Origin of the sequence: Imperialibacter sp. EC-SDR9 (assembly GCF_902498805.1) — a bacterium.
Classification (GTDB): Bacteria; Bacteroidota; Bacteroidia; order Cytophagales; family Cyclobacteriaceae; genus Imperialibacter.
In genome coordinates this window covers 1-57,671 of the sequence record NZ_LR701591.1, presented here as the reverse complement: position 1 = coordinate 57,671, position 57,671 = coordinate 1, and the positions used below count along the sequence as shown (strand labels likewise).

The 57,671-nt window shown below is 46.4% G+C and carries 57 protein-coding genes, 1 rRNA gene, 1 pseudogene and 1 riboswitch (1 of these 60 running past the window's edge); of the genes and pseudogenes, 38 read left to right on the top strand and 21 right to left on the bottom strand.

From position 1 onward, the window contains the following. Positions 1–605 carry the 3' portion of a methylmalonyl Co-A mutase-associated GTPase MeaB gene (gene meaB, locus GC130_RS17695; protein ID WP_151999675.1) on the top strand. It extends 394 nt beyond the left edge of the window, so 605 of the gene's 999 nt are visible here — the last part of the coding sequence; its start codon lies off the left edge, out of view; it ends in the stop codon at positions 603–605. Between the two features lie 16 nt (positions 606–621). Here the strand turns inward: meaB and GC130_RS17690 are convergent, their stop codons facing one another. Genes GC130_RS17690 through GC130_RS17680 form a run of 3 tightly spaced genes read right to left on the bottom strand, consistent with a single transcriptional unit; the run spans position 622 to position 4,325 of the window. Then, complete coding sequence (locus tag GC130_RS17690) at positions 622–1,302, bottom strand: head GIN domain-containing protein (RefSeq protein ID WP_151999674.1); 681 nt, start codon at positions 1,300–1,302, stop codon at positions 622–624. Between the two features lie 60 nt (positions 1,303–1,362). Continuing rightward, positions 1,363–2,397 (bottom strand): DUF5074 domain-containing protein, encoded by a 1,035-nt coding sequence (locus GC130_RS17685; RefSeq protein WP_151999673.1) that lies wholly within the window; start codon positions 2,395–2,397, stop codon positions 1,363–1,365. Next, positions 2,394–4,325 carry a TonB-dependent siderophore receptor gene (locus tag GC130_RS17680; protein ID WP_151999672.1) on the bottom strand — a complete coding sequence of 644 codons (1,932 nt, stop codon included), beginning with the start codon at positions 4,323–4,325 and terminating at the stop codon, positions 2,394–2,396. The genes GC130_RS17685 and GC130_RS17680 overlap by 4 nt, the downstream gene beginning before the upstream one ends. Positions 4,326–4,457: 132 nt before the next feature. After that, positions 4,458–4,665, bottom strand: a riboswitch (cobalamin riboswitch). A 195-nt stretch (positions 4,666–4,860) separates the two neighbouring features. Between GC130_RS17680 and GC130_RS17675 the strand changes: the two genes are divergently transcribed. The 9 genes from GC130_RS17675 (at position 4,861) to GC130_RS17635 (ending at position 15,733) form a co-directional block, all read left to right on the top strand. Next, entirely contained in the window at positions 4,861–5,322 is a 462-nt protein-coding gene (locus GC130_RS17675; protein ID WP_151999671.1) for a hypothetical protein, read from the top strand. A gap of 38 nt (positions 5,323–5,360) precedes the next feature. After that, positions 5,361–6,554, top strand: coding sequence for an ABC transporter substrate-binding protein (locus tag GC130_RS17670; protein WP_151999670.1), 1,194 nt, complete (start codon positions 5,361–5,363; stop codon positions 6,552–6,554). A gap of 8 nt (positions 6,555–6,562) precedes the next feature. Beyond that, entirely contained in the window at positions 6,563–7,618 is a 1,056-nt protein-coding gene (locus GC130_RS17665; RefSeq protein WP_151999669.1) for an iron ABC transporter permease, read from the top strand. Continuing rightward, positions 7,615–8,625: an ABC transporter ATP-binding protein gene (locus GC130_RS17660; protein ID WP_151999668.1), complete on the top strand. Its 1,011-nt coding sequence runs from the start codon at positions 7,615–7,617 to the stop codon at positions 8,623–8,625. The genes GC130_RS17665 and GC130_RS17660 overlap by 4 nt, the downstream gene beginning before the upstream one ends. Positions 8,626–8,706: 81 nt before the next feature. Further along, positions 8,707–10,098 (top strand): LA_2272 family surface repeat-containing protein, encoded by a 1,392-nt coding sequence (locus tag GC130_RS17655; RefSeq protein WP_151999667.1) that lies wholly within the window; start codon positions 8,707–8,709, stop codon positions 10,096–10,098. Positions 10,099–10,242: 144 nt separating this feature from the next. Then, the gene (locus GC130_RS17650) at positions 10,243–11,571 is read left to right on the top strand and encodes an NAD(P)/FAD-dependent oxidoreductase (protein WP_151999666.1); all 1,329 of its coding nucleotides are present in this window, start codon (positions 10,243–10,245) and stop codon (positions 11,569–11,571) included. Between the two features lie 18 nt (positions 11,572–11,589). Beyond that, on the top strand, positions 11,590–13,386 hold the full coding sequence (locus GC130_RS17645; protein ID WP_151999665.1) for a 4Fe-4S binding protein: 1,797 nt from the start codon (positions 11,590–11,592) through the stop codon (positions 13,384–13,386). A gap of 98 nt (positions 13,387–13,484) precedes the next feature. Beyond that, on the top strand, positions 13,485–14,075 hold the full coding sequence (locus GC130_RS17640; protein WP_151999664.1) for a hypothetical protein: 591 nt from the start codon (positions 13,485–13,487) through the stop codon (positions 14,073–14,075). A 2-nt stretch (positions 14,076–14,077) separates the two neighbouring features. Next, on the top strand, positions 14,078–15,733 hold the full coding sequence (locus GC130_RS17635) for a flotillin family protein (protein ID WP_151999663.1): 1,656 nt from the start codon (positions 14,078–14,080) through the stop codon (positions 15,731–15,733). Positions 15,734–15,789: 56 nt separating this feature from the next. Here GC130_RS17635 and GC130_RS17630 read toward each other — a convergent pair whose 3' ends face one another. The 6 genes from GC130_RS17630 to GC130_RS17605 all read right to left on the bottom strand — a co-directional run bounded on the left by GC130_RS17630 (position 15,790) and on the right by GC130_RS17605 (position 22,969). After that, positions 15,790–17,154 (bottom strand): sodium-dependent transporter, encoded by a 1,365-nt coding sequence (locus GC130_RS17630; protein WP_151999662.1) that lies wholly within the window; start codon positions 17,152–17,154, stop codon positions 15,790–15,792. A gap of 297 nt (positions 17,155–17,451) precedes the next feature. Beyond that, positions 17,452–18,477, bottom strand: coding sequence for a hypothetical protein (locus tag GC130_RS17625; RefSeq protein WP_151999661.1), 1,026 nt, complete (start codon positions 18,475–18,477; stop codon positions 17,452–17,454). Between the two features lie 96 nt (positions 18,478–18,573). Beyond that, positions 18,574–19,200: a hypothetical protein gene (locus tag GC130_RS17620; RefSeq protein ID WP_151999660.1), complete on the bottom strand. Its 627-nt coding sequence runs from the start codon at positions 19,198–19,200 to the stop codon at positions 18,574–18,576. A gap of 26 nt (positions 19,201–19,226) precedes the next feature. After that, positions 19,227–20,510 (bottom strand): hypothetical protein, encoded by a 1,284-nt coding sequence (locus GC130_RS17615; protein ID WP_151999659.1) that lies wholly within the window; start codon positions 20,508–20,510, stop codon positions 19,227–19,229. Positions 20,511–20,538: 28 nt separating this feature from the next. Next, complete coding sequence (locus GC130_RS17610) at positions 20,539–21,087, bottom strand: YceI family protein (RefSeq protein WP_151999658.1); 549 nt, start codon at positions 21,085–21,087, stop codon at positions 20,539–20,541. A gap of 214 nt (positions 21,088–21,301) precedes the next feature. Continuing rightward, positions 21,302–22,969, bottom strand: coding sequence for an amidase (locus GC130_RS17605; protein WP_151999657.1), 1,668 nt, complete (start codon positions 22,967–22,969; stop codon positions 21,302–21,304). 45 nt (positions 22,970–23,014) lie between these two features. Between GC130_RS17605 and GC130_RS17600 the strand changes: the two genes are divergently transcribed. The 5 genes from GC130_RS17600 to GC130_RS17580 all read left to right on the top strand — a co-directional run bounded on the left by GC130_RS17600 (position 23,015) and on the right by GC130_RS17580 (position 29,187). Beyond that, on the top strand, positions 23,015–24,577 hold the full coding sequence (locus tag GC130_RS17600) for a sulfatase-like hydrolase/transferase (RefSeq protein ID WP_226940536.1): 1,563 nt from the start codon (positions 23,015–23,017) through the stop codon (positions 24,575–24,577). A 244-nt stretch (positions 24,578–24,821) separates the two neighbouring features. After that, a complete protein-coding gene (locus tag GC130_RS17595; RefSeq protein ID WP_151999656.1) occupies positions 24,822–25,625 on the top strand; it encodes an AraC family transcriptional regulator in 804 nt (267 codons plus the stop codon). 62 nt (positions 25,626–25,687) lie between these two features. Continuing rightward, entirely contained in the window at positions 25,688–26,224 is a 537-nt protein-coding gene (locus GC130_RS17590; RefSeq protein ID WP_151999655.1) for a dihydrofolate reductase family protein, read from the top strand. A gap of 68 nt (positions 26,225–26,292) precedes the next feature. Then, positions 26,293–26,718, top strand: coding sequence for a DUF1801 domain-containing protein (locus GC130_RS17585; protein WP_151999654.1), 426 nt, complete (start codon positions 26,293–26,295; stop codon positions 26,716–26,718). A gap of 102 nt (positions 26,719–26,820) precedes the next feature. Continuing rightward, positions 26,821–29,187, top strand: coding sequence for an IPT/TIG domain-containing protein (locus GC130_RS17580; protein ID WP_151999653.1), 2,367 nt, complete (start codon positions 26,821–26,823; stop codon positions 29,185–29,187). Positions 29,188–29,248: 61 nt separating this feature from the next. On the opposite strand, the gene GC130_RS17575 is transcribed toward GC130_RS17580, so the two are convergent. After that, entirely contained in the window at positions 29,249–29,482 is a 234-nt protein-coding gene (locus GC130_RS17575) for a hypothetical protein (RefSeq protein WP_151999652.1), read from the bottom strand. A gap of 63 nt (positions 29,483–29,545) precedes the next feature. Here GC130_RS17575 and GC130_RS17570 point away from each other — a divergent pair, with 63 nt between their 5' ends. The 9 genes from GC130_RS17570 (at position 29,546) to GC130_RS17530 (ending at position 36,587) form a co-directional block, all read left to right on the top strand. Then, the gene (locus GC130_RS17570) at positions 29,546–29,869 is read left to right on the top strand and encodes a nucleotidyltransferase family protein (RefSeq protein ID WP_151999651.1); all 324 of its coding nucleotides are present in this window, start codon (positions 29,546–29,548) and stop codon (positions 29,867–29,869) included. Continuing rightward, positions 29,838–30,188 carry a DUF86 domain-containing protein gene (locus tag GC130_RS17565; RefSeq protein WP_151999650.1) on the top strand — a complete coding sequence of 117 codons (351 nt, stop codon included), beginning with the start codon at positions 29,838–29,840 and terminating at the stop codon, positions 30,186–30,188. The genes GC130_RS17570 and GC130_RS17565 overlap by 32 nt, the downstream gene beginning before the upstream one ends. 73 nt (positions 30,189–30,261) lie before the next feature. Continuing rightward, entirely contained in the window at positions 30,262–30,957 is a 696-nt protein-coding gene (locus GC130_RS17560; RefSeq protein WP_151999649.1) for a glycosyltransferase family 2 protein, read from the top strand. After that, positions 30,933–32,426, top strand: coding sequence for a cellulose synthase family protein (locus tag GC130_RS17555; protein WP_226940535.1), 1,494 nt, complete (start codon positions 30,933–30,935; stop codon positions 32,424–32,426). The genes GC130_RS17560 and GC130_RS17555 overlap by 25 nt, the downstream gene beginning before the upstream one ends. Next, complete coding sequence (locus GC130_RS17550) at positions 32,407–33,732, top strand: hypothetical protein (protein WP_151999647.1); 1,326 nt, start codon at positions 32,407–32,409, stop codon at positions 33,730–33,732. Before GC130_RS17555 ends, GC130_RS17550 begins: the two co-directional genes overlap by 20 nt. Next, entirely contained in the window at positions 33,729–34,235 is a 507-nt protein-coding gene (locus GC130_RS17545; RefSeq protein WP_151999646.1) for a rhodanese-like domain-containing protein, read from the top strand. Before GC130_RS17550 ends, GC130_RS17545 begins: the two co-directional genes overlap by 4 nt. Further along, on the top strand, positions 34,228–34,830 hold the full coding sequence (locus GC130_RS17540) for a TIGR04282 family arsenosugar biosynthesis glycosyltransferase (RefSeq protein ID WP_151999645.1): 603 nt from the start codon (positions 34,228–34,230) through the stop codon (positions 34,828–34,830). Before GC130_RS17545 ends, GC130_RS17540 begins: the two co-directional genes overlap by 8 nt. Then, positions 34,827–35,702, top strand: coding sequence for a hypothetical protein (locus tag GC130_RS17535; protein WP_151999644.1), 876 nt, complete (start codon positions 34,827–34,829; stop codon positions 35,700–35,702). Before GC130_RS17540 ends, GC130_RS17535 begins: the two co-directional genes overlap by 4 nt. A gap of 195 nt (positions 35,703–35,897) precedes the next feature. Further along, a complete protein-coding gene (locus tag GC130_RS17530; protein ID WP_193217897.1) occupies positions 35,898–36,587 on the top strand; it encodes a deiodinase-like protein in 690 nt (229 codons plus the stop codon). A gap of 3 nt (positions 36,588–36,590) precedes the next feature. Here GC130_RS17530 and GC130_RS17525 read toward each other — a convergent pair whose 3' ends face one another. Beyond that, complete coding sequence (locus GC130_RS17525; protein WP_151999642.1) at positions 36,591–37,271, bottom strand: Crp/Fnr family transcriptional regulator; 681 nt, start codon at positions 37,269–37,271, stop codon at positions 36,591–36,593. Positions 37,272–37,351: 80 nt separating this feature from the next. Here GC130_RS17525 and GC130_RS17520 point away from each other — a divergent pair, with 80 nt between their 5' ends. From GC130_RS17520 to GC130_RS17500, 5 genes are all read left to right on the top strand, one after another. Then, positions 37,352–38,146, top strand: a complete 795-nt coding sequence (locus tag GC130_RS17520) for an MOSC domain-containing protein (RefSeq protein ID WP_151999641.1) — start codon at positions 37,352–37,354, stop codon at positions 38,144–38,146. A 131-nt stretch (positions 38,147–38,277) separates the two neighbouring features. Continuing rightward, positions 38,278–38,829 (top strand): CopD family protein, encoded by a 552-nt coding sequence (locus GC130_RS17515; RefSeq protein WP_151999640.1) that lies wholly within the window; start codon positions 38,278–38,280, stop codon positions 38,827–38,829. Between the two features lie 2 nt (positions 38,830–38,831). Continuing rightward, positions 38,832–39,485, top strand: coding sequence for an SCO family protein (locus GC130_RS17510; RefSeq protein WP_151999639.1), 654 nt, complete (start codon positions 38,832–38,834; stop codon positions 39,483–39,485). Further along, the gene (locus tag GC130_RS17505; RefSeq protein WP_151999638.1) at positions 39,482–39,970 is read left to right on the top strand and encodes a cytochrome c; all 489 of its coding nucleotides are present in this window, start codon (positions 39,482–39,484) and stop codon (positions 39,968–39,970) included. The genes GC130_RS17510 and GC130_RS17505 overlap by 4 nt, the downstream gene beginning before the upstream one ends. Positions 39,971–40,157: 187 nt before the next feature. After that, entirely contained in the window at positions 40,158–40,910 is a 753-nt protein-coding gene (locus tag GC130_RS17500) for a DUF2971 domain-containing protein (RefSeq protein ID WP_193217896.1), read from the top strand. Positions 40,911–40,964: 54 nt separating this feature from the next. Here the strand turns inward: GC130_RS17500 and GC130_RS17495 are convergent, their stop codons facing one another. Genes GC130_RS17495 through GC130_RS17480 form a run of 4 tightly spaced genes read right to left on the bottom strand, consistent with a single transcriptional unit; the run spans position 40,965 to position 43,766 of the window. Beyond that, the gene (locus GC130_RS17495) at positions 40,965–41,384 is read right to left on the bottom strand and encodes a hypothetical protein (protein WP_151999636.1); all 420 of its coding nucleotides are present in this window, start codon (positions 41,382–41,384) and stop codon (positions 40,965–40,967) included. 31 nt (positions 41,385–41,415) lie between these two features. Next, positions 41,416–41,877: a hypothetical protein gene (locus tag GC130_RS17490; protein WP_151999635.1), complete on the bottom strand. Its 462-nt coding sequence runs from the start codon at positions 41,875–41,877 to the stop codon at positions 41,416–41,418. Positions 41,878–41,880: 3 nt separating this feature from the next. Then, positions 41,881–43,131, bottom strand: coding sequence for an FtsX-like permease family protein (locus GC130_RS17485; protein WP_151999634.1), 1,251 nt, complete (start codon positions 43,129–43,131; stop codon positions 41,881–41,883). Between the two features lie 8 nt (positions 43,132–43,139). Continuing rightward, entirely contained in the window at positions 43,140–43,766 is a 627-nt protein-coding gene (locus GC130_RS17480) for an ABC transporter ATP-binding protein (RefSeq protein WP_151999633.1), read from the bottom strand. Positions 43,767–44,074: 308 nt separating this feature from the next. Between GC130_RS17480 and GC130_RS17475 the strand changes: the two genes are divergently transcribed. Further along, positions 44,075–44,419 (top strand): hypothetical protein, encoded by a 345-nt coding sequence (locus GC130_RS17475; RefSeq protein ID WP_151999632.1) that lies wholly within the window; start codon positions 44,075–44,077, stop codon positions 44,417–44,419. Between the two features lie 82 nt (positions 44,420–44,501). Here GC130_RS17475 and GC130_RS17470 read toward each other — a convergent pair whose 3' ends face one another. Continuing rightward, positions 44,502–45,029, bottom strand: a complete 528-nt coding sequence (locus tag GC130_RS17470) for a DinB family protein (protein ID WP_151999631.1) — start codon at positions 45,027–45,029, stop codon at positions 44,502–44,504. 215 nt (positions 45,030–45,244) lie between these two features. Between GC130_RS17470 and GC130_RS17465 the strand changes: the two genes are divergently transcribed. Beyond that, positions 45,245–46,531, top strand: coding sequence for a sodium:proton antiporter (locus GC130_RS17465; protein WP_151999630.1), 1,287 nt, complete (start codon positions 45,245–45,247; stop codon positions 46,529–46,531). Here GC130_RS17465 and cdaA read toward each other — a convergent pair. Together cdaA and folP are read right to left on the bottom strand one after the other, a co-directional pair. After that, on the bottom strand, positions 46,528–47,415 hold the full coding sequence (cdaA, locus tag GC130_RS17460; RefSeq protein WP_151999629.1) for a diadenylate cyclase CdaA: 888 nt from the start codon (positions 47,413–47,415) through the stop codon (positions 46,528–46,530). The genes GC130_RS17465 and cdaA overlap by 4 nt on opposite strands. After that, complete coding sequence (folP, locus tag GC130_RS17455; RefSeq protein ID WP_226940534.1) at positions 47,412–48,269, bottom strand: dihydropteroate synthase; 858 nt, start codon at positions 48,267–48,269, stop codon at positions 47,412–47,414. The genes cdaA and folP overlap by 4 nt, the downstream gene beginning before the upstream one ends. 46 nt (positions 48,270–48,315) lie before the next feature. On the opposite strand from folP, the gene GC130_RS17450 reads away from it, so the two are divergent. Genes GC130_RS17450 through GC130_RS17440 form a run of 3 tightly spaced genes read left to right on the top strand, consistent with a single transcriptional unit; the run spans position 48,316 to position 50,480 of the window. Further along, positions 48,316–48,864, top strand: a complete 549-nt coding sequence (locus GC130_RS17450) for a DUF1599 domain-containing protein (RefSeq protein WP_151999628.1) — start codon at positions 48,316–48,318, stop codon at positions 48,862–48,864. Further along, positions 48,861–49,955 (top strand): BT_3928 family protein, encoded by a 1,095-nt coding sequence (locus GC130_RS17445; protein WP_151999627.1) that lies wholly within the window; start codon positions 48,861–48,863, stop codon positions 49,953–49,955. Before GC130_RS17450 ends, GC130_RS17445 begins: the two co-directional genes overlap by 4 nt. Beyond that, positions 49,956–50,480, top strand: coding sequence for a shikimate kinase (locus GC130_RS17440; RefSeq protein ID WP_151999626.1), 525 nt, complete (start codon positions 49,956–49,958; stop codon positions 50,478–50,480). Here GC130_RS17440 and GC130_RS17435 read toward each other — a convergent pair. After that, entirely contained in the window at positions 50,477–52,003 is a 1,527-nt protein-coding gene (locus tag GC130_RS17435) for an OmpP1/FadL family transporter (RefSeq protein ID WP_151999625.1), read from the bottom strand. The genes GC130_RS17440 and GC130_RS17435 overlap by 4 nt on opposite strands. Before the next feature lie 26 nt (positions 52,004–52,029). Continuing rightward, positions 52,030–53,658: a hypothetical protein gene (locus tag GC130_RS17430; protein ID WP_151999624.1), complete on the bottom strand. Its 1,629-nt coding sequence runs from the start codon at positions 53,656–53,658 to the stop codon at positions 52,030–52,032. Between the two features lie 145 nt (positions 53,659–53,803). Between GC130_RS17430 and proS the strand changes: the two genes are divergently transcribed. From proS to GC130_RS29090, 4 genes and pseudogenes are all read left to right on the top strand, one after another. Further along, complete coding sequence (gene proS, locus GC130_RS17425) at positions 53,804–55,282, top strand: proline--tRNA ligase (RefSeq protein ID WP_151999623.1); 1,479 nt, start codon at positions 53,804–53,806, stop codon at positions 55,280–55,282. Positions 55,283–55,342: 60 nt separating this feature from the next. Beyond that, positions 55,343–55,816 carry an NfeD family protein gene (locus GC130_RS17420; RefSeq protein ID WP_151999622.1) on the top strand — a complete coding sequence of 158 codons (474 nt, stop codon included), beginning with the start codon at positions 55,343–55,345 and terminating at the stop codon, positions 55,814–55,816. Positions 55,817–55,822: 6 nt separating this feature from the next. Next, the gene (gene floA, locus GC130_RS17415; RefSeq protein WP_151999621.1) at positions 55,823–56,845 is read left to right on the top strand and encodes a flotillin-like protein FloA; all 1,023 of its coding nucleotides are present in this window, start codon (positions 55,823–55,825) and stop codon (positions 56,843–56,845) included. A gap of 347 nt (positions 56,846–57,192) precedes the next feature. Further along, positions 57,193–57,285, top strand: a pseudogene (locus GC130_RS29090) (DDE transposase); the annotation flags it as partial. Between the two features lie 274 nt (positions 57,286–57,559). Here GC130_RS29090 and rrf read toward each other — a convergent pair. Beyond that, a 5S ribosomal RNA gene (rrf, locus tag GC130_RS17405) occupies positions 57,560–57,671 on the bottom strand.

Below are 57,671 nucleotides of genomic sequence, written 5' to 3'. Positions count from 1 at the left end.
TGGGGGGCGTGGCAGATCAGACACGTGAAGCCATGTTATTGTGCGAAGCGGCCGGGTTCGATGTCATTCTGATAGAGACCGTGGGCGTTGGCCAATCAGAGACCCTGGTGCGAGACATGTGCGACTTCTTCCTGCTGTTAACTATCGCTGGTGCAGGCGATGATCTGCAGGGGATAAAAAAGGGCATCATGGAGATGGCTGATGCCATTGTAATCAACAAGGCAGACGGCGACAACATGCCAGCCGTCAGGAAGACGCTTCAGGAACTCAAACAAGTGACCCACTACTTCTCGCTGCCCCCTTCCGGCTGGGTTACTCAAGTAACGACTTGCTCTTCTTTACTTGGCGAGGGAATTAGCGAGTTATGGACTTTGATTGAGTCGTTCAAAGAAAAGATGATTGCGAATGGCTACCTGGCGCATCAGCGATCGCAGCAAAACCTGCAATGGATGCACCAGAAACTGGATGGGCTTTTGAAACAGGAATTTAATAGTCTGGTAAAAGAGGAAATCAAAGACCTTGCCGCAAAAGTGGAAACTAGAGAGCTGAACCCTGTAAGTGCAGCACATCAACTGTTTGACCTCTACAAAAAAAAGAAAGGGTGAAAACACCCCTTCTCTATTAATTCATTCTTTTGACAGAGCCTGCGCCGTTTGAGTCAGCATAAACTTTCTGCGGATTGCCCTTGTAGCGAACCGAGCCTGCTCCACTGCATTCAGCCCTAAGCTCTTTGTTGGCTACTACCCTTGCTGTGCCAGCCCCTGAAGACTCCACCTCGGTGTAGTCGCAGTCGAAGTCCTCCGCATTGTAACTACCTGCGCCGGTTATATCAATGACTTGCTCCCTCGCCTTCCCCCTTAGTGTAAGCGTGCCAGCACCTGTCATGTCGGCCCTTAGCCTGTCAGCTTCTACGATTAGCCTTGTAGAACCCGCTCCACTCACTTCCAATTCGAATGTTGAGGCGGTGATGACATCATCACATACAACTGTGGAAGCACCACTTAAATCCATGCCATTAATGCTCGAAAACTCAATGGTCAGATTCATGGGCCCGTTCGACCTGAAATTATTGTCCTTGATATACACTTTCAGGGTGCTACCGACAACTTCCGTTCGGATTCTGTCTATCACGTTGTCATCTGCATCAATGAATACCCTGTGCTTGCCGGTTTTTTTCAGTGTCACTTTAAAAGCACCACCAATATCGAGGCTGCTGAACGAAGACAACTCTCTTGTTTCCTCTCCAGCCCACACCTGACCGGCGATTAGCAACCCAAGTACAAGTACTCCTATCTTTCTCATAATTATCAGTTCATTTTGAGTAAAGACTGCGGGCAAATTGAAGGGTTGCAAGTGATGGTTCTATTTAAATACGAATCCGTTTGGCGCCACCCCCGCTTCAAACTTCGATATTGCTGTTCCGTCAGCAGAATACCTGTAAACAGTACCTTTACCCTGAAAGCCCTTGGCATCGGCTATATAAATAACATCCTCGGCCTCGCTATAGCCTAGTCCATAAAAGCCAACAGCATCGTCAATCGTAATAAACTCTTTTTTAAGCACTTTTTGCCCAGTTTCATAGCTTCCAACCGATGTGCCTGCTATGTAATACAACACACCCTGCTCTTTATCAATTGACAATCGTGTAGAAGGATTAACCTCCAAGTCGACCTCTTTGGTAGCTGCGGATGCGCCAAGCTTGTAAATTGCTCCATCGTTTTCCTGATAGCTTCCTCCACAGATCAACCAAACGGCCCCGTCTGCATCCACCACCATTTCTCCCGGAGAATATCCCACCTCAAGGGTTGTTTCAAGTTCTCCGGTGCTGGTTTTAATTACCGACACGGTGTTCCCGAAACTATTGGATGCATACACATAGCCATCAGCATAGGCCAGGTTTTCGGTTCCATCCTCCGTGTTTACTGCCCCCTCCTTTTCAAAGGTTGCAGCGTCAAGAATGAGTACGTACGACTGATCGAGTGCATAGTTCTCATCGAAAGTGCCCCAATTGCTGACAAAGAGCTGATCGTTGACTCTCAACAGATACCTTGGATTGGCCAGGTTGGCCTCAATGGTGGCTGTTGAAACAAAGTCAGCGTTCACGACTTCAACTTTTTTGCTGTTATTCACTACTACGTAGCCCACCTCGTCAGCATCAATGAACAAGGATTGCACCACGTCACCCAATGGCCGACCGTTGGCCGATTGAAAAACAAGGGAAGAGACTTCTTCGGTTTCCGGATCATAGGAAGTAATGCTTCCATTCGTTTGATTAAAATTCCCCTCATTGACCACAAAAACGGATCCCACACTGTTTTTCGGATCGCCTTCGTCGTCACCACCACAGCTGGTTAGGAAAACTGCGGCCACTAAACTCCATAATGCTAGCTTTTTCATTTTTTATCTTGATTTAAAGTGTAATTCAATTGAATGGAGAATGAGCGACCCGGCATTGGTCGGTATTGCAGGTTCTCGTACCGGGTGCCCAACACATTGTCGACCTTGATCGACAGCGCAAAAAGGGACTTCCCAGCCTGAATTTGCCTGCCAGTCTCCAGATTCCAGAGCGTATAGGCGTTCAAGTTGATGTCGTTATCAACGAGCGTATACCTGCTGCCATAGAATGAAACCTGGGAATTAAAATGCCATGGCTCCGTTTGCAACCCAAAGCTCCAGGCGCCCTGATGCAGTGGCACATAAGGCAGTTGATTACCGATATTGCTATCGTCACCAGAATAGCCTGCCCGGATCTGCGATACTGTTAGTTTGTAGTTGATGTCATTGCTTAACAGCCACGTTCCCACGCTCCATTTATGTCCAACAGATAGCTCACCGCCACGGGAAAACACATTCCTCACATTTACTGGCGACCAGTAGCCCTCCACCTGCGGGAGCCAAAGAATCCAATCTTGTATCCAGTGCGCAAAGCCAGTGACAGATGCTTCCAGCACATGATTTCCCCGTTTGACAGAATAATCGAGTCCAGACTCTGCATTCCAACCTTGTTCTGGCTTCAGGTTTAGGTTGCCACCAGGGCTCCAATAGCGGTCGTTGAGTGTGGGCACCCGGTAGCTTCTGGAGAGCTGCGATCGCCAATTGACGGAAACTGCCTCTGATCGTAAAACCAGAACGTCAGCTCCCAGTGACGGAGCGACTGGATTCCATGTGCCAGCAACAATTTCCTGGCGAACTTTGGCGTTGAGCGTCCACCTGGTTGAGGGAAACCAATTGAGCATTAAATAGACGTTGGATCGGTTTTCACTCAAATCGCCACCGTATTCCGGCACGTCAGCTAGCATATGATTGATTAAACCACCAACCCGGAGCTGAAGGTGGGAAAACGGCATCCATTCAATGCTATTATTCCACATATACTGAGTGGTGCCGGATGCAAGGCCGTTGAATTTGATAAAATCGTAGATTCTCCCAACCCGTGATTCCCATTTCAACAAAGGCTGGATGCGGTGCATATAACCCAACGACAGTCGCAGCGACTGATCAATTTGGGTATCTCCGGCTGAAGCAACGGTGTAGGGCGGAATAATCTCTCTATTATAGTGAGTCAGCCAACCTTCGAAGTCAAAAACACCCTTTGACCAGGGGTTCCAGAAGGCAGCCGCCTTCAGGCCTTTGCCCATGTAAGCGCCATGAGATTGTCTTTCAATCGGCTGCCCGGCTTTTGCCAGATTACGATAGGTGTAGTCATTATCGGATTCCTTATAAAAGCCAGCGAGAGAAATGCCAGCCTTCTCCCCCGCCACCCTGGCTTTCAATCCAGAAAAATTTGTGCCGAAGCTTCCAACTTCCTGGGTGAACCCTATGCTTCGGAGGTTTTTGTCAACCTTATCGCTGACAGCCACCGCACCTCCAATAGCGCCAGACCCTGCCAGCGAACTTACCCCTCCGTAAAAAACCTCCGCTTTGTCAATAAAGAAATTGGGAATCAGTGAAAAATCGGCCTGCCCCAGGGAGGGGAAGTTGATGGGAAGACCGTTCCAAAGCAGGGAGGTTTGGCTGGCGGAGGTGCCCCTGAGGCTAATAGAGCTCAGCATACCGGGGCCATACTCCTTCAGGTAAATGCCCTGCTGCGCCTGAAGTAGCTTACCTAAGGATGCAGACGACTGCCGTTGAAGGGCAATCGAGTCGAGTTGTTCCGAATGGCCTCCCACTGCATAGCTGTGAAGCCATGAGTCACTAATCTCCACTGGCGCCAAGATCTCACCCTTGCGGACAGAATCAGCAGCATCCTCCTGACCTTTTGCATTAAACAAAAAAAGGATGACACAGGCTACCAGCCCGACCACCCTTATACCAACTGCATACATCTCTTTGAATTAAATTAACGGGCAAGCCCAGTTTGTTAACTTAACTCAAAGCTGTAGAGGGAATAAGGTGGAATGAAATGTGAAGCCGGAACACGGCCTCTTCAGATCATCCGCCGCTTTTCACCCGAAAGCTTTGAATTGTTTGACTATGGCAGGTCTCCTGGCTCGCCTGGCCCGTCTATCGCCTTCCCACCCCGGTTTATCGGAACAGTGACTATTTGATAGAGGCCTTTGTAGGCTTACAGTTGCGGGGACAGCCCCCGATTTTAACGGGGTTCCCTTTTAATTCTGCTACTACTGCTGATGAGTTGAGGCAGAAACCAACGGTCGCTGCGAAATACGCAATAATTGTAATGATGTTAAAACGATTCTGTAAAAATTCTCCGATTTAACACTTTTTAATACCTTTTCAAGTAACCTTTATGCCAGTTGAGGGTATATTTGGAAGAAATTTGAGCTGCGCACGCAACCTCAACCCCAGTTAAAGCGTCCTTACATTGGTTTAGGTCGAAAACTAGAATTATAAAATACTACGATGTCGTTTATTGGAAAGCTATTTGGTAAAAAGGAAAAAACTCCTGTTTCACAGTGCAAAATTTGCAAAACCCTTCTGGAGTACAATGAAGGATATGCACTTACTACCTCTGAGGTAGTTAGCTCAAAGGAATATTGGGATCATAAGATGGTCGAGCCCGAAACGCTTGGGTATACTACTGCTCATTTTAAGCAGAAAGATGCCAATGCTACAAAAATGAGAGGGATCATTTTTGAAAAAACGGCTGAAAAAGACCAGACCTGGCTTGTATGCGACACTTGCATAAAGCAGTTCGAGGTGGATACCAACGAAGCCAAGAAACATGCGCTACAGTGGTGGGAATCCAAAGGCGTGTACAACCCACCTAAGTCTGGCGACGCAAAAGCGGTACTTGAAAAGGATACTTACGAAGAAATAAAAGAATATGCCACTATGCTGGCGGGAGGCAATAAGATCAGATAAAAAGCTCCGCTGCCCGACGGGCAAAGCACATAATCGAAATGAAAATGCAATCCGTTCCCAAAAGGGGCGGATTGTTTTATTTTTGCCGCACCATGTTCAACAAAACACTTCTTTTCGTCTCCCTTTTAGCGGGGCTTACGTTCTCCTGCCAACAAAAAAAGGCTGAAACGGCAACTGACCATCCAGGTCAGGCCTCTTACATAAAGTATGCAAGCGGGCTTGTCATTGCCAGGCACTCAGATTGGACAGAAGTGGTGGTGAAGCAGCCGTGGAAGGGTGCCGGTAAGGCGATAAGGTATGCTTTGGTTGACAAAAAAAGCGATGCACACACCGCTTTTGAAGGCTACACAATTGTGAAAGTGCCGCTTACCAAGGTGGCAGCCACCAGCACTACCCACCTTCCTCATTTTTCAGCCATTGGCGAAGTGTACAGTCTGAAGGGCTTCGCCAATGCAGACTATGTGTACTCCAAGGTTTTCCAGAGCAGGCTCGAAAGTGGTGAGCTGGTCGAAATTGGGGACGGTGCCGGCGTCAACTTTGAGTCGTGCCTCAACCTGAAGCCAGAAGCATTGTTTACCTTTTCCATGGGGAACGACCGATCAACTGACGAAAGGCTGGAGCAAGCTGGCATCGACATGTTATACAATGCCGATTACCTGGAAACGACGCCTCTTGGCCGAGCAGAATGGATCAAGTTCACGGCTGCTTTCTTTAACAAACTTGACGAGGCCGATTCTATTTTCAACGTGATAGAACAAAACTATCTGGAACTAAAAGCCGAAGCGCAGAAAGCCGAAGCAAAGCCAACCGTGCTGACGGGCGTGGTCTATGGAGACACATGGTTTCTTCCTGGAGGCAAAAACTACGGAGCGGCTTTTTTTGAGGACGCAGGGGGTAACTACCTGTGGAAAGAAACAGACGAAAATGGATGGCTTGAGTTAAGTTTTGAGTCTGTGTTTGAAAAGGGTTTGAAAGCCGATTACTGGTTTGGAGTGGCCTCCTTCACGACGCTGCAGGAAATGAAGGCGCAAGAAAGCAGGTACGGTTTGTTTAGTGCCTGGAAAAACAGCGCCGTTTACAACTACGACAATCAGTTGAACAAAAAGGGTGGAAATAACTATCTGGAGGAGGGATATAGCAGGCCGGATATTGTGCTAGCCGACCTGATACATATTATGCATCCTGAGCTCCTACCCGACCACAAACTTTATTTTTACAGAAAATTACCCTAATCTGTGCCATGCTTAGGGATTTCATCCAACAGTCGTGGAAGCAATGGTGGAAGTATTTCGTGCTTCTCAGTCTTGTGATTTTCATGCTTTTCCTTCTCAGCCTGGCCCTGGGGTCGGTAGTAATCCCGGCATTTGACGCACTGAAAATCGTATCTGGCTTTACCAGTCAAAATGAAGCCTGGCAGGAAATTATCGTCAACTTCAGGCTGCCTAAGGCATTGACAGCGATATTAGTTGGCGCCGCTTTAGGCATCAGCGGGCTGCAAATGCAGACCTTCTTCCGGAATCCTTTGGCCGGGCCATTTGTGCTTGGCATTAGCTCCGGCGCCAGCCTTGGTGCCGCCTTGCTCATTCTGGGCGGAGCTTCGTTGGGGCTTCATCAGCTGGGTGGGCAGCTTTTTGCCAGTGCTCAGGTACTTGCCGCAGCGCTCGGAGCCATTCTTGTCATGATAGCCGTTATCTCCGTGGCCCGCTCACTGCGTGACGCCATGAGCCTCCTCATCGTGGGACTGATGTTTAGCAGCACCACGGGAGCCCTCGTCAGCATCATGCAATACTTCAGCCAGGCCGAAGACATCCAGGCTTATATGCTTTGGTCATTCGGAAGTCTAGGCGGACTTAGTTGGGAGGAAATGCAAATCTTTGCGCCTGTAATCATAATTGGTCTGTTGCTCTCTTTTGCCTCGGCCAAGCAACTCAATATGCTCTTGCTTGGTGAGCAGTACGCCCGAAGCATGGGGCTCAACATCAAGCGAGCCCGGCTCACTATCATTATCAGCACCTGCCTGCTGGCGGGTAGTGTCACTGCTTTTTGCGGGCCTATTGCCTTTATTGGCATTGCCGTGCCACATATGGTTCGCATGCTGTTTCCGACTTCGAACCACCTGCTGCTTATTCCGCTGGTCTGCCTGATGGGCGCAGGCACAATGCTTTTTTGCGACTTAATTGCTCAGCTCCCGGGCACATCGCAGTTGCTACCCATCAATGCCGTGACTTCTCTGATTGGTGGCCCCATCGTTATCTGGATCATTGTGAGCAAACGAAACCTGAGGTACTCGTTATGATCGTTAACAACAAAGCGGTGATGAAATTGCGGCATTTGAGTGTCGGCTACTTCGTAAAAGGCCACCCTACCCCGCTTTTGAAAGACATCAACCTGGATATCAATCCGGGTGAGGTGGTTTGCTTGCTGGGACAAAATGGTGTCGGAAAGTCAACGCTGCTGCGAACAATCGCCGGATTGCAGCCTCCCCTGTCTGGCGAGGTTCTTCTTGTCAATCAGCCTGTTCAAGCATACAGCATCCAGGAGCTTGCCACAAAGGTTAGCCTGGTGCTCACTGAAAAGGTGGGCGGCGGGAACCTTTCTGTTGAAGAGTTGGTGGCACTGGGCCGCCATCCTTATACCAACTGGCTCGGCTTGCTTTCAAAAGAAGACAGGGCAGCCGTGAATGAGGCTGTCGCTCTCACCAAAATCAACTACCTACTGAATAAAAAAGTAGGCGAACTGAGTGACGGCCAGTACCAGAAAGCTATGATAGCCAGAGCGGTGGCGCAAGACGGCGACTTGATGATCCTCGATGAGCCCACGGCGTTTCTCGATCTGAACAACAGTGTCGAAATATTTATGCTACTTAGACAACTTGCTCTTGAAAAAGAAAAAGCTATTGTGGTATCCACACATGATTTCCACCTGGCGATGGAGTTTGCTGACAGACTTTGGCTGACCAATTTCAATAGCCCTTTGGTTGAGGGACTGCCTGAGGATTTGGCACTAAACGGGCAGTTAGAAGAAAGCCTGTACCACGAAGGGTTTGGGTTTGATCTGCTAAATGGCAGAGTGCTGTTGCCGACAAAAGAAGGCAAAACGTTTTCTTTATTTGGAAATTCACAGGCCCATAACTGGACAAAACGGGCACTGGAAAGGCATGGCTATTTGCCTGGCGATGCGAATGCAACAATTAAACTCACCATTGAAACTGAGGGAAATGCCACCAGTTGGGTGGTAGCAGACCAAAGATTCCTCTCCCTCGAAAGCCTCCTCAACTTTCTGCCAGGGCACAAGGGCAAGTAAGGCCCATTTTCATCTCCACTGTAATTCTCTCGGCCTACGGTCGTCCTTTATCTGAAGGTTAAACAGGTAAAGGATAAAGTTTTGAATAGAGTAATTTTTTTGCTGCTCACTATTTGTGCAGTCTACGGCGATCTGCTTAGTCAACCGGCTAAAAGCAGGTACAAGGAAAGAACATTCCAGCTCTCCTTTTTTTCGGGCATAGGCACGAACGGACTGGAAAGTGGCTTCTATTTCAATAAATTTTCCCTTAACCTGTTCGGTGGCTTGTCGGCGGGCAGCCACCACTTTGAACTGGGCGGCATTTCAAATATCAACACCAACTCAAGCACTGGCATCCAGATAGCAGGGCTGGCCAACGTTATCGGAAGCCAGGCTTACTTTAATCTGACAGATGGCGAAGAGCTCTCCATTGTCAACGAAGGTTTTTCCTGCAACTTAAAGGGCATCCAGTTTTCCGGGCTCCTCAATTTTGTCAGAAACAACGTCGAAGGCATCCAGCTAACAGGCGGGTTCAACTTCAACAATGGCTACGTGCACGGCTTTCAGTTGGCTGGGCTGGGGAATATGGCTGGCAAACAAGTTTTCGGAGTGCAAATGGCTGGGCTCTATAATATTGCTATTCGTGGCATGACCGGCAGCCAGGCTTCCCTGTTGTTCAACTACACTTATGGCGAACTTAGTGGCTTGCAGTTGGGTACCATCAACCGGGCAGTACAAATGGAAGGCAAAAACTCTTCCCCGCCGGGCCCCGACCGGGGCTTTCAACTCGGCCTGGTGAATGTTTCAAGCGAAATGGACGGAACGCAGTTTGGCCTCATCAACATAGCCAGGAAAGTGCACGGCACGCAAATAGGTTTGATCAACATCTTTAAGCCGAGTCCTTACCAGGGCTCTTCCGTGCCCACGTACGGCACGCAGGTGGGGCCTCTTAACTTTGGATCCAGCGGTGTACACACCCGGCTTTTCACCGACGAGCTGTTTGCAACTGTGCTGGAACGCACCACGGGCAACTGTCAAAACTGCACTTACACACCTTCACAAATGCCCTTTACGGGGCGGTTCAAAGTAGTCAATCAAAATGCACTCATATTCGCATACAATCCTTTCGACGGCTTCAGAAACCAGGTAAAGTGGGGACTGGGCTATGGATTCATGAAGGTGTTTTACAACAAGCACTCTATGATAGGGGCCGATACAATAAATGCCCGCTGGTTTTTAAGTGCGGGCATACGAACGCTTTACCTCAACCGAACCAAGAATTTTGACCCCAGGCTCAGCCTGTTACATAAAATTCATGCGGAATTTGGCTTGAGAAGGAAAAAAAGGGGGCCTCATTTGTTTATTGGACTATCGTTCAACGCCTATTTCCACGAAGGGCAAGACCTGAACATTGGCCAGGAGGTGTTCAAAACAAGGGAAGAAAGCCTGAACGTACAGTACTGGCCCGGGTATAGCTTTGGTTTGCACTTCTAAAGTTACTCCATCCAAATAAACAATTGATCGAGTTAAAAGCATCGAACGTTACAACTAATCGTTGCTTTTGTATCTTCACTGTCTGGTTCGGTCGCTGCTAAGACAAAGCAATTGCGGTCTGCTAGCTAAGTTTGGAGCATACTTATGGCACACATCGTCATTATTGGAAATGGAATCGCTGGCATTACCTGTGCCCGGCATGTGAGAAAGCAAGGAGGTGATCAGATTACCGTCATTTCGGGGGAAACGGAACACTTCTTCAGCAGAACAGCCCTCATGTATATCTACATGGGACACATGAAGTACGAACACACCAAACCCTACGAGGACTGGTTTTGGGAAAAGAACAAGATTGACCTGGTGTTCGATTTTGTTACTGGCATCGAAACCGGGGCAAAATCCCTCCAATTGAAGTCCGGTAAAAAAATTAAGTACGATAAGCTAGTATTGGCGACTGGCTCACAGCCCAACAAGTTTGGCTGGCCCGGGCAGGACTTACCCGGTGTGCAGGGGCTCTACTCCTATCAGGATTTGGAGACGCTCGAGAAAAACACCGGGAATTGCAAAAGAGCAGTCATTGTTGGTGGTGGACTCATCGGCATTGAGTTGGCGGAAATGCTGGCGTCACGAAAGATTCCTGTGACCTTTCTGGTACGAGAAAAAAGCTTTTGGGATTTGGTTTTGCCAGCGGAAGAGTCGGCCATGATCAACAGGCACATTGTTGAGCATCATATTGACCTCCGGCTGGACACTGAGTTGAAGGAGATAAAAGCAGGGCCTGATGGGAAAGCTTCTGCCATCATTACCAGTACTGGTGAGGAAATACCCTGCCAGGTAGTAGGACTGACTGCCGGTGTGCATGCCAATATTGACCTGGCCAAGTCGTTCGGCGTCGAAACCAAGCGTGGCATTCTGGTCGATGACCATCTACAGACCAATTTGCCTGATGTTTATGCCATTGGCGACTGTGCGGAACTACGAAACCCGCTACCTCACCGGAAAGCCATAGAGCAGGTGTGGTACACAGGCCGCATGATGGGAGAAACGCTTGCTCTGACCCTGACTGATAAACCAACCAGGTATGTGCCTGGAATTTGGTTCAATTCTGCCAAGTTCCTTGATATCGAGTATCAGACCTATGGTTCAGTGCCCGCCATTGCTTCTGAAGGAGTAGACTCATTTTGGTGGGAGCATGCTGCCGGGAAAAAGGGCATCAGAATTAATTTTGATCAGGCAACCGGCACTGTGCTCGGCATGAATGCCATGGGCATCCGGCAGCGACACGAAGTTTGGGACGGCTGGATCAGGCAGAAAACAAAAGTAGATAGAGTGATAAACGAACTCGAGAAGGCCAATTTTGATCCGGAGTTTTTTGATACCTGTGAGCAGGAGATCAGAGCGGCATTTTCGACGCAGTTCCCTTATTTCGAAATCGAAAAGAAAAGGAAGAAAAAGCTGTTTGGTATTTTCTAAAGCAAGAGGAAGAAAGAGATGAGAGCAATACAACTAACCGGGCTGGCACTTTTCATACTTGGCTTTGGCCTTTTTCTGGCCAGCTTCTTTATGGCTGACTACAAAATTTCGAGGAGTGACTTTGACAAAGTTGTTGCTCACGAGGGAAAGACCCAAGGTATCCTCACTTTCACGCCGGAGATAGTCGACACAGAATACAGCACGAATTTCGGGTTTGTCGGCACCATCCAAAAAGGCATCAACACCTACAACAGGCAGCAAATGATGCTCTTTGCCCTCAAGGAATCAGAGATAAATCTATTGATTAGCGAGCTGGGCCCTCCTCCCTACACTTTCTCCCTTGAAATGCTGAACTACATCTACCCGAAGATCAACACCAGCACTATTTTCAAGAGACGAAAAATGGAGGAGTACGGCAACTGGCTGGAGGGGAGAAAATATGATTCCAGAGAAGCGCTGAAGAAAGATCTGATGTCAGTGGCCAACACGATCAACGATTATGGCATTATCAGTGAGGTAGGTATCGACCGCTACAAAGCCAGAGATATCAGGTACGAGGCTACCAAACTTGCCTCTCACGGGCCAATCAAATCCAGTCCGGGCCTCTTTTTGGCCCTTTGTTACCTGCTACCAATTATTGGGGCAATGATGTATTTGCTACCTAAGAACAAACTTGATGGCCCGGCTGGCATTAAGAACAATGGCATCTTCCACAGTGCTTTGAAAAACAAAGGCTGGCTCGGCATCATGCTTGGCAGCTTTCTTATTGTCTTCTATATCATTTTGTATTTCTTCCCCGAGTACATGACTGAATGGATCATCATGGTCGATCCAGTGAGTCAGCTACTAAAGAACAGTGACGCCAGCCGTTTTTTCCTTTATGGTTTTATTTACACGCTTTGCATCCTTGTAATGGGGGTACGGATGTTCATTAAATACCGCCATAGCAAATATCAGATTATGCGGACGATTTCTGTGATGTTCTTTCAAACAGCTTTCGCTTTCCTTATTCCCGAAATACTCCTAAGGCTTAACCAACCCTATTTCGACTTTAAAAACATCTGGCCGCTCGACTACGACTTCTTCTTTGACAATGAGCTCAACCAGCTTATCTCTTCAGGCAGCCTGGGCATCTTTATGCTGGGCTGGGGCATTGCGTTGATCATCATTGCTGTGCCAGTTTTTGTATACTTCTTTGGCAAAAGATGGTACTGTTCCTGGGTGTGCGGCTGTGGTGGATTGGCCGAAACTTTGGGCGACCCCTTCCGTCAGCTTTCCGATAAATCATTGAAGGCATGGAAAATCGAAAGATGGATGATCCATGCAGTGCTGGCCTTTTCTGTTGTGATGACTGGCGGCGTACTGTACACCTATTGGTCGGGCAACTCCTGGCTGGGTGTGATCGACAGCTACACACTCAGAGAAGTGTATGGTGTTTACATCGGTGCTGGCTTCGCTGGCGTGGTGGGCACTGGTTTTTATCCTTTGATGGGCAATAGGGTGTGGTGCCGGTTTGGCTGTCCGCTGGCTGCCTATCTTGGCATTGTGCAGCGCTTCAAAAGCCGCTTCCGCATTACTACCAACGGTGGTCAGTGCATCAGCTGCGGCAACTGCTCCACCTATTGCGAAATGGGAATAGATGTGCGCTGGTATGCCCAGAGAGGCCAAAACATCGTTCGCTCATCGTGCGTAGGCTGCGGCGTTTGCTCATCAGTTTGCCCACGTGGCGTACTCAACCTGGAGAACAGAGACGAAGAAGGGAGGTTTGGTCAGCCCATATTGATTGGTAACGACAGCATTAAAGTGGAAGCATAAATCTTGCTTCCAATACTTTCTTTATTCTCTTTTCATAATAGGAAATTTCTCAACACTTCGTATTTTACTGAACGTTTCAACCCTAAGGTTCAAAAAGAATGATTGAGCAATACACCAATTGGTGGGAAACCCTTACCCTGCTGCAGAAAATATACTGGTCGCTGGCAGTTCCATTCACTCTTTTTTTCCTGTTGCAGATGCTGATGACCCTCATTGGCGGTGGCGATATGGGCGACGATCTGTCTACCGATGCAGAAATAGACGGCGACACCGGTATTCCTTTTCAGTTCCTTACGTTGAAAAACCTTGTGGCCTTCTTCTCCATTTTTTCATGGACGGGTATAGCCTGCCTGGATAGCGGCCTGTCGGATGGCTGGTCATTGGTAGCCTCCTCGGTCGCCGGGCTGGCAATGATGTTAATTATGGCCAGCATCTTTTATTTTCTTTCAAAGGCTGACGAAAGCGGCAACCTGAAAATGAGCAATGCAAAAGGAAAACTGGGTGAGGTGTACCTTACTATTGCCTCAAAGCGAAACAGCATAGGCCAAATCCAGATAAAAGTACAGGGTTCGCTGAGAACCCTGGAGGCCATCACCGACGATGAGACCGATATTAAAACGGGCAAAGTGGTGAAAGTCAGTGATGTTATAGACAATAATCTACTCTTAGTTACCGCAAACTTTAGCTGAATATGAGCGTATTCGCATTACCCGTAGTGGCCATTGTGGCCCTCTTTATTTTTATCATCCTTATCACATTTTTTAGTCGCTACAAGCGATGCCCCTCCGACAGGGTAATGGTTGTCTACGGAAAAGTGGGCGGCGGTACCGACGGCCATAGCTCCTCCAAGTGTATCCACGGTGGTGCTGCGTTTGTGTGGCCTGTGTTCCAGGACTACGCCTTTCTCGACCTCACCCCTAATTCGATAGAGGTGAACCTTACCAACGCACTCAGCAAGCAAAACATTCGGGTTGACGTGCCTTCCCGCTTTACTGTGGGTATCTCTACAGAAACGGGCGTGATGGAAAATGCAGCTGAAAGACTGCTCGGGTTAACCAAAGACCATATTCATGACCTTGCCAAAGACATCATTTTTGGTCAGCTGAGGCTTGTAGTGGCCATGATGGACATTGAGGAGATCAACAGCAACCGTGACAAGTTCCTGGCGAACGTGGCCAGTAATGTGGAAGCAGAACTAAAGAAAATTGGCCTTAAGCTCATCAACGTAAACGTAACAGATATCAAGGATGAGTCGGGCTACATAGAGGCGCTTGGAAAAGAAGCGGCCGCCAAGGCTATTAACGACGCCCGAAAAAGCGTGGCCGAAAAAACCAGAGATGGTTCGATCGGAGAAGCGATGGCGCACCAGGATCAGCGGGTGCAGGTGGCCGATGCCAATGCTCTTGCAAAAATTGGTGAGGCCAATGCAGCACAAAAAGAACGGATCCAAATTGCCAATGCCGACTCCAGCGCTAAAGTGGGCGAGTCGGAAGCTTTGGCAAAAGCCAATATTGGCGAGGCCGAAGCGCAAAAGACAGAAAGAATCCAGACTTCGGAAGCCAATGCAAGGGCAGTTGAAGGCGAGAACAAGGCCAAAATTGATATAGCCAACTCTGAAGCCGATAGAAGAGAAAAAGAAGCTGAGGCGCTCAGAAAAGCCATGGCGGCTGAAAAGGTGAAGCAAGCCAAAGCCCTGGAAGAATCGTATGCAGCCGAGCAAGCAGCGGAAAACGCCAGAGCCCAAAGAGACAAAGCCAGCCAAACGGCCAATATTGTGGTGCCAGCAGAAATCGACAAGCTCAAAGTAGAGATTGCCGCCGAGGCTGAAGCCGAAATGATCAGACGACGTGCCAAAGGTGAGGCCGATTCAATCATTATGAGGCGAGAGGCGGAGGCCAGGGGTATTTATGAAGTGCTGACCAAGCAGGCTGAAGGGTTGAAGCAAATAGTGAACGCTGCCGGCAACAGTTCGAAAGATGCAGCGATGCTTATCATTGCTGAAAAACTACCTGAGCTGGTAAGGCTACAGTCGGAAGCCATCAAGAATATCCAGATCGAGAAAATCACCGTTTGGGATTCGGGCACTGGCAAAGACGGCAAGACGTCGACAGCCAACTTCCTTTCGGGCATGTACCAGTCGGTGCCTCCACTGAAAGAGATTTTTGAGATGGCCGGCCTTGAGCTACCAGCCTATTTGGGCGAAGCAGCGAAAAAGGTAGCCGCAACGGAAGTAAAGGAAACGACCTCAGAGAAGAAGGAAGAAAAACCTACTGAAACAAAGCCGTCGCAACCAGCAAAGGGAAAAGATGATCCTAAGAAAGGACCAGGCCCAGCGCCTAAGAAGTAGAAATCCAGCGCTCCGGGAAGGCTGTTCATTAGCACTTCCCGGAGCACTCTTTTGTTTTAGAATATCCCCATCATATTAATCAGCACCAATCCGATAACCGCCGGGCACACAAAGCGAATAAAGAATCGCCAAATGGCTGCCGGAGTGATGCCCGCCACTAGCTCTTTCTTGAAAAATGGAGCACCCTCAGCAATTTCATCCGAAATCTTGGTGATGTCCATGACCCAACCAGTGTAAAGACAGGTCATCAACGCCACGATCACAATGAAGAACGTGCCAAAGAAGAAGTCCATGATGTCCATTACACCAGCATAGGTGTTGCCAAATACTGTGATGGAAACATTGGTGAATATGTCGGCCCCACCACTGGAGAGTGCAGATGGCAGCCCTACTACTGTGGCGGCAATCCCTACTACCCAGGCAGCTTTTTTCCGGCTCCAGTTTTTGTTGTCTATGAAAAAGGAAGCCGGTACTTCAATCATTGCTATGGAAGACGTAAGAGCAGCCAGGCAAAGCAGAAGAAAGAAAAAAGCGCCAATGATATTGCCGCCAGCAGGTAATGACTCGAAAATCACTGGTAGTATCTGAAAAACCAAAGTGGGGCCCTGATCCGGCTGCATACCGAATGCGAAAACCGCCGGAAAAATCATTAATCCACCCAGCAGCGCAACGCCTGTGTCCATGATACCAACCCAAAGACCCGAGCTCACGATGTTACTGTCTTTTGGCAGGTAGGAACCGTACGTAATCATCATTCCCCAGCCGATACTCATGGAGAAAAAGGCCTGGCCGAGAGCGGCCAGAATAGTTCCTCCTCCGATTTTGCTGAAGTCGGGAACAAGGTAGTACTCAATGCCCGCCATGGCCCCGGGAAGCGTTACGCTCCGAATAATTACAACAATCAACAAAATAAACAGCACAGGCATCATGATCTTGGCTGCCTTTTCAATGCCTCCACTTATGCCCCCCAAAACGATTAGCGTAGACGCAGCCATGAATATGCCAAAGAGTGGTAAAATTGCCACCGGATTAGCCCGGAAAACATCAAAATCCAGCGGTATGTCGAACAAGGCTGTGTACATGTACCCAATTGTCCAGCCGGCAATTACTCCGTAATATGAAAGCACAAAAAAGCTCACACAAAGCGACAAAATTCCTCCACCAAATATCCACAACTTACTTCCTCCCGTTTCCTGAAAGGCACCAACAGGGTTTTTTCGGGAAAAGCGACCAAGTCCCATTTCATTGAATAGCAATGGAGCTCCCACTAAAAGGATGCAGATAAAGTAGACAAATACAAAGGCGCCGCCACCATTCTCTCCTGTCAGGTAAGGGAATCTCCAAATGTTGCCTAAGCCCACAGCGGAGCCGGCAGCGGCCATTACAAAACCAAACTTACTTCCCCAGTTATCTCTAGCCATAGTTGTTTATTTGACCTTCGAAAATAAAGGGAAAATCGTATGTCACCATATATGGCTGGTCTTATTCCACTAGCGGCGGTGAAAAAAGTCGACAAAGGAATGTAACCTCGGATCACAAAATGAAGTCAAAGCGACAGCAAAGAAATGGTGTTAAATGTCCATACAGCTAAAGTTTTAGCATCCTTTTCGCAAAAAACACGTAATTAGCATTATGATTACTCTACTACTACTTTTTCTATTTAGCGTTATACTTGGCTGGCTCGGTACTTTTTTCAACGTTTTCTAAGATAAACCGCTTTACCGCCAAGGTGGTTTCTGGTAAAAAGTCACATACGTACGGCCGTTAAGCACAATCATTGGATCTCCATTTTTGGGATGATTCCGCTTCTCGAACGCAAATGATTGGCTGCCCCCTGATTTAGAACTAGCGACTAACGTATTTCCCTGCAAGCTCCACGTGCCTGCATCGGAAGTCTGCGAACTTGTTCCACCTGTGGCTATCTGCGTTCCATATTGATTGGTCACCGTTGCACTGCCCGAATTTTCACTATAGTATTCGTAGGTACCGTTTGCATTTAGAATGATACACTCGTCGGTAGTCCAGCCACCTGACCCTGTGCTGGTTACATTCACGTAGCACCATTTCCCTGAGAGTTCGGCAAGAGCGGAACCCGAGCTTGTGGAGACTCCAGCCTGCCCGGCTGGCGGCATATTCCCATCAAATTTGTTGTAGACAAGGCTTCCTCCAGGGCCAGTCAATGTCAAAGTATTTCCTCGCAACTGGTACTGAAACTGCACCGCACCTTGCGGCGTCGAAAGTGTCACAGTGGCACCCTGTGTTTGGTAGTCGAAGGAATTGCCGTCGATCACTACCTTGCCGTTGGCCATGAAGTCGAGCACTTGCCCCTGGCTTTCCCACTTGCCTACGATTGAGCCCGCTGGAGAGTCGCCAGCCTGAGTAGGCAGTGTACTGGCAGAAGCCTGCCTTTCGGCTCCGTTTTTTCCAAATGTGATTGCCGCATCCAAATCGCCCCCGGAAAGTGTTAACTGATCACCCATCAGGCTATACTGATAGGTCACTACTTCGGCGGCAAATTTGATCGTTAAAGCGTTTTCGCTTGCTGTGTAGGTAACAGATTCACCGTCAAACTCTCCCGAACCATTGCTGAGCAGTCGCAAAGAAATTGTGTAACCAAATTCGGTGTTAACCCAGGTGCCTTGCAGCCCCTGAGTTGTCTGTTCTTTTACTTTCGAACCAATTTGCGCTATTGCGGCCTGGTAAAAAATCAAGCCGAGGATAAAAATTGCCCTTTTCGTTTTCATAGGACTCGCTTTTCCATGAAAATAGTCAAAAGCGGCTGAAAATCAATGCATGGCAGGATGATAAATTACTGAAAGTCAAGCCATAAGAAGTTTCGACTAGAGCGGCCGTATCACCAAATTAAAATCTATGGTAAGCTCATCGGCTACCTTTACCAGGCCCATCATTTTTGAAGGAGGTACCATCTCAAAATCCGTAAAACGTAAGGTTTTAGAGCCCACCAAATTGTAGAGGCTATAGCTTTTTTCCCAGAAATCGAAATGAACACTCACCTCTTTTTTTCTTCCAGAGAGCTCTATGAGCATCACGGCGTCGTAGCTTGTAACGCCCGGCAGTATGGATGAAGCGGCGTTCAATGACAAAAAGCTCACACCGATTTCAGGATATATGTCAGCCTGGAGGGTTTCCTGGAAGTCGCTGGTGATCATTTTGTGCGCACAATCAAAATCGACAACAGGGAGCGATAGCTTGTTAGGGGAAAATTTGATATAAGAGGCTGTCCGTTCGGACAGCTCCAGCGTGTCGGCATACTGGTACGACGACATTCCACAAGTGAATTGATTGACATTGGAAGCCCCATTGATAATCAGGGTGCTGGAGGGCTCAATCACCCATGCCACCATCCTTTTTTCGTCTCCATTGCTGAAGAAGAGGGAGTAAAAGCCAATTACTGTGAGGAGGAGCTTCATATCAAAAAGAGAAAGGAATGCCCGCTTGGCGGGCATTCCGTAACTAACTTACCAAAAACCAACTAGAAACTAATGGCTGCTTCGATCATGATACCTTTGAACTCGGCGTCGTTGTATTTGCCAGTCCAGCCTTCAGTATACTGCTGATTAACATACTCTAGCTTAGCAACCACATTGTCGGTCATAAACCATCCGCCACCAAGGTTGATCCGGTTAATTTTCTGGGTAGCAGTGGCTGCATCTGTTGCTTTTCCACTTACGGAGTTGTATCTGCCTCCGACAAATACCTTTTCGGCAGCGCCAATTCTGTAGATTGCTTCAACTGCTGTTTGAGTATATTGACCATTTCCCTGGTCTTCGCTGTTAGACACTATTTCATAGATACCGAACAACTCAAGTCCCTGATACTTAATGAATGGATTGATCTGAATAGCGGTCATTTGTCGGAATCTTGGGTTAAAGCGGGCATTGGCATATGCACTTGTTGCATTCACTCCACTGGCTGCCTCAGCAAGAGAGATTAATGTGTTGTAATACCTATCTCCTGCTCTGTCACCACCGTAGAGGTAAAAACCTGTAGATAAACCACTGTTCATGTACCAGCTACCGGTAAGTCTGAAACGAAGGTCATCGTTCACCTGCTTGTCGTAGCCCACTTTACCATAGAAGGAAATTTTGTTGTCGGTAGTAGGTGTAACCACCACGCTCTGGTTCAACTTGCCATTAGAAATACCCAACACGCCTATGAAGCCGTTGCTTTGGGCATTTGCCTCGATGAAGGCCTCGGTGGTAAAAGAGTCCATGATGTAGTTGCCAACAAAAGGGTTATATAAAGCCCTGGCGTTGTCAGTTCTTCTAAAGTGCGCATCACCAAAGTTGATCTCGTCCAAACCTACTCTAAAAGTTACTACTTTCATCAGGTTGGCTGCAAAGCCTGGCTTGATAAAGTCAAGCTTGTCAATTTGGATGTAACCACCCTTTACCCAAGACTCATTGTGGTGCCTGGCGGAAAGGTAGGTTCTCAAGTGCATTCTCATACCGTCAGACAACTGAACATCAAGGTTCAGGTTGGCTGTGGGAAGGTTTAAGTTGGTACCCAAGTCCAAAAGACTGTCCAGGGAGTTTGTTTGGTTAATGCCCTGAAATTCGATGGCAAAATCACCGCCTACTCTTACTTTTAAGCCGTCAAAAGGTACTGTGTCGGCTTTGGTGGTTTCAAATACATTCAGGCCTTTTGCGTCATTTGTTCTGAAGAATTGAAGGTCAGGCTGCTGAGCCATCAATGTGCTGGTTGCGGAAAGTCCTAAGACAATCAGTATCCCAAAAAATTTATTTAGCGTTTTCATGATAAGGGACATTTATTGGTTTTTTGATTTATTTAGAAAGAATAATTTCATACGAGATTGTTACCTCTTTTCCTGTATTGACTGTGCCAAACATAAAAGAGGGTGGTTCCACTTGGTAAGCCTCCATATCGAGAGTATAGGAACCTGTGATTTTGTATTTGCCATTGGCAAGAGCCTCAAGTTTCCCCTCAAGACTGATGTCTTTGGTTACTCCGGCAATGGTTAATTGACCTGATCCTTGCAAAAGCGAAGCTCCTTTGGCTTGCGATGTCTTCAGGTTGAAAATGATCTGCGGATTCTTGTCAGACTTCAGTGCCTTGTAGGCATTGTCATCCATGCTACTCTTATGACTCTTTAGTGTGGTAACCGGCACGATTAGTTTCAACCCTTCAACGGTTCCTCCTCCATCAGCTATGGTTGCTTCAACCTGAATTTCTTCTGAAACCATCGTCCAGTCATGCATAGTTGAGGTGCCAGCTACAGTAATTTTTGATCCCTTTTCTGCCTTAAATGGCTGCCCGGCTGTAGCGGCTACAGTCAGAAATACGAGGGCGGTAATTGTTAGCAACGTTTTCATGTTTCTAATTGGTTTTGGTGAAACATTTTGATGATGCTAAGGTATAAGCGGGAATAAGGGGAGGGTATGACGTCACAAAACAGAAAAGGTGACTTTCGTCACCTTCACTAATATTTTCAGAAAAATTAAATAGAAGTATGTTTTGATAAATCACTCAAAACAGTCAAAAAAAATCAATAAAGGCAGGTGGGCGAAATATTATTTTGAATATCGTTCAATCAAGCTTCGGATGTTTCTTATGCCAGTCTGTGGCATTCTGATAGGCTTTTGCCACCGCCAGCAAAGTTCCTTCGTCAAATAGCCGACCTGTGAAGGTCAAACTGGTGGGAGTACCATCATCGGAAAAGCCGTTTGGCAGTACTACGGACGGGTGGCCACTAAGATTGGTGACCCGCAGGTTCTTGCCTTCTCTGGAAGGAGCCAGGTACACATCCACTTTTTGAAAAACTCTGGTCATGTCCTGGATAAGTTGGGTCCTCAGTCTGTTTGCCTGGATGTATTCGACAGCCGGAATGAGTCGGGACTCCCTGAAGCTATTGGGCCAGCCCCACTTTTGCTGGTTCACCAACTGGTCATCCCGTCCACTTAACGTCAATTCCTCAAAAGCCGCCGCAGCCTCTGCCGAAAGTATGATGGTCATATCCCCTACCGGCTGGTTAGGCAATTCAATTGGTATAAGTTCTGCTCCGAGTTCTTTCAAGACCTGCAGGGCCACGCTATCTTGACGACGAAAGGCGTATTCTTTGTCAAAGTCACTTTTCACATAACCGATCCTGAGTGCCTTCAGATCGACAGCAGGCTCATAGTAGAACGGAAAGTCCAACACCATATCATCTTTGCCGTCGGGCCCGCCAATGGCAGCCAACACAATGGCACAGTCTTCCACATTGCGGCACAATGGGCCAAGCTTGTCCATGCTCCAGCTAAGAGCCATGGCTCCGTGGCGGCTTACCCGGCCATAAGTAGGCCTCAGCCCGGTTACGCCACAAACCGTGGACGGTGACACAATCGACCCTAACGTCTCCGAACCTATTGCAAAAGGTAACAAGCCTGCTGACACAGTGGATGCCGAACCCGCCGATGAACCACTACTGCCCTTCTCGGTATTCCACGGATTCCGTGTTTTGCCTCCGAACCAAATATCGCCCATCGCAAGAGCGCCAAGTGTGGTTTTTGCTACCAAAATTGCCCCAGCGTTTTCCAGCCGCTCGACAACAGTCGCATCAACCTCAAACTCCTGGTCTTTGTAGGGCATGGCTCCCCAGGTTGTTTTGAAGCCCTTCTTGGCTAGCAGGTCTTTGGCACCAAAAGGAATCCCATGCAAAAGTCCTTTGTAGTTACCCTGTGAAATTTCCTTGTCAGCATTTGCCGCTTTTTCAAGTGCATAGTCCTCCATGAGGGTCACGATGGCGTGCAATTGTGGGTCAAACTTCTTAATTCTGTCTATATAAAACTGGGTAAGCTCAAGTGAGGATATTTGTTTGGTTCGGATGAGCTCCGCCAACTCTCCGATGCTCATAAAAGCCAGCTCCTCGTCAGCGGCAGGTCGCAAGGCTCCAGTGTAATCGCCAAATTTCAACTCTTTAAAATGGCTTTGGTGGCCAAAGCCCAAAGGGAGCGGATTGAACTGCATGGCTGGCACCACGTCGTTAGCTAATGGGCTCCTGCGCATGTAAAGATAGCTTTCCCTCTGTGAAGCAACCCCCTCAAGCATGGAGTCAGCCTCAGCACGGGTAAGCGGCACTCCGATCAGTTCACCTGCGCTAATAATATCTCCATAGCTAATCGTTTCTTCATTTGTTAGCGACACGTACTGGCCCAGACTAAAGAAGACAACTGCCACCAGAACAAAAAGAGCGGCCTTGCCAAATACTGCTTTCATATCTAAGGATTATATCACAGTTTAATGAATAAAATAGAATTAGGCATGTCAAATATTAGCAAGAAGCCATTTATAAATGTGGATGGTTTTCTATTTTTAGCCATGAGGAAAGATTATTGCTCAATTTTTAGTGTCGGTTCTCTGGCAGCCCTGCTTTTTTTTCAAGTCTTAGTGGGATGTTCTCAAAGGAAAGAGGAACCTAAAAAGCCCAACATAGTTTTCATTTTCACTGACGACCAGCGAGCAGATGCATTGGGGGCAGCGGGCAACCAATTTATTAAAACACCCAGCCTGGATGCACTTGCGAAAAGTGGTGTGCGCTTCACTAACAACTACTGCATGGGCTCCATTCATGGAGCAGTTTGCGCTCCCAGCCGGGCTATGCTCATGAGCGGAAAAAGCCTTTATCATGTATACGACAAGCTCGACACCGTAACCACCATGCCGCAGGTATTGGCCGCCAATGGCTACACTACTTTTGGCACTGGTAAATGGCACAATGGTGGCAACAGCTTTCTGGCTTCGTTTCAGCAGGGAAAGAATGTGTTTCTGGGTGGCATGGATGATCATTTCAACACAGCTGTGCGTGACAAGGTAAATGACTCCACTTTTACCGAACCTATAGAAAAAGGCTTCTCCACTGACCTTTTTGCTGATGCGATGATAGATTTCATTACGTCACAAAAGGGTGCCGAAAAACCTTTCTTTGCTTACATAGCCTTCACTGCTCCTCACGACCCGAGAAGCCCATTGCCACAATACCTGGAGCAATATGCGGGAGACACCGTTCCTTTACCGGCCAACTTTAAGCCCTGGCATCCATTCAATTTTGGGGAAATAAATGAAATGCAGGTAAGAGATGAGCACCTGGCACCCTGGCCACGAGATCCCGAAATGATTCAGGATCAGCTCAGAGAATACTACGCTATGATTACCCACGCCGACAAAAGAATAGGCGACATTATCGCTTCGATTGAAGCCAGCGGTTTTGCTGACAACACAATAATAGTCTACGCTGCCGACCATGGGCTTGCCCTGGGAAGCCACGGACTGGTGGGGAAACAAAGCCTGTATGAGCACAGCATGAAGGCGCCACTAGTATTCGCAGGCCCCGGCTTGCCAACCAATGAAACAAGAGATGCACTGGTTTACCTCTATGACATTTTCCCTACGCTTTGCAACCTTACAGGCGTAGAACCACCTGAGAGAGTGGATGGAAAAGATCTTTCGAAGGTGATTATGGGCAAAGAAGGAGGTGTTCGTACCTCGCTATTCACCACCTACAGGGGCACGCATCGGGCAGTGCGGGACAAAAAATGGAAATTGATACGATATCCCATGATAGACCACACACAGCTCTTCGACCTCGAAAATGATCCTGATGAACTAGTCAACCTGGCTGGTGAAAAGGAGCACGAGGTAAAAGTGAGGGAAATGATGGGCTTGTTAGGTAGCTGGCAAAGGCGAACCGACGATACACTGAAGCTTACAGCCAAAACAATTGTGCCAATGGAGTACGACCCAACTACTTTCGAAAGGAAGCCGGATGTGCACCAACCTCCTTTTGTACTTGAAAAATATTTTAAGGATTATACCAATCAACCATAAGCTGGTGAAGAAACCGAGAGCTTTGCCCGGAGCAGAACAGAACAATTAAAAAAAGCCCGGCGCTCTAAAAGACCACCGGGCTACCAAACCTAATCAACCGTGCAACGTTAAACGTTGCTGCCCCCGAAAGGGCATTACCAAACTTGTCTTGCAAAGTAGTTAATAGCAAAAATGTGTCTGCTATACACATTGTAAAAAATTGTCATAGAACCGTCTCCCGGGGTCACAATTAGGTCTGTCGCTTATGACACATTTAAAAAACTGCCAGATACCAGAGCAACTCCGTCCCTTTGTTAAGGCGATTTACCTGATGCAGGCGCCTGGCACGTGGGAGCCCCCTCCCCATTCACGAGTACTTCCCGACGGATGTGTTGAACTGTTCGTCAATATTGGCGACACCGCCGATTCATTTGAGGTGAATGGACGAAAAATAAATGGCAGTAGCTTCATCACGTCCCGAATGAACTGCTTTATGGATATTTCCAGCCCGAAGCAGGTTCACTTTATTACCGTATGGTTTTACCCGGGTCGATCCTGGCCTTTTTTCGATGTTCCAATGTCATTTGTTGCCAACCAAACAGTGTGTCTGAGCGACATTGGTAAATCGCAGGCGGAAGCGGCGAAAGAGATGGAACAAAGAGTCGAGGCTGCTTTGTCCGACGAGGAGAAGGTGCAAGCCGTTCAGGAGTTTCTTATTGAGAAATTGAGTCGAAACTATAGAGCTGAAGAGTCATTTCAATCCACTCTGACCCTCATTGAAAAATCGCTGGCCCAGGTCAGCGTTGACTCGATAGCCAGGGCAGTAGGACTCAGCCATCGGCAACTACTTAGAAAGTATGACCGGTGTTTGGGCTTGGGGCCAAAAGAATACATCAAAATGAAAAGGTTTCTCACAGCTTCTAAGTTGATGAAAGTGGCCAAATGGAGTCTCACAGACGTCGCCTACGAAGCCGGGTATTTCGACCAGGCGCATTTTATCCACGATGCAAAGCAGTTTTCCGGGATGACACCAGGCGAATTGCGGCAGGCAAAAAATGTACTTTTCTGATGTCCGATTTTTACAATTCAAGTAACAACAGCTTACCGACCTTTGTTAAAAAAACTTAAATTATGCGCAAAGTAAATCTCTACATCGCCATGAGTCTCGATGGCTACATCGCCAAAGAAGACGACAATATTGATTTTCTGTCACAAGTACAGGTGCCTGGTGAGGACTATGGCTATGCGGAATTCACCGCTGGGATCGACACGGTCATTTGGGGCAGAAAGACATACGACAAAGTATTATCATTTGGAGGAGACTTTCATCACAAGGACAAAAAGGTGTGGGTGCTATCCAATAGCAGAACCGGCAAGGATGAAAACGTTGAGTACTTTAATGACTTGGCGGCTCTCATTAAAAAACTCAAAAAGGAAAAGGGCAAGGACATCTACTGCGACGGTGGTGGCGACCTGGTGTTTGAACTGCTTAAGCATTCTTTCATTGACAGGGTAATCGTTTCGGTCATTCCTCACTTGCTGGGTAGCGGCATTAGATTGTTTAAGGGCGGCCGCCCGGAGCAAAACCTGACTTTCAAAAAAAGCCTGACTTTCCCCTCGGGGCTGGTGCAGCTATGGTACGATAAAAAGGAAAACAAAAAGGTGTAGTGCTTTGGGCTGTAGTCCCTTGCATTTAAAGTAGATTTTTCTTAATTCCAGAGTCAAAATACATCACTATGGCCTACGAATTAAAAACAAAAGTCAACGATGTAAGCGTGGAAGGCTTTCTCGACAAAGTGGAAGATGAGAAAAAACGAAATGATGCCTTTGAGGTGCTGAAGCTGATGAAAGAGGTGACTGGCGAAAAACCAAAGATGTGGGGGTCATCTATAGTTGGTTTTGGCACCTATCGCTACAAATATGCCAGTGGACAGGAAGGTGATTGGATGATAACCGGCTTCTCGCCAAGAAAAACAAGCCTTACGCTCTATATCATGCCAGGCTTTGGGCGGTACGAAGAGCTGATGCAGAAACTCGGGAAATACAAAACAGGAAAGTCGTGTCTTTATATCAACAAGTTGACCGATGTGGATCTTGGTATTCTTAAAACACTGGTCAAAGAGTCGGTGGATTATATGAATAAGAAGTACAACTCTGCTTAATATTCTCTTCGATCAACAGAAAGAAAAAAATAAAACGAAAAGAAGATTGATAAACATCAAATTTACAACTACTTTTCCGTCAATTTTTCTAGCCCTGTTATCATGATTAATAAAAGAGTTCTTGTTTGGCACTGTGTGTCTATTCTATTCCTTGCAAGTATACTTTTTACTATTTCATGTGGTGAAGAAGACCCGGAGCCCGTTCCGGTAATCTCTAGCTTCAATCCAGACAGTGGTATTGCTGGTGACACTGTGACCATTTTGGGTGAAAACTTTAGCAATTTAGCAAAAGAAAATATTGTGAAGTTCAATGAAACTGCAGCAATTGCAATTTCGGCAACCCTAACGGGCCTAGTAGTTAAGGTACCTGCTGCTGCTTCTACCGGAAAAATATCTATAACTGTAAATGGTCAGACTGGCACTTCTGATATTGCCTTCACAGTGTTTCAGTCTCCAGAAATTGCCAGTTTTTCACCATCATTTGGGCCAGTTGGGTCAGAAATAACAATCACTGGAAAAAACTTCAGTACAGCGCCAGAAGAAAATTTAGTTACGCTTGGTGGTATTCCGGTTACGGTAGCATCTTCAACCGAAACTACCTTAAATATTATAGTGCCTGAGGAAGCAATAACTGGAAAGTTCGAACTAACTGTACATCAACTTTCTACAAATTCAGCCGAAGAATTCATCGTCCCACCTATAATTGAAAGCTTTACTCCAAAAAATGGAACCATAGGGTCTACCATTGAAATAAATGGGTCAGGTTTCAGTCCTGACCCATCCAAAAACATTGTAATGTTCAATGGGGTAGCTGCAACTGTTTCGTCCTCAACTGCTAAGTCAATACTTGTGGTGGTGCCCGAACTGGCAGCGACTGGAAAAATCACTGTCACTGTGAGCAATCACACTGTTATTTCTCCCGAAGATTTTGCTGTATTACCAATGATAAGCACATTCTCACCTTCGGTTGGTGCAGTCGGGGCAACTGTGACAATTACTGGGTCAGGGTTTAGCATTTCACCCACCGGGAACTCGGTGAATATCAATGGAGTGCCTGCGATTGTCACCCAAGTGAGTGCGACGATGATAACTTTCAAAATCCCTGAAACAGCCACTTCCGGGCAAATTACAGTGACGACAGAAGGCAATGCCACAACCAGTACAGCAGTCTTTGAAGTAGTAATTGAAGCCGCCGCCGCCGGTGGCGTCGATTATGATATGGGCAACAGTATTGGAGTTGATAGTTTCGGTAATACCTACCTGATCGGCTCTTTCAGAGAAACTGCCGTTTTTGCGGGAACATCCTTAACCTCTGCAGGACTTGATGATATCTTTGTTGCTAAATACGATCCTAATTGTAACCTGATTTGGGTAAAACAAATCGGAGGTGCGGAATACGAGTTTCCTACAACGATCATAGTTGACCAGCTGGGCAATTCATATTTGGCTGGAGTGTCTAGTGACCGACCGTTGTTTGACGGCATACCAAAAGGTCAACCAGGTCGAAATCTATTTGTTACAAAATTGAATGCATCAGGAGACGTAGCATGGGTTAAAACCTTTGCGTCGAATAGCTCACAGATGCCTTCATTTAATTCCATGGCGTCAGATCAAGCAGGAAATCTATATCTGGCTGGTGGTTTTGCTGAGTCACTTTCAATTGGATCATCCAGTTTGATTTCTAACGGCGGCACCGACCTATTGATTATGAAGTTGAATTCTGCATCTGGAGATTTATTGTGGGCAAAAAATATGGGGGGAGATTCTAACGACTTTGGAAGTGCTATTGAAATTAATGCCAACCATGAGTTATTCCTGGCTGGTGCGTTTTTTGAAACTACTCATTTAGGGGACAAATCTCTTACGTCATTCGGTTCTTTGGATGCATTTGTTGCAAAGCTCGATGCAGAGGGGGATCCGATTTGGGTAAAACAACTTGGAGGTAGTAACTATGATAATGTATACTCGTTAGCGGCTGATAATCAAGGAAACCTGTACGGGGTGGGGTACTTTACTGGACAAGCTACGCTTGGTTCAGTCTCTATTGCTGGTCAAGGAAACGAAGATATCCTTATTGCTAAATTCGGGACTTCCTCAGGCGATCTGGTTTGGGTGAAAACTGAAGGAGGGTATAATTACGACAACGCTCGATCCGTTGACCTCGATAATAACGGGAATATTTATGTAACTGGATACTTCTCAACCAGCGCCTTTGACGATTTTGGTCTCACTACAGAAATGAACAGTCGTGATGCCTTTGTAGCCAAATACAACCCGAGTGGCGAAATTCTTTGGGCTCAAAAAGCTGGCGGCCCGGGAGATGACTATGGTCAGGCTTTGGCTGTTGGAGCTAACGGTATTGTCCACATTACCGGAAGCTTTACTGAATCAGTTACATTTGGATCTACTGCATTAACAAGTTTCGGAGGAAGCGATATCTTTCTTTGGAAAATATGGCAAGGAGAATAACTCAATTTTCGAAGAGCCCATTACTCAAGGTCAATAACACCACTTCACCACCCTTACCTCCTCAGCAGGCATTGCTCCTGCTTCTTTTGAGCCTCTGTGCCAGCACCACATCGCCAGTTGAATCATGGTAAGCCGCAAGCTGCCGATCCTTGTCACTGCCAACGGAGTTGGTGCGAAAGGTACCGGCGTTGACAGAGGTACTTGCCCATCCGGGGCCAAGAACGGTTTCGGCGATGTGGGCCTGGCAAGCAACTATCAATAGAGTTATTTCTACTCTTGGAGATACTCTCGGCATATCGGGAGTCGTTACTGGACTAAATTATGAGAGAAAAATATTTGTTATATTTACATGCGACGGATGAAAATCATCAAGGATCATATTGACGAAATATCCACCCTATGCAAAAAGCACAAGGTAATTGAGCTGTTCGCCTTTGGTTCCATACTATCAGACTCTTTTGATGCTGACAGTGATGTCGATTTTCTGGTGAAGTTTGGTGATGTGAATTTGGCTGACTATTTCGACAACTATATGAACCTGAAAGAATCTTTGGAATCTCTACTCGGCAGAAAAGTGGATCTTTTAGAAGTCCAAACCCTTCGGAATCCTATTCTAATTAAATCTATCAATAGAACCAAGGCGCTGGTTTATGGACGAAAAGGTACTGAAGTGGCTATATGACATTGATGGCTCCATCAATGAAATTGAAAGCTATTTCGACGGGCAAGCACACGACTTTATCAGCTACCAAAGAAATCTTCTTTTGAAGAGAGGTGTCGAGAGAAATCTGGAAATTATTGGCGAAGCCGTTCGAAGGGTTCTTGACAAGGAGCCCGAATTCCCAATCACAAATGCTATCAGAATCGTTGGGTTGAGAAATCAAATCATTCATTCCTACGATAATATCTCCGATGAAAACATTTGGGCTATTTTGACCAAACACCTCCCCTTGCTAAAGTCCGAAATCAAACGCCTGATAAAAGATGCGGATATGGACTAATGCCAACCTTTTGTCCCACCCCCGACCTCCCAATCCAATCCATTCCCTATTTTTGCATGTAAATCAACCGTAAGTGCGCCAACACAATATCAAAGTCATCATTCCTGCCTTCAATGAGCAGAACGCCGTAGGTATGGTGATTGACGAGATTCCCAAAGAACTGGTATCCGAAATCATCGTAGTCGACAATGGCTCTACCGACGACACCTTTGGTCAGGCACAATCCAGAGGAGCAACTGCGCTACGAGAAGAAAAAAGAGGCTATGGCAACGCCTGCCTTTGCGGCATGCAGCACATTGCCAGCCAGGTCAGCGACCGGCCAGATATCGTGGTGTTTCTTGATGGCGACCACTCCGACTACCCTGAAGAAATGTACCAACTGGTGCAGCCGATTATCGATGGCAAGGCTGACCTTGTAATCGGTTCCCGGGCACTCGGCAAAAAAGAAAAGGGCTCAATGACACCGCAGCAAATATTTGGCAACTGGTTAGCCACCACCCTCCTCCGCTGGTTTTACGGCGTGCAGTTTACTGACCTTGGGCCTTTCCGGGCTGTGAAATATGAAAGCCTGCTGCGCATCAACATGCAGGACAAAACCTATGGCTGGACTGTAGAAATGCAGCTAAAAGCGGCTAAATTGGGAATGCAAACCACCGAGGTGCCGGTAAACTATCGGCAGCGCATTGGTGTTTCCAAAGTGTCGGGCACGGTAAAAGGCACGTTCGGAGCAGGCTACAAAATACTTTGGACAATCTTCAGGTACTTATGATCGACTGGCTGGTTATTATCGGGTACGGGCTCTCTCTGTCGCTGATCTTTCTGTTCAGCCTGGGACAGCTGCACCTGGCCATTCGCTACCGAAAAAACAAGAAGTCAACACCAGCCACCCTTGCACCACTGACAGAGTTCCCGCTGGTCACGGTACAGCTGCCTATTTATAACGAGCTCTACGTGGTGGAAAGGCTGATCAGACAAGTATGCCTGCTCAACTACCCAAAAGATAAACTGGAAATTCAAGTGCTCGACGACAGCGACGATGAGACTTGCGTTGTTGTAGACAACCTGGTTGAAGAATACAAAAAGAAGGGCTTCGACATTAAAGTGCTGCACCGACAAGAAAGAACAGGTTTCAAAGCGGGAGCCTTGCAGAGTGGACTTGAGCAGGCGCATGCTGAGTTTATTGCCATTTTCGATGCCGACTTCCTGCCAGACCCTCAATTCCTGAAGGAAACATTGCCCCATTTTACCACCCCAAAAGTGGGCATGGTGCAAACCCGCTGGGGTCATCTCAATCGCAACTACTCGTGGCTGACGAAACTACAGGCCTTCGGGCTCGACGCCCACTTTTCGGTAGAGCAAACTGGCCGTAGTGCATCGGGCAGTTTTATCAACTTCAATGGCACCGGAGGCATTTGGCGAAAGGAGTGCATTATAGACGGCGGCGGCTGGACAGCAGACACCCTCACCGAAGACCTCGACCTTAGCTACAGGGCCCAGTTGAAAGGCTGGCATTTCACTTTCCTTGAGAACGTTGAATCTCCTGCCGAACTGCCCATACTTATGCCGGCTGTAAAATCACAACAGTACCGCTGGAACAAAGGCGCTGCCGAAACCGCCAGAAAAAACCTGGGTGCTGTGCTCACATCGGCCCTGCCGCTGAAAAACAAGCTTCACGCCGTCCAGCATTTGCTCAACAGCTCCCTTTTCTTCTTCCTTTTCACTGCTTCTTTGCTAAGCCTGCCTCTGCTCTACACAATGAATCATTTGCCCACATACAGCACATTATTCAATGCGGCAAGTGTATTTGTATTAGGTTTTCTCTTTGTTAGCTATTTCTACTGGGTTGCCAGCGGCTCCTCATTTCCCAAAAAGACACTGAAATACTTCCTCGTTCATTTCCCCATGTTCATCACCTTCTCGATGGGTATGTCGCTGCACAATGCCATTGCGGTGCTTGAAGGCTGGCTCGGCATTAAGACGCCATTTTTGCGCACACCCAAATTCAATGTGCTAAAGGACAAAATATCCTGGAAAACCAATAAGTACGTCAATTGGAAGCTGACGCCTGCCATCATTGCTGAGGGGCTCCTGGCCGTTTACTTTGCCTTTGGCTTATGGTCGGCCTTCTACTTGTATGACTTTGGGCTGATATTTTTCCACCTCATGCTCACCATAGGCTTCGGAGGTATCTTCTTACTCTCAATTAAACCTTATGGGCTTGCTGCCTCAAAGGGTTAAATGGGCTATCGCCGGAGGACTCTCCTGCATGACCTATTTTTTGCTGGCCTACAAGCTTCAAAGAACAGACGCCTGGATCCTTCAGGGCTCATTCGCTTTACTTTTTCTCGCCTTCCTGGCTTTACAAAAAGCTGAATTGAAATGGATTCTTGGCCTTGCCGTCCTGTTCCGCCTGATTTTCCTATTCGCCCTCCCGGCGCTTTCTGATGACTTCTACCGGTTCATATGGGATGGCTTGCTGTGGCATCAAGGCATCCATCCATTCAGCCACCCGCCATCATTTTACATGGAAGCGGGTAATGCTATTCCCACACTGACGGCCGAGCTCTACGATGGGCTCAATTCAAAAGAATACTTCACGGTGTACCCACCTTTCCATCAACTGGTATTTTGGCTGAGCACCGCTTCCTACAACGGATCATTGATTAGCGCTGTTTTGCCCATGCGACTGATGCTCATAGGCACAGAAGTAGCCTTTCTGTTTGTCATCGCCAGCTACCTGAAGAAAACAGGCAAACCCTCGTCACTGCTGGCCATCTATGCCCTCAATCCACTGGTTATCACAGAAGTGTCTGGCAACCTTCACTTTGAAGGCATGATGGCTTTGTTTCTCATTCTTTCGATTCTTTTAATTGCCGACAGGAAATTGTTTGCCGGGCCTCTGGCACTGGCAGCAGCTATTGCCACCAAACTTACACCCGTCATTGCCGGGCCGGTGCTGATGTTTGCCGGTGGTAAAGAAAACTGGTGGAAAGTGGTGCTGGTGACCATGCTAGGTTCTCTCCTCTTTTTTCTGCCACTGATCGACCCTACCTGGCTAAGCGGGCAGGGAGAAAGCCTCGACCTGTATTTTCGAAAGTTCGAATTCAACGCCTCGTTCTACTACCTGTTCCGGGAAATGGGGTTTTGGTGGAAAGGCTACAATATCATAGCCACATTGGGGCCACGATTAGCACTCTCAGGCGGCGTTCTCATTTTGATCGTGAGTTGGACAAACTGGCCAAAAGACCGAAGTCTTTTCCAGGTACTAAGTATCGTTTTTTTCATCTACTACCTGGCGGCCACCACCGTTCACCCATGGTATGTCGTACCATTGGTAGCCCTGTCCGTGTTCTCGGGCTACAAATACCCCATTGTGTGGTCTTATGCCATTCTATGGACATATATTGGTTACACAGCGACTGGCTACGAAATTCCCTGGTGGGCCGTCATCACAGAATATTTGTTGGTCAATGGAGTTTTTATGTGGGAAGTGGTGTTACCCCAGAGAACAAAACAGGGAGCAATAAGCTTATTAAAGAGATGACAACACCAGGAAGAATACTCTTGCTCGTTTTGGCCATTGCCTTGCCACAGTTTACGCAAGCGCAAAGTGCTTACGACGTGCTCCTTTCCACGCTTTACAGCAAGTCGGTACCAACGATCTCGGCTGATTCGCTGGCAAGTATCCAACAGGCAAAAAAGCCAATATTACTTGACACAAGGGCAAAAGCTGAGTTTGATGTTAGCCATCTTTCCGGCGCCAAATGGGTAGACTACGAAACGTTCAAGCCCGAAATGGTCAAAGACATTGCCAAAGACCAGCCAATTGTGGTGTACTGCTCCGTCGGCTATCGAAGCGAAAAAATTGGAGAAAAGCTCAAAGCCCTGGGGTATACCAATGTGGAAAACCTGTACGGCGGCATTTTTGAATGGAAAAACGAAGGGCACAAAGTGGTAAACTCGAAAAACCAGGCAACCGACAGCGTGCATTGTTACAACAAGCTTTGGTCGGTATGGCTGAAGGAAGGTATAAAAGTATATGACTAAAGAAGCACTCATTATTTTTGTGAAAAATGCCGAGCTGGGCAAGGTAAAAACCCGCCTGGCCAAAGACGTTGGTGCTGAAAAAGCGCTTGAGGTTTATCTTGAGCTTTTGCAGCACACTAAAGACATCACCGCTGACCTTTCGCAAGACAAATACGTTTTCTACTCCAGCTTGATTCCGGAAGACGACATGTTCTCGCATGCCGGATACATATTGAAACAGCAAAAGGGTGATGACCTTGGCGAGCGCATGTCCAATGCCTTTGAAGAAGTGCTGGGACTTGGATATGAAAGAGTGGTGATCATAGGTAGCGATTGCCTGGAACTGGAAACCCTCTATATCGAAAAGGCTTTTGAGTGTCTTGCTTTTCGTGATTTCATCATTGGCCCTGCCCGTGATGGTGGCTACTACTTGCTGGGAATGAAAACTTTTGACAGCGGTATCTTCAAGGGCATTGAGTGGAGCACCAGCTCGGTGTACAAAAAGACAACTGACTATATTGAAAGCCAGAACAAAGACTTCCACAAGCTCCCGCCTCTGAGCGATGTGGACACCATCGATGATTTGGGGAGGCTCAAAACACTAATAATAGAATGAAGACCTACAACCCATTCCTTTTTGCTTTAGTCGTTCTGCTATTGGCAACAGCCTGCGATCAAGTATTTGACTCATCCGATGAACGGGGGCTCAACGAGTATTTCGACACAAGCTGGGCCAAAAATGAACTGTGGGACGACGGGCAGGCTGAAGTGGCCATTTACAATGCCGCCCGAACCATCTACAACAGACCTCGCTATTTCGACTATGTGTATATTTTAGTAAAAGAGGATTTTAATATCGAATACGGTGTAAAAACAGACAACTACCAGCGAGACGATCTGTATGAGGTGATGAAGGTCAATCAATTCGCTGATATCCCTACCGACAATTACCCCTACCACTTTCTTACAAGCATCTTCTTTCACAGAAACAATCCGGTGCAAATCCACAAATTCACCAACTCCAGCCAGGAATGGTGCGGCAATACTTTCAAGATACTGAAGGAAAAAGGTAGTCAGCTGGAGTACACCTACCACAGCTACTGGGACGGACAGGGCGACGACACCAAAATGCTGGATGCTACCCCGCTTTGGGAAGATCAGCTGCCTTACACCCTGCGAACCCTGAAATTCAAAGACAAGCTATGGTTCCGCATGCCGGTGTATGCCACACAAATCAACAGCCGGGCCGACATGCCCCGGGTGTACGATGCGGAGTTTAGCGTGGCGCCACTTGAAGCCATCGACTCACTGCCTGGCGGATTGCCGCAGCAAGATACCTGGCGAGTGACGGTGCAGCTAGACGATGAAAAAATTAACCAATACATCTTCACCCAATCCTATCCAAACATCCTCGTGGAAATGGTGGCCTGGGATGGCCGTAAGCTTCGATTGAAGGATTACAAGAGGAGCAAATACTGGGAGAGGTAGCGAAATACTTTGTCCTCCACAACAAAAAAAATGGTCAGAAATCGAAATTAAGCCCCACTTAAATGGTTCACTATCAGAGTCACTTTAGGAAAAGGCTACCACTGATCAAAAGTCATAGAAAGTGGGATTTTTCGGCTGGTGAAAATTGTCAGGTAGATGTCATTAAACATATACCATTACAATTTTTGTCTCCCAATGAAAGTACTGCTGGCCACCCTGCTTTTCTTCCTTTTTTCATTCACCACACCGTGCGATGACAAACCTGTCCCTCCTTGCGACGAAGCAGAGACGGTTTTTCAAACGTCAGCCATTATGAGTGCCCCCTGGGTTACTCTGGGATATCTGCCAGGCAAGGAAGTCCCTTCCTTAACCCTGTTTGACACAGAACGTCAAATCCTCAGTCTTACGGATGACTCTCATAAAAAAACAAAGCCCTTGCTGATTGTCACGGGGAGCTATACCTGCGACATAAGTCGAAAAAACCTGCCGTCACTACTGCATTTGGAAGAGAAATTCGGTTCGAAAGTAGACATCATGATAGTCTACACAATGGATGCACATCCTTACGACTCGCCAAGTCCCTATTCGCCGACAGGCGAGGTCTCTATAGCGATGGACAACGTGCGGAATAACATCAAAGCCGAACAACCCAAAACTTACAAAGAGCGAGTGGAGCTTGCAAAAGCTTGGGTAAGGGAAAATGCGATTTCAGTGCCGATATTCATCGACAACCCGCAAAATGAGTTTTGGTGGGCATTTGGGCAAGGCCCCAACATGTGCTACCTGATAAATACTGAAGGCAAGGTAGCGTTCAGAGAGCTGTGGTTCAACGAAAGGAATACAAAAAAGGCCATCAGAAACCTGCTAAATCAGCCTAAATACTGAACATTACTTCAGTTTATCCATATCCCTCACCAATATCCTCCTCCTGTCGAAATTAATCACATTTTGAGATTTTAGCTCGTTGAGGATGGTGGTCACGGTTTGGCGGCTGGTGCCTGTAAGGCTGGCAATGTCCTTGTGGGTAAATTTTGTCTTGATAAGCATTTCGTAGCCAACCTTCTGGCCTCTCTCCTCGGCCATCTCTCTTATGAAGTCAATCACCCTGCTGCGGGCGTCTTTAAACACCAGCGATTCCAGTTTGCGCTCCACCCTCTTGAGGCGAAGCCCCATCAGCTTAAAAATTCGCAAACTTAAGGCCTGATTTTCCTTCATCAGCTCCTGCATATCGTCGATGGTCATCGGGCAAACCGTCGTGTTAGGATCAAGCGCCTGCGCAAAGTCTGTCCTTCGCTCTTCGCCTGCGATCGATAGCTCGCCAAAAATTTCCCCGGCCCCAAGAATGGCCTTCAGGATTTCCTTGCCGTCCTCGGTATAGGAACCTATTTTAACCCGCCCTTCGGCAATAAGGTAAATATGACTTGATGGTTCGTTGGGAAAATAAATGAACTGATCCTTCCGGAAATGATTGAACGTGTGCCTCTCTTTCATGTCCGGTACCTTGTGAGGACAGAGCACGTTGTAAAGATCTACCTCCTCAAAATACCACAAACTGGTGCGTTCACTCATAATTGGCAGGAAATCAAGGTTGAAACAAAAGCAATTTCAGCAAAAGGAACCATATTTACCATCTAAAAAGTTCATTGCCCATGGCGTTGCAGATTAGCGAATTGAATATTTACCCAGTGAAGGGATTGAAAGGGATAAGCGTGAAAGAAACGGAGGCGCTCGAAAAAGGCTTCAGGTATGACCGGCGCTGGATGCTGACCGACACAACAGGCAAATTCATTTCGCAAAGGGAAACGCCTATGCTGGCCCTTATTCATACGGCGATCATTGGAGAATCGCTGGTCATCACCTACGAGGACAGTTCCATTATGGTACCACTGAACAGTCAACACTATTCAGGCAGCAAGGAAAAAGTGACCATTTGGGATGATGAAGTGGAAGCACGGATCGTTGGAAAAAACTTCAACGACTGGTTTTCCGACGTTCTCGGCGAAAAAGTATGGTTCTGCTTTCAGCACGAAAGCAAGAAAAGAGAAGTAGAAAAAAAATACGGAGCCAATTCCATGGTGAGCTTTGCCGATGGTTATCCCTATCTTTTTATATCCGACGCCTCGTTGAAAGACCTGAACGACAAGCTCGAACAACCCATCCCCATGAACAGGTTTCGTCCCAATATTGTAGTGGCAAATGCAAAACCGTTTGAAGAAGACACCTGGGGGAAACTTTCAGCCGGCGATGCCATTTTCCATTGCCTGAAGCCCTGCGCCAAATGCCAGATCCCCACCATCAATCAGGAAACAGGCAAAATGGGTAAGGAGCCCACAAAAACACTGGCAACATTCAGAAAACACGAGCACAAAATCCTTTTTGGTATGAATGCCGTCGTCGAAAAACAAGGAGTGGTAAAAGTGGGGGATGTTGTAACCCTTTTGTAAACACTTGCCACATCGGTGCCTGAAACGGCCTTTTCTTTTGATTTCCCCGGAGCAAGAAATACACGCTTTTATTCCGACCAAAGCAAGGACATTCGCCTTTCAGCCACTATTTTTGAGGCAAAAGGACAAGCATGTCTTATCTGTATCTCAAGGCGCTTCATATCATCTTTATTGTCACCTGGTTTGCAGGCCTGTTTTATATGGTTCGCTTGTTTATCTATCAAACAGAAACCCAGGAAAAACCGGAGCCTGAGCGCAGTATTCTCACCAAAGAATACAAGCGTATTTCGAAGCTGCTTTGGTTTGGCATTACCTGGCCTTCCGCCATTTTAACGCTGATATTCGGTCCGCTTGTGCTCAACTCCCTGGGTTGGGCCATGGCCACCCAGCCCTGGATGATCGCCAAACTGATTTTCGTTTTCCTCCTTTATGTCTATCAGTCGGTTTGTCATGTAAAATTCAGGAACCTGCAGAAGGATGTCTATAAAGACTCAGGCTACTACCTGCGCATTTTCAATGAAGTGGCCACCATTCTTCTCGTAGCCACAGTTTTCCTTGTGGTGCTCAAAAACATTGTAAGCCTGGCATGGGGCATGGGAGGACTGATCGCTTTTACCGGGGCACTCATGTTCGCCATAAGGAGTTATAAGAAGTGGAGAGAGAAAACTAATTCAAAGAGTTGAAAATGAAAAAACTAATATTCTCGGTGATAGCGGCAGCAAGCCTTAGTGCCTGCACCAATTTCGGAGGCGAAAAAAAACTACCCATCCTTGGCAGAAGGGAAGTGACGACGGTAGAAATTGATGGGGTAACAACAGCCGACACTATCTACCACACCATTGCCGACTTTAGGTTTCTCGATCAGGACAGTGCCTGGGTGACCAACGAAACGTACAATGGCAAAATCTACGTGGCTGACTTTTTCTTCACAAGCTGCCCCACCATTTGCCCGATCATGAAAACGCAGATGATTCGCATTTACGAAGCCTTTGAGGACAATCCCGAGGTAGGGTTGCTTAGCTATTCCATCGACCCCGCACATGACACCGTTGCCGTATTGCACGATTTTGCTGAGCGTCTTGGGGTAAAGAGCGACAGATGGCACTTCGTAACGGGTGATAAAGATGCCATTTACGATCTTGGAGAAACAAGTTATATGGTGGTGGCGGGGGAAGATCCTGGCGCACCGGGCGGGTATATTCACAGTGGTGCTTTCCTTCTGGTAGACAAAGATCGTCGGATAAGAGGAGTGTATGATGGCACGGTAAAAGAAGATGTGGATAAATTGATGGAAGACATGAGAACTTTACTTAAAGAATACAATAAAGAAAAATCATGAGTAGAAAGAGAATTTTAGTGCTGGCACTGGTTTCATTCGTAGCCACGGCCGTTTCCATGACAAGCTGTTCTTCAGGAGACAAAAAAGAAGAGGCTAAATCCGATGATATTTACGAAGGGCTGGACGAACGAACCAGCATCAGGCTGCGCCAGTACATGAGCGAAGGAGCACAACTGTACAAGCAAAACTGTTCTGCTTGCCATCAAACTGAAGGCCAGGGACTTGCTACCCTCATCCCACCCCTGGCTGGCTCCGACTTTCTAATGGCCGATTCCAAAAAAGCAGCCTGCATTATCAAAAACGGACAGAGCGGCAAAATAACGGTGAATGGTGTAGAGTATGATGGCGTGATGCCTCAGCTCAGCCTGAAAGACCTCGAAATAGCGGAAATACTTACCTATGTATCCAACTCGTGGGGCAACAAAAAAGGGTTGATTGATGTGAACGATGTAGCGGAGTTTTTACAAGATTGCGAAACCAAGTGATAGAAAAAGGCTGCAATTTCACAGCCTTCTATATTACTTTTTCGTACCAAGAATCGTAGATGTAACCACTTTAAGAGTAAATTATAGGACGTCAATAATTTAGAATCAGAATGATAAATCTTTAACGATTGGCATGTGGCCCTTGGAAGAACTGATAATCGCCAATAATTACAAACTCCGACTTTCAATGCGAACAGACGGAAGTATGCCTATAGAGGTTATTTATAAAAATGAACCTAGAGGGCCCTACCTAAAAAGCGTTTTCAAATTTTTTCCTCTTGGCATTAATAGCTTAGACGCATTTGCAAGCAACTATTTTTGGCTCTCCAGTCCAAATAGCTTCAATGACCCATTTGATTTTAATACAAAATTGATTGATCCAATAAGCAACAAGGTTAAAAATGAATACTCTAAAGTCGGCATCAGCTGCTTTTCAACCAAAAAAGATGATGTCCTGATGTGGGGGCATTATGCGAAAGGTTTCGATGGCTTTGCTGTCAAAATCAAGGGGCTTCCCAGGCAAAAAGCATTCGGTTCTAAAGAATTTAAGCTTCAGTATTGTGGAGAAGTAGCATACGTAAACAAAGTAATAGAGTCAAAGAAAATAAGAAGCGAGTTCCGTACTTTATACCTTTCTATCATCAAGCATAAAAGGTGGAGTTATGAAAAAGAGGTCAGGTTAGTATACATAGGGCCGGAGGGCAAGGAAAGGAAATGGACATACGACCCAAACATAGTTGAGGCAGTTTATATCGGATTCAAAGTCTTCGAAGACTTAACTCCCGAGAGAAGTCTTTTACTCAACACCATAATAGACAAATACCCTCGTTTACCAGTTTACTACGTTGAACCCAGATACGACCTCTTCAAGGTAAAATTTGAGAGAATACCAAAGAAAAAGCTTTTGGAGCTTTGCGGGAGAGTCTCCTTCGGGCGATAGTTTTATTTGTTGTATCCTTTATCTGTCACTCCGCAGGCCAAAAATAGGCTAGTACTATTCCAATGCCTTCCCCTCCTCCAGCGACTTCAGCATTTCGTCTTTTACCTTGTCGATTTTTTCCTTTTGATCCTTCAGGTAGACCAAGACTTCAGCTATTGGCGCTTCATTGTCAGGCATTTCAAACTGCCTCATCCATTCCATCATAACTTCATTGGCGTCTTCAATTCTTTTAGCTGTCTGTCTCAAAGTGTTTATTTCGGCCGAAAAGTCCTGATCAGTTAAAGCAGCCAGCGAGTCAGCCTTTGCTTGCAATGCTTTCGCCGTCTTTCTCAGCTCTCCCATCTTAGGCATTACCTCATCATGCGCCGCCATCACTTCAGCCATCAAGGCATCCTTTTGCTCCTTTTGTTCATTGGAGCACGCAGTGGCCGTTGCCACCATGAAAAGAAGAAACACCACCTTTTTCATTTTCATAGCCATTGGTTTTTTACTCTCTTCGTTTGCATCAGTTCGCCGGCCCTACCATCACAGCATCCTTCAGAATATACATCAGCTGGTTGTAATCCGTTTCATTCAGCTCAAGTTTACCTCTCACCTTAATTCCGTTGGCTGTATACTTAATTGGCTCCTTAAGATAAATTTCAATCACCGATTCAGGGCCACCGCTGCCGCAGAAAAAGCACGCCGCAACAGGCAACGACGACAGAATGATATGATCCGGCTTAAACATCCCATCGAAAGGGATGATATAACCTGGAAGCTCAATTTCCTTGCCTGCAAGTTTTTGAATCTCATCACCAAACACTGGAATGCTCAGCTCTCCATATTCGTCTTTACCTACCTTGTAAGTTACCTTAGCCAGGGTAGCCCAGTTGGCTGTAGCCAGCGATTTATTGTTGTCCTGCGCATGCGACAAATACGACATGCCAACGATAAGAAAAGCCACTGCGATGAATATTCTCTTCATAATTTATGCTCCTTTAGCAAGTACTTCAGAAATGTCAGTCTTATAGGCATTGATAGCCGGAATAAGAGAAGCTATCACTCCCAAAAGTAAACTTATATATAATATGTAAAGTTCGGAAGGCAAAAATACAAGGCCGGTTATGCTAGCAGACGACCCTTTCAAAATGAATTGAGCAAGTATTTCTACTACCCCATGGCCCAGCACAAAACCAACCCCGGCTCCCAGCAACGTGATGATAACGCCCTCCATAACAATGTGAATGAATAGCCTGAGCCTGGATGCCCCCAACGACCGCATAATGGCGAGATCATACTGCCTCTCTTTCAGCGAATTGTACAATGCTATGAAAATGCTCAGTCCAGCCATCACAATAACCAGATAAGCAAAGCCTTGCACCACATCGACCCCGATGCCAATCAATGAGAAAAGCCTGGCTGTTTCAAAAGCCGGTGAAGCTGCCTGCATGCTGCTTTGCGTATTCACCATGCGGGGAAGCTGCACTGCCGCCATCGGCCCCCGATACTGCACCAGCAATGAAGTCACCTCTTTTTCCTCAAGCTGCTCTGCCGTAACTGCTATTCCCAAAGCTTCAATCGCCACCGTATCCGGCAAGTTCTCATGCCCGTCCTCTTCTTCATCATGACCATGCATCAGCCATACACTTGGAATACTTGTTAAAATAAGGTTGTCCACCACCTTGCCCGTGGGCTGTAGTATTCCCACTACTTTATAGGCATGGGCGTCATGCGCTTCTCCCCCATCAGCCATGCCGTGTTCTCCAAAAAAGGTGTCGCCAACTGCCAGGCTCAACGTTTGTGCGGCAGCTGCCCCGAGTGTTACTTCGTAGTCGTCCGCCCAGAGTGCTCCTTCATCAAGGACCAAGCCGTACAGCTCAGCAAATCCCCTGGTCGAGCCCACAATTCTTAAAGATTTGTAGCTATCCCCCAGCGCTAGTGGAATCACGTTTTTTACCAGCCTGTTCCTGGCCAGTTTGGCTGCTTCATTGAGAGGTATGTTCCCCGTTGGGTAGTCAATATGGTAGATGCTTCCGAGTATTATTTGAAGAGGGCTGCCTTTGGCCCCCACCACAAGATCAATTCCGCTGGCATTTTCGGAGAGCTTTTCCTCCACCTGCTGACTTACAAGAAGCAAAACGACAATAATGCCTATTCCGAACGACAGCAATAGCACATTGAGTGCTGTACTCAGCGGCTTGCCTTTTATGTACTTCCAGCTTAAAACGAAAAGGTTCATATCTCTATTCAAAGCTTGAGTTGGTGCGGGAATCGACTCTTCACCCTTTGATCATGCGTGGCGATAACGAGTGTAGCATTATACACATTTGCCTGTTCTTCAAGGATATTCAAAACCTTTTCGCTGTTGTCGTCATCCAAACTGGCAGTAGGTTCATCGGCCAGAATCACTTGTGGTTTGTTTAGTACAGCCCTTGCTATCGCTATTCGCTGGGCTTCACCCTGACTTAGCTCATAGACCTTCGCATTTCTTCTATCCGACAGGTTAAGAACATCAAGCACATCCCGTATCCTTTTTTTGTCCTGAGGGAGCTCAGCCATATACTGAGCAAGCAGCAAATTGTCCTCAACTGTTAATACACTCAGCAAGTGAGGCTTTTGGAAAATAAGCCCAATATGCTTGCCCCTGAATACATCCATTCTATGACCTCCGAGTTCAGAAAGCACCTGACCTGCTACTTTCACAATACCGGCTGTCGGTGTTCGAAGCCCCGCCAGCACATGAAGCAAAGTGGTTTTGCCACACCCGGAACCGCCCAGAATCAGGCTATGCTTGCCCTGCTCGATTTCCCAATCAGGAAATATCAGATCCTTGGCTGGCCCATAGGTGTAAATAACGCTTTGTACGCTTATCATAAAACTAAGTCGGGTCAAAAATAGGGGTTAATATGTTAGCCTGAAACGATGCTTTACGAAGTTCACAGAGAATGTGCTGAGTGGTAGTGTGAGTAGTTTTTAGCGCTAAAATGAAGTTTTCACCTTTTTCGCAGCAAAAAGAATCCTTTATCCTTTTTTCAAAAAAGTGCCCTTTTATACTCAAGACACATCTTTCAACGAGAAAAGCTGAATTTCCAAATCCTTGTCATCCATGTAAGTAATCACAATACTATCACAGTTCCAGACCACCAACTCGCCGTACCTTTGAATCAGAAAAAATTAAAGAAATGACATCAACGAATTTTAGTCAGGTACTTCAGCTTGGAGAAGGTGATGAAGCTTTCATTAACACTTTTATTGAGCAAAGCACCGGGGAATTGGCAAACTATTTGTCTTGTATCAAAGAAGGGATCGAAACTAAAAATTTGTATTGGTTAAACTTCATCAAGCACAAATCAAAAACACTACTTGAGCTTTTGAGTGATGAAATGACTTCGAAGAAAATATCGACGATATCTGAGCTTGCCAGCCAGGGTCAGTGGGAACTAGACCATCAACTTGAGTCCCTGGAAAAAGAAATTTACCAGCTAATAGAAAATATAAAAACGCAACTACAAACACAGGAGGTATAAAATGACAATCTTACTCGCATTTATAGGAATGACCCTTCCAATGGTCGGCTTTTTTCTCAATGATTTTTTGACTGAAAGAAAATCAGTTCATTAATCGCTTTATTTGACGTGCGTGGTGGTCAAAATGACTGACCATAAACTTGATCGTCTGCTGCATATTGAGCCGCCCAATAATGGGATGCTTGAAAAGCTGCCAGCCAAGCTTGTGTTCGTGGAGGCGATCAATAAGTTGCAGAAAGCCCTCATCGCATCGATCCCAGTCTGCTTTGATTTCTTCCAGCGCCAACTTCTCAGGAAACACATCTAGTCCATTAGGGGCTTTGAACTTTAGGGGAGACCTCAAAGTAATTTCGAGCAACACCAACTTTGCTCCCGAAAGAAAAGATGAGTTTGGAAGCCCATCCGGCGAAAACGACAACTTTTTGTCGATGTAGCGCAGCGTTCCTGCCTCAGATGCCTTCACATGATAAAGAATTTGCAGTATGCTCCATTTGCCTTCCGAAGGTGGCCGATCCAACAAGGCTGCATCTACCGACGTAACTATTTTAAATAGCTGTTCCCTTTTCTCCCGCAACACCTCAAATTGCTTCTTTAGCTTTTCTTTCTTCATAAAAAACTGATGGTCATACGCTACTGAGATCGGGTTAATCCGCTTTTGACACAATTTACGTCTGGAACTCAAAAGACCGCATTCGTACAAGTTTTGAGTAACCGTAAAAAAAAACGGGTCATTTATTCATAATACACTAAATTTGGGCAAATTTTATCTAAATCACCTGCATAGTTATTATCAATAAAAAAATTACCCGGCATTGAAGGCCTTCTATGCATATACTTGATATAGTCGCAATTTTTGTCTGCCTGGCAGGCATCTTTATATACGTAAACACATACTTCATCAAATTGCCCTCTTCCATTGGGCTGATGTTAATGGCGCTTTGCCTGTCCTTTTGCATTTTAGTGGCTGGCTGGCTGTTCCCCGATTTCATCATAGGCACCGAGCGTGTCATGGAAAACTACGACTATTCCGATGTCCTCTATCAGGTAGTGCTCATTTTCATGCTCTTTGCAGGAGCACTCCAAATCGACTTCAAAAAACTTGCTCAGGAGAAATGGCCTGTGTTAATATTAGCCACGGCCAGTATTTTCATTTCCACGGTCATCGTGGGCCTTGGCATTTTCTACATTCTGAAGTTTTCCGGCATCCATCTTGACCTGATTTATTGCCTGGTCTTTGGTGCCCTGATATCGCCCACTGATCCGATCGCTCTCACATCGACCATCAAGAAGTATAACTTATCCAAAAGACTGGCCATTCAAGTCTCCGGCGAGTCACTTTTCAATGATGGCGTGGCTGTGGTGCTGGCCCTTACGTTGCTCGACCTTGCTCATACCGGCGAAGACCACAGAATCAGCTTCTGGGATGTCGGCTTTATATTTTCCCTCGATGTTGGGGGTGGAATCATACTTGGGCTTATCCTTGGTTTTGTTGGCTACCGGCTGCTTAAGTACATCGACAACGATCAATCGGAACTGGAGATCCTGGTTACGCTGGCTCTGGTACTAACAGGAGCACAAATTGCAACAATACTCCACATCTCTGCCAAGCAGGCTGCAGTAGTGGCCGGGCTGATTATAGGAAACGAAGGACGGGGAAACTATATCACCAGCGTCACCAGCGACTACGTGTTTAAGTTTTGGAGTTTGATGGAGGAGTCTCTAAATGCTATGCTTTTTGTGTTGATCGGGCTCGAAATGTTGGTCATTACCATCCGGCTTGACTATTTCGCAGCAGGCTTTTTTGCTTTTACGTTGATTTTGGTAGCCCGGTTTATCAGTGTAGGAATCCCCATAAAGCTCATGTCTGTTTTCAAACAACATCATTTCGAAAAACACTCCGTTACAATCATGACCTGGGGCGGGCTCCGGGGAGGCATACCTATTGCATTGTCGCTGTCGCTCCCAGAGTTTGAGGGAAAAGACATCATTGTCACAATGACTTATACAGTTGTTGTGTTATCTATCCTGTTTCAGGGGCTCACCGTACGCAAACTGCTGGAGTATTCGTTCGGCGTGCGGCTAGAAAAGCCAGTAAATGCCGACCATCACTAAGCAGAGGTCTTTTCCTTTTTTAGAGGTTTTTCGGCTTCGGCGGCAGCTGCCTTATTTGCTTCAGAAAGCAGCTCCTCGTCCTCGTTTTCTGAAAGGTAGTCGTTGATTTTCTTTCTAATGTCCTGAGGTGCCAGGTTGTAGAATACTCTTCCGTTCCTCACGACAGAAAGCTGACCTGTTTCCTCTGAAACCACCAGAATCAACGTGTCTGTCTGCTCCGACATTCCTATTGCCGCCCGATGCCTGAGCCCGAACTGAGCTGGCAAATTGTCTCTTTCGGTTACGGGCAAAATACACCTTGCGGCCACTATCTTCCCTTCGTAAACGATTACAGCGCCATCATGCAGTGGGCTATATTTGTTGAATATAGAGAGAAGCAGCCTTTTGGAGAGTATGGCGTCCATTCTGTCACCGGATTCTGCATAAAACTTGAGCTCGGTGTTCTTAGAAACCACCATTAGAGCGCCGGTATTTGATCCACCCAGGCTCTTCATCCCCTCTACCAAAGGAGTCACGTCAAATTTATTACTAGCAGATGAGCTGCGCCAAAAGACGCCAAACGATTTGAAGAAACTTTCCTTGTCAAATGCGGTGGTACGCCCGATAATCAGCAGAAACTTCCTGATTTCCTGCTGAAACAAGATAATGACTGCCAGCACACCCACTCCCATGAATTGACCAAGAATGATCGACAATAGCTCCATTTCGGCGGCCCTCACCACCAGGTAAACCAGGTAGAGAAACAAGAAGCCTAAAAAAACCCTGATGGCCACACTCCCCCTCATGAGCTTGTACACATGGTACAGGAGCACGCTCACAAAGCCTATGTCGATGACATCAACCCATCCAATTTCTAAAAACCCAATTTTGAACGCTAGTATCAAGTATATACCCTCCTGTATAATTCTATGGCCTCAATAGCCTCTTTTGTATCGTGTACCCTCAGAATATTCGCCCCATTCTCTAACGCAATCATATGCAAAGCTGTTGTGCCATTCAGCGCTTCTTCCGCATTTATTTCAAGTGTTTTATAAATCATCGACTTCCTCGATAACCCCACCATAACGGGAGCACCCAATGCTTTGAGAAACGACATCTTTCCTAGTAACTCAAAGCCGACAGAAGGCCCTTTTGCAAACCCAAAACCAGGGTCGATGATAATGTCCTTCACGCCATTCGAACGTAAATAGTTAAGCTTGCTACTAAAGTAGTCACAAACTTCCTGTAAAACATCCTCATAATCCGACATCTGCTTCATCGTCTGCGGTGTGCCCCTCATATGCATGAGAATGTAAGGAACATTCCGCTCCGCTACTAATGAAAACATTTCAGCGTCCAGTTCTCCTCCCGAAATATCATTAATCATTTGAGTACCTGCATCAAGAGCTGCTTTGGCAACTGACGCTCTGAAGGTATCCACTGATAGAATAGCTTGGGGAAACTGTCGGATGACAGTAGCAACTACATGGCCAACCCGCCGCTGCTCTTCTTCTTCACTAATATGATCAGCATCAGGGCGAGAGGAATAACCGCCTATATCAAGAAAAGTGGCCCCGTCGGTTAAATGCCTTTCGGCGAGAGCCAGGATATCACTGTCAGTCTTTAATCGCCCTCCATCATAAAACGAGTCGGGAGTGAAGTTAACAATGCCCATCACGCATGGATATTCCAGCGATATGATTTGTCCCCGAACTTCGATACTCCTTTTAGCATCAAAGGGTTTATGAATTGAAAGCAATTTCGTTATTTTTAGCGCCCTGTTGAGACAATTAAGATATACTCCTTTGGAAGAAAAAACTGTTGGCGAATATACTCAAGTAATAAAGGCTTGTAAAGAATTATTTGAAAAGAAGACCCGTGATTATGGCACCGCCTGGCGCATTTTGCGGCTTTCTTCCCTCACCGATCAAATATTCATCAAAGCGCAAAGAATCCGCTCTATTCAGGAAAAGGGGACGCAGAAGGTGGAAGATAATATCAGTGGAGAGTTTATTGGTATCATCAACTATTGCATCATTGCTATGATTCAAATGGAGCTGGCTGAAAACCCGGCGCTCGAACTGCCGTATGAAGCGTTGGAACCCCACTATGATAAAATTGCCCGGGAGACAATGGAATTGCTCCTCAATAAAAATCATGACTATGGTGAGGCCTGGCGGGAAATGAGGGTGAGCTCGATGACCGACATTATTTTAATGAAGTTATTGAGAGTAAAACAAATAGAAGACAACAAAGGAAAAACACTGGTGTCAGAAGGCATAAAAGCCAACTATCAGGACATGATCAATTACTCAGTGTTTTGTTTGATAAAACTAAACTATCTCAGCAAATGAAGTGGCTATTACAAATATCAAGATTTTTCGTCGGTGGTCTCTTTATTTTTTCTGGTGCCATCAAAATCAACGACCCTGTAGGCACTGCCATCAAACTTGAGGAGTACTTCGAGGTTTTCGCTTCCGACATTGCCTCATTCTTCGAAATATTCGTTCCGCTTGCTTTACCATTGGCGGTGTTTCTTTGCGTGTTGGAAGTGGTACTGGGAATCGCCGTCCTTCTTAACTACCGGGTAAAAATCACTTATTGGCTGCTGCTTGTCATCATCGTGTTCTTTACATTTCTCACCTTCTACTCAGCTTATTTTGACAAAGTGACTGACTGTGGCTGCTTTGGCGACGCTATCAAACTTACTCCGTGGGAGTCATTCATAAAAGATATCATACTCACCATTTTCATAGCTTTCTTATTCCTCAAAAGAGACCTCGTAGCCAGCGAGTCTGAGGAAAGTCGCACCAAAGATATTATCATTGGAGGCGCAACAGCTCTATCGCTTTTCATTGGCATATACGCCATCCGTCACCTTCCTTTCATCGATTTCAGAGCATACAAAGTAGGCAACAACCTGCCCGAGCTTATGGAGCCGTCAGGCGAACTGAAGTATGAATACGTGATGGAAAAGGATGGCAAAGAGCATCGAATGGAGCAGTACCCCACCGATAAGTCGTACACCTTCAAGGAAATGGTCATCCTTAACCCCGAAGTGCAACCGAAAATCACAGACTATGCAGTGTGGAACGATGATGGCGACTTTACGCAGGAAACATTCACTGGGAATAAGCTATTTGTGATCACCTACAATGTGGAAAAGGTCAATAAAGAACACTTTTCCGAGATCAATACACTTATCAGTCAGCTCAGTGGACAAGTAGACACCTGGGCACTGACAGCCTCAGATCCCACAAGCTTCGAAGCCTTTAGGCACGAAGTGCAACTGGCAGTTCCTTACTACTATTCCGATGCCACGGTTCTAAAAACCATCATCAGGTCTAATCCGGGGCTTCTACTGGTAAAAGATGGAGTGGTGAAAGGTAAGTGGCATTTCAACGATGTGCCAACTGCATATGAAGTCCAAAGTCTTCTTCGCTAAATGTTGGCTGGCGGAAAACCGATTTTCTTAATTGGCCTGCCGGGGTCTGGGAAAACCACTGTCGGAAAACTTTTGAGCACTCAACTCGGCATTTCATTCATCGACCTCGATGACATAATAGTTCAAAGGGAGGGCAGGGCCATCACCGAAGTGTTTGAAAAAGAAGGCGAAGACTATTTCAGAAAAGTGGAGGCTGCTTGCCTTGCCACTCTTATTGAATCAAAGGATATTAAGGTAGTAGCCACCGGCGGGGGCACTCCCTGTTTTTTCGATAATCTCGAAAAAATGAAAAGACATGGAATCACTTGCTATCTGGAAACACCCTGGAATGAACTCGCAGCCAGGGTAGCTCCAGAAGAAAGCACAAGGCCTTTGTTCAAAGGATTGGCAGGGTCTGAAATAGAAAACCAGCTCCAGGAGCGCTTTTCATGGCGACTTCCGTTCTATCAAAAAGCCCAAATCATCATCTCAACCGAGAACAAATTAGCGTCAGACATAGCAAAAGAGCTCTTAGCCCGGCTTTAGAATGTAAAACCAAAGGTAATCAGACCTGAGGTCGTTCTGTTTTTGATGCTAACCTCCGGGCTTACATTGTTAGCCAATATGTATGGTGAGTAATTCTGATTCGAAAAAGTATTGATAATGCCAAGGTCAACGTAGAAGTTACTTAATCTGATACCAGCGCCAGCCGTAACTGACTGTTTGTTCCCGGTAGAAGAATCAGAACTGGCGTAAGGGTTGCCATAAAGCACATAACCGGCTCTCAGCCTGAATATATCCAACCTTGCTTCAGCTCCGACTCGGTAGTTCAGAGTCGACTTATAAAGATTCTCTATCGTTCTATTGTCAGCATTAGCCGAAAAATCGGTTGATCTCAACCTTGCAGTAGAATAGTTTACCAACTCCACATCAGCAGAAACGAAACCCTTCTTTCCCGCAAATACCGACACTCCCGCCGATAGTCGACCTGGTGTAGTCATTTGATAGCTCGACTCGAGAAGGTCTCCATCGGAGGTCAAAACATTCAGAACGGTATCTTCCGGCTCATAATAGAAATTATTGTAGTTGGTAGTGAGAGCGTATGTACTCACTTCGTTCAAATCATAGATTGTCGGGGTAGTATACGAAACCCCAACCCTGACCAAGTCCAGTGGTCGGTAGATGAAACCAAAAGTCGCATTCACACCGGTTCCTGTTATCTCAAGGCTTTCGTCAGCCGAAATGCTGTTGATTGTCGGGTCATCGGCATCGTTAGCGAAATCGTAGAAGCTATTCTCCGTGTAACGTTTAGTATTCTTATACCTCAACCCTACAATACCTAAACCAGCTCCAAAGTAAAGTTTGTCGTCGTAGTTACCACCATAAGAAAAGCTCCACTGGCTTTGGCCACCTACAGTTTTAACCGTTTCGCTCTGACGAGGATATCCCAGCACAAACGAATCATAAGTTCCGTCCTGATCTGCTACAGGGTTGATCAGATAATTGTAGTAAGCAAGGCTTAACAACCCTCTGTTGTCGATGCTGTTTACAGGTATTCCGTTCGATTGCTCAAGAAAATAGTCAATTATCGAGCTATTGTCGTTGTAGCCCTCATATGTGAATTCATTATAAAAATCATTCACCCGCTGATAGTTAATAGCAAACGTTCCTCCTTTGAATTTATCCTGAACAACATCCCCTTTCGAGAAATTAAAGGCCACACCTAGCGTACTCAAATTAAATTTATTGAGGTAGCCGCTATTTTTTTCGTCAGCAAACGTGGCATCCGAAGTATTAAAATTTAATGAGGGTGTAACAGCAAACACAGACCTGTTAAAATACCCAAGACCAGCCGGGTTACTTGCGGCAGTGGTAATGTCTCCCCCAAGCGATGTGTTGGCTCCCCCCAATCCCTGCATCCTGGCCGAACCGGTTGTCGATGAAATACTGCTGAACCTTAGTGCATCAGTATAATAACCAAACGACCCACTTTCAACCTGCGCACTTAGTTTTCCAACAGAGCATACCATTAGCATGCCTACGACGGTAAGCTTAGTCAACTTCTTCATTTTAGTCTGGTATTTATGAATAAAACTTAATTACCACGGCCACTTCTTGATCCCCCCGAAGAGGATCCTGATGACCTGCTTCCTCCGGAGCTGCTTCCGGAAGATCGGCTAGGTGCCGAAAATCCACCGCTGCTACCAGAACTTCTGCTAGGAGCAGAAAAGGTGTTAGACCCACCACTACTTCTGCTGGGAGCCGGAGCAGACCAGCCAGAGTTGCTTCTGCTACCACTACTCGAGCCGCTGCTTCTGTTATAAGAAGGGCTTGAATAAGAGTTATTGCTTCGCCCGCTATTAGAAGGTGCGGAATAGGATGGACTGGAATAGCCACTGCTATTGGATCTTGTTCTGTACGAATTGTTGTTAGGAATTACCTGCCTGTTCATCTGCCCAGATGACGATCTGGAGTTACTAGGCGCCACTCCCCTGAATTCGTTGGTCGAACTATTGTTCGTCCTTCCAGAAGATGCTGGGTTCAAACTTCTTGAGCTATTGGAGTTAGTAGTCGTTCCTGTAGTAGAAGAACCTCTGCTCGTGTTAGCATTTTGAGAAGTCCTGTCAGCTGCCGTATAAGAACTCCTTGATCTTACACCCGACTCATATGTGGTTCTGCCTGAGTTCCTATTGGTCACAGCAGAAGTGTTCCTGTCGCTAGTGCCTACTCCTGAGGTGTAGCCAGCTCTGGATCTTTGAAAATATTCGTTTTGAGTGCCTGAGTAGTCTCTTGAGCTTGTCGAACTTGAAACAGTTCTTCCTCTCGATGCCGTGGAACCGCTTCTGTCAGTCGACCCAGTCACATTTTGCACATTGGCATTTCTGTATCTGCTAGACCCGGCCGTGTTTGCATAACTGCCACCACCAACGGCACTTCTATTCACTCTCCCACCCCTCACTACATTTTTCGCATATACGCCTTTGCCGCCGCCTGAATAGTAGCCATCGTAGAACCCATGATAGTAGCCGTTTCCATATCCGAAGTAACTATAAGGTCTGTTCCAACCCCAGCCACCGTACCTACCCCAGCCGCCACCGTAATAGCCTCCCCATGTATATCCCCATGGGTCATAAAATCCACCAGGGTAGCCAAAACCATACCCCATTCCACCCCAGCCCCAGTTATAGCCTATTGAAAAGCCGATATAGGGGTTCCAGTAAGGACTATTCCATGCGCTGAAGTAATAATTATTGTATGGCATCCAGGAATTCCAATTGTTACCGTAACCACCCGTGTAGATATTAACTGTGCTGGCTCCCGATGTAGTATAGCCATTAGAGTTATAACCATCCACATAGTAGTCTTCGCTGCTATAGTTCTGATTCTCCTGATTGTCGAGCGCAGCCTGCTCATCAAGCTGAGCCTGCACATTTTCCTGCGAAGCACTCTTATACTTAGCTATATACTCAGGATTGACTGTCTTTGCGGAATAAGTTGGGTTGTACGTATTGTTGCTGTACGACTCATAAGTTGCCTGAGACTCAGTCACAGGTTGCCCTTCCTCGTTGGTAGCATATTTGATTTTAACCCTGTCATTTTTCGAAAAGTAGAGATCGTCCACTTCCTTGGATGACTGAGACATTGCCGCAAAAGGCACCAATGCAATCAATGCCCCTAAGCTTAGAGCTGTCTTTAACGCTGCGAACTTCGTGTACCTTTTCATAGCTTTATATTTTTTGACTCCCTATAATTTAATGACAACAAAACAACGTAAAGAGTTTCCCTTCCCGTTTCCTTTCATTCACGTATATTTGCCGTCAATGGTATTTACAATTTAAGCAATATCTGTACCAAAAATTAATTTTTCGATGAGTAAAGGATTACCTAAAAGGAGCGAGGACTATTCACTGTGGTATAACGAACTGGTAAAAAGGGCCGATTTGGCCGAAAATTCACCTGTTCGGGGATGTATGGTAATTAAACCCTATGGCTACGCTATCTGGGAAAAAATGCAGCAGGAGCTTGATCGCATGTTCAAGGAAACGGGCCATTCCAATGCCTACTTCCCACTTTTCATACCAAAATCCTATTTAAGTAAAGAGGCTGCACACGTAGAAGGGTTCGCAAAAGAGTGCGCCGTGGTTACTCATTACCGACTTAAGAACGATGAAAACGGGGGTGGTATTATTGTAGACCCAGAAGCTAAGTTGGAAGAAGAATTAATTGTGAGGCCGACATCCGAAACAGTTATATGGAGCACGTACAAAAATTGGATTCAATCATACAGAGATCTTCCTTTACTCATTAATCAATGGGCTAATGTGGTTCGCTGGGAAATGCGCACAAGGCTATTTCTTCGCACAGCCGAATTTCTCTGGCAAGAAGGCCACACTGCCCATGCCAGCAAAACAGAAGCTGTAGAAGAAACAGTGCGTATGCTCGATGTATATGCAGAGTTTGCGGAAACGTTCATGGCACTGCCCGTAATAAAGGGCGTGAAAACCGAAAACGAAAGATTTGCCGGAGCTGAAGACACCTATTGCATTGAAGCGCTCATGCAAGATGGAAAAGCGCTTCAGGCAGGCACTTCTCATTTTCTTGGGCAGAACTTTGCCAAAGCATTCGATGTCAAGTTTCAGTCGAAGGAAGGTGGCCTTGAGTATGTCTGGGGTACCAGTTGGGGCGTCAGCACCAGGCTAATGGGAGCTCTCATCATGGCTCACTCCGACGACAACGGCTTGGTACTTCCGCCCAATCTTGCTCCGAACAAAGTCGTAGTCGTTCCTATTTATCGCTCGGATGAAGAGAAGGAACAGATCAATGAGGTAACTAAGGAAATGATCAGTAAACTTCGCAAAGCGGGTATTTCCGTAAAATATGACGATCGAGATACGCATAAGCCTGGATGGAAATTTGCTGAGTACGAGCTAAAAGGCGTACCGGTTCGCATCGCTATCGGCCCCAAAGACCTTGAAAACGGAACTGTTGAGGTAGCAAGAAGAGACACCCTGGAGAAGTCGGTCATTCCGTTAAATGAGGAATTTACCACGACGATAAGTCAGCTGCTTGAAGACATGCAGGCTAATATCTATAAGAAGGCACATGACTTCAGAGCCGGCATGATTACGAAAGTAGAATCCTACGAGGAGTTTAAAAGTGTGCTTGACAAAAAGGGTGGATTTGTACTAGCGCACTGGGATGGCACCCCCGAGACCGAAGAAAAAGTGAAGGACGAAACAAAAGCCACTATTAGATGTATTCCTCTTGATGGAGAAGAAGAAGCCGGTAAATGCATGGTAACAGGTAAGCCGTCTAAGCAAAGAGTAATTTTCGCCAGAGCTTACTAAGCGAACATTTCTCAAGGTAAGCTCGAAGTTAATTTCTAAATTTCAGGAACTTAAACAATTATGGCAGAGTGGTTCATTGTTATCGGGCTTTTGGTTTTCGGGCTGGCACTCATAGTCATCGAGGTGGTGTTTATTCCGGGAACCACCATTGTTGGGGTACTTGGATGTATCTTTGGTATTGCTGCTCTCTATCTCAGCTTCGAGTATTTCGGAAACACCATTGGCGCAATTATCTCTATTGTCTCACTGATTGCGGGGATATCAGTGGTAGTTGTTAGCCTAAAGAGTGGCGTTTGGGAAAAATTTTCCCTCAAATCGACCATGGAGGGGAAGGTAAACGGCGAAATTGTAGTAACAGCAAAAGTTGGCGATATTGGCAAAGCCATTTCAACTCTAAAGCCTATAGGCAACGGTCTATTTGATGAGAAAATAATGGAAGTTCGAAGCAGTGGAGACTATATCCCGGCCGATGCCAAAATACAGATTTCGAAAATTGTCGATAGTAAAATATTCGTTGAATCAATCTTAAATTAATCAATAATGGGTAATCTTTCTTTTCTATTTTTAGTCTTCGCCGCCATTATAGGATTCTTCATTTTCCTATACTTCGTGCCTGTGAACCTTTGGATCACAGCAATCTTTTCCGGCGTAAAGGTTGGGCTACTTGAACTTGTTTTTATGCGCATCAGAAAGGTGCCTCCAAGTGTTGTGGTAAACTCATTAATTACAGCCACAAAAGCGGGTATCGCTATTTCGGATGAACACACTGGGGAAAAACGCCAATTGAAAACCTCGGATCTTGAAACGCACTACCTGGCTGGCGGTAATGTGCCCCAGGTAATCAGGGCACTTATTTCAGCTGACAAGGCTAACATCAACTTGTCATTCAAGCAGGCAACTGCTATTGACCTTGCAGGTAGAGATGTGTTTGAGGCAGTTCAAATCTCGGTTAATCCGAAAGTAATCAACACACCTTCTGTAGCTGCGGTAGCTGCAGACGGCATCCAACTGGTAGCGAAAGCCAGAGTTACCGTCCGTGCCAATATTCAGCAACTTGTTGGTGGCGCTGGTGAAGACACCATTCTTGCGAGGGTTGGGGAAGGCATTGTAACATCAATTGGTTCTGCCGCTACACATAAAGCTGTTTTAGAAAACCCAGATAAAATCTCGAAACTGGTATTGGCCCGTGGCCTTGATGCTGGAACAGCTTTCGAAATTCTTTCCATTGACATTGCCGACGTAGACGTTGGAGCTAACATCGGCGCAAAACTCCAAACTGACCAGGCATCAGCCGACTTGAAAGTGGCTGAAGCTAAGGCTGAAGAGAGAAGAGCCATGGCGGTGGCCCTGGAGCAGGAAATGAAAGCAAAAGCTCAGGAAGCCCGGGCCAAGGTTATCGAAGCTGAAGCTGAAGTACCTAAAGCAATGGCAGAAGCCTTCCGTTCAGGTAACATGGGCATCATGGACTACTACAAAATGCAAAATGTAAAGGCTGATACTGAGATGAGAGAATCTATTTCGGGCTCAGGTTCATCAAAGTCTAAGTCTAAGAATAAGGAATAACGCATATTTGATAAGATTACGCCTCAATACTGTTTGTATTGAGGCTTCTTTTTGTCCCCAACTGTAGGCTTGCTTCGCCCTTTCCGCATATTACCTTCCCTAAAAGATTAGGCTGTGCCTTCCAGCGCACTCTGCCTAAGCAGGATTAATAACCTTTCCAGAGAACTAGCCAAAATACGTCAACCAACTAGCTTTCGCTGTGGACTTGCAAGACGCATTGGGGGGAACTCTGGCTTGAAATCTTCAACCCCGTAGCCGAAAACATCTAAATCTGGTACTCAAAACCTCTTTGAGCGATCAAGCACAGTGGTACCAATGTCGCAGCCCGATTTGCCATCACAAACCCTTTCAATACAAAGATCAAAGCCTTTAGAAGTCAGTTTAGGGGCGTGAGAAACGTCAGCTTCTTTCTATACAGACTCCTAAAAATCTATGCTTAGTACAATTGCTCCCCAGATTTTGGATCAAGCAATATTTCCGGGGGTTGTTTTTTTTGCAAGAGTATCTTGTCATTACATAAAGAAGCAAAAGGTCCAAGCGAGACGCATTGAACCAGTTTTGCTTCTTTAATGCTTATCGTTCGCCAAATGGTACAACGTGATTTAAGTGTCTTGCTCCCCAGATTTTCAGCATGATTCTAAATCATTTTAAACACAAAAAAGCCTCTAAGATAGCTCTTAGAGGCTTTGACAACCTTGCGGGTTGTTTGATAAAATCAGGCAACGACCTACTCTCCCACCTTGCACAGCAGTACCATCGGCGCAGACAGGCTTAACTTCTCTGTTCGGAATGGGAAGAGGTGGACCCCGTCGCTATAGTCACCTAA

Coding starts and splice junctions, on each gene's coding strand:
- GC130_RS17690 (WP_151999674.1), bottom strand. CDS start 1,302: ATGAGAAAGATAGGAGTACTTGTACTTGGGTTGCTAATCGCCGGTCAG.
- GC130_RS17685 (WP_151999673.1), bottom strand. CDS start 2,397: ATGAAAAAGCTAGCATTATGGAGTTTAGTGGCCGCAGTTTTCCTAACC.
- GC130_RS17680 (WP_151999672.1), bottom strand. CDS start 4,325: ATGTATGCAGTTGGTATAAGGGTGGTCGGGCTGGTAGCCTGTGTCATC.
- GC130_RS17675 (WP_151999671.1), top strand. CDS start 4,861: ATGTCGTTTATTGGAAAGCTATTTGGTAAAAAGGAAAAAACTCCTGTT.
- GC130_RS17670 (WP_151999670.1), top strand. CDS start 5,361: ATGAAAATGCAATCCGTTCCCAAAAGGGGCGGATTGTTTTATTTTTGC.
- GC130_RS17665 (WP_151999669.1), top strand. CDS start 6,563: ATGCTTAGGGATTTCATCCAACAGTCGTGGAAGCAATGGTGGAAGTAT.
- GC130_RS17660 (WP_151999668.1), top strand. CDS start 7,615: ATGATCGTTAACAACAAAGCGGTGATGAAATTGCGGCATTTGAGTGTC.
- GC130_RS17650 (WP_151999666.1), top strand. CDS start 10,243: ATGGCACACATCGTCATTATTGGAAATGGAATCGCTGGCATTACCTGT.
- GC130_RS17645 (WP_151999665.1), top strand. CDS start 11,590: ATGAGAGCAATACAACTAACCGGGCTGGCACTTTTCATACTTGGCTTT.
- GC130_RS17640 (WP_151999664.1), top strand. CDS start 13,485: ATGATTGAGCAATACACCAATTGGTGGGAAACCCTTACCCTGCTGCAG.
- GC130_RS17635 (WP_151999663.1), top strand. CDS start 14,078: ATGAGCGTATTCGCATTACCCGTAGTGGCCATTGTGGCCCTCTTTATT.
- GC130_RS17630 (WP_151999662.1), bottom strand. CDS start 17,154: ATGGCTAGAGATAACTGGGGAAGTAAGTTTGGTTTTGTAATGGCCGCT.
- GC130_RS17625 (WP_151999661.1), bottom strand. CDS start 18,477: ATGAAAACGAAAAGGGCAATTTTTATCCTCGGCTTGATTTTTTACCAG.
- GC130_RS17620 (WP_151999660.1), bottom strand. CDS start 19,200: ATGCCCGCCAAGCGGGCATTCCTTTCTCTTTTTGATATGAAGCTCCTC.
- GC130_RS17615 (WP_151999659.1), bottom strand. CDS start 20,510: ATGAAAACGCTAAATAAATTTTTTGGGATACTGATTGTCTTAGGACTT.
- GC130_RS17610 (WP_151999658.1), bottom strand. CDS start 21,087: ATGAAAACGTTGCTAACAATTACCGCCCTCGTATTTCTGACTGTAGCC.
- GC130_RS17605 (WP_151999657.1), bottom strand. CDS start 22,969: ATGAAAGCAGTATTTGGCAAGGCCGCTCTTTTTGTTCTGGTGGCAGTT.
- GC130_RS17600 (WP_226940536.1), top strand. CDS start 23,015: ATGTCAAATATTAGCAAGAAGCCATTTATAAATGTGGATGGTTTTCTA.
- GC130_RS17595 (WP_151999656.1), top strand. CDS start 24,822: ATGACACATTTAAAAAACTGCCAGATACCAGAGCAACTCCGTCCCTTT.
- GC130_RS17590 (WP_151999655.1), top strand. CDS start 25,688: ATGCGCAAAGTAAATCTCTACATCGCCATGAGTCTCGATGGCTACATC.
- GC130_RS17585 (WP_151999654.1), top strand. CDS start 26,293: ATGGCCTACGAATTAAAAACAAAAGTCAACGATGTAAGCGTGGAAGGC.
- GC130_RS17580 (WP_151999653.1), top strand. CDS start 26,821: ATGATTAATAAAAGAGTTCTTGTTTGGCACTGTGTGTCTATTCTATTC.
- GC130_RS17575 (WP_151999652.1), bottom strand. CDS start 29,482: ATGCCGAGAGTATCTCCAAGAGTAGAAATAACTCTATTGATAGTTGCT.
- GC130_RS17570 (WP_151999651.1), top strand. CDS start 29,546: ATGAAAATCATCAAGGATCATATTGACGAAATATCCACCCTATGCAAA.
- GC130_RS17565 (WP_151999650.1), top strand. CDS start 29,838: ATGGACGAAAAGGTACTGAAGTGGCTATATGACATTGATGGCTCCATC.
- GC130_RS17545 (WP_151999646.1), top strand. CDS start 33,729: ATGACAACACCAGGAAGAATACTCTTGCTCGTTTTGGCCATTGCCTTG.
- GC130_RS17540 (WP_151999645.1), top strand. CDS start 34,228: ATGACTAAAGAAGCACTCATTATTTTTGTGAAAAATGCCGAGCTGGGC.
- GC130_RS17535 (WP_151999644.1), top strand. CDS start 34,827: ATGAAGACCTACAACCCATTCCTTTTTGCTTTAGTCGTTCTGCTATTG.
- GC130_RS17530 (WP_193217897.1), top strand. CDS start 35,898: ATGAAAGTACTGCTGGCCACCCTGCTTTTCTTCCTTTTTTCATTCACC.
- GC130_RS17525 (WP_151999642.1), bottom strand. CDS start 37,271: ATGAGTGAACGCACCAGTTTGTGGTATTTTGAGGAGGTAGATCTTTAC.
- GC130_RS17520 (WP_151999641.1), top strand. CDS start 37,352: ATGGCGTTGCAGATTAGCGAATTGAATATTTACCCAGTGAAGGGATTG.
- GC130_RS17515 (WP_151999640.1), top strand. CDS start 38,278: ATGTCTTATCTGTATCTCAAGGCGCTTCATATCATCTTTATTGTCACC.
- GC130_RS17510 (WP_151999639.1), top strand. CDS start 38,832: ATGAAAAAACTAATATTCTCGGTGATAGCGGCAGCAAGCCTTAGTGCC.
- GC130_RS17505 (WP_151999638.1), top strand. CDS start 39,482: ATGAGTAGAAAGAGAATTTTAGTGCTGGCACTGGTTTCATTCGTAGCC.
- GC130_RS17500 (WP_193217896.1), top strand. CDS start 40,158: ATGCGAACAGACGGAAGTATGCCTATAGAGGTTATTTATAAAAATGAA.
- GC130_RS17495 (WP_151999636.1), bottom strand. CDS start 41,384: ATGAAAATGAAAAAGGTGGTGTTTCTTCTTTTCATGGTGGCAACGGCC.
- GC130_RS17490 (WP_151999635.1), bottom strand. CDS start 41,877: ATGAAGAGAATATTCATCGCAGTGGCTTTTCTTATCGTTGGCATGTCG.
- GC130_RS17485 (WP_151999634.1), bottom strand. CDS start 43,131: ATGAACCTTTTCGTTTTAAGCTGGAAGTACATAAAAGGCAAGCCGCTG.
- GC130_RS17480 (WP_151999633.1), bottom strand. CDS start 43,766: ATGATAAGCGTACAAAGCGTTATTTACACCTATGGGCCAGCCAAGGAT.
- GC130_RS17475 (WP_151999632.1), top strand. CDS start 44,075: ATGACATCAACGAATTTTAGTCAGGTACTTCAGCTTGGAGAAGGTGAT.
- GC130_RS17470 (WP_151999631.1), bottom strand. CDS start 45,029: ATGAAGAAAGAAAAGCTAAAGAAGCAATTTGAGGTGTTGCGGGAGAAA.
- GC130_RS17465 (WP_151999630.1), top strand. CDS start 45,245: ATGCATATACTTGATATAGTCGCAATTTTTGTCTGCCTGGCAGGCATC.
- GC130_RS17445 (WP_151999627.1), top strand. CDS start 48,861: ATGAAGTGGCTATTACAAATATCAAGATTTTTCGTCGGTGGTCTCTTT.
- GC130_RS17440 (WP_151999626.1), top strand. CDS start 49,956: ATGTTGGCTGGCGGAAAACCGATTTTCTTAATTGGCCTGCCGGGGTCT.
- GC130_RS17435 (WP_151999625.1), bottom strand. CDS start 52,003: ATGAAGAAGTTGACTAAGCTTACCGTCGTAGGCATGCTAATGGTATGC.
- GC130_RS17430 (WP_151999624.1), bottom strand. CDS start 53,658: ATGAAAAGGTACACGAAGTTCGCAGCGTTAAAGACAGCTCTAAGCTTA.
- proS (WP_151999623.1), top strand. CDS start 53,804: ATGAGTAAAGGATTACCTAAAAGGAGCGAGGACTATTCACTGTGGTAT.
- GC130_RS17420 (WP_151999622.1), top strand. CDS start 55,343: ATGGCAGAGTGGTTCATTGTTATCGGGCTTTTGGTTTTCGGGCTGGCA.
- floA (WP_151999621.1), top strand. CDS start 55,823: ATGGGTAATCTTTCTTTTCTATTTTTAGTCTTCGCCGCCATTATAGGA.